Source organism: Nocardia sp. NPDC046763 (assembly GCF_040645495.1).
In the GTDB taxonomy this organism is placed as follows: Bacteria; Actinomycetota; Actinomycetes; order Mycobacteriales; family Mycobacteriaceae; genus Nocardia.
On the sequence record NZ_JBEYYI010000013.1, the window covers coordinates 170,278 to 217,245 of the forward strand.

A 46,968-nucleotide genomic window follows, 5' to 3' on the forward strand; every position below is an offset into this window, starting at 1 on the left:
CGCCCGTTTCAAATCCGACGGGTCGGTTTCGTCTCAGACAACCCCGCTTGGCAGAAATTATTGCCCGATCACGGCATTCATGATGGTGCCCGCGCTCGTCGCCAGAATGCCGCCGATGAGCGCGCCCGCGACCTGCTTGGGAGCCTGCACCCCGCCACCGCTCCACTTCTCCCAGGCGAAGCGGCCACCCGCATAGGTGATGGCCAGCACTCCGGAGAGCAGGACGAACCAGGTGAAATAGCGGACCAGCCGCAGCAGCTTGTCGGCTACCGGCGGCGTCTCCGGGGTCGGGTTGAAGATCTGTGCGTGCTGAAGCTGCGTCAGCAGCTCGTGGGCGGCAGTGTGAAACATCGCGGCGCTCTTCCACGTGATGGCATGTCCATCTCCGGGGTACCCGCCGGACGTGGTGCCGCGCAAGGGAAGTCGCGCTCCGATCGGTCATCGGGCGTGGACGCGCGAAAGCAATAGTGCGCGCGCTCAGTCCACGTCGTTGTCCGCGGACAGATAGGCTATGGCCGCCAGATACTGTCGGCACGCGAAGTGTTGATCGTGCGCGCGCAGAATGGCGCGGGCCTGACGATAGGTGAGGGTGCGTGGTTCGACCGCACAATCATCGGGAATATCGTTGCAAGCCGCGACATCGGTGGGACGGACGAGCATCTGCGTCATAGGATGCCTCTGGCCGATTAGGGGATGATCTACCGAGTCTAGGAGCTCGGATCGTGCAGATGCAAGCACATCTGCACACTCAAATCCACTGTCCCCGCACGATTCCGGCGTCACGTGACTTTTCGGACAACTGGTTCCGGAGCAATCGGACGAACGGGACCAACTAGCCGGGATTGTCTGAAATCCTTCGCAACTTCGCCTGGCCTTTCGGTGAACCAAGATCGAACCTGTTGTGTTGCAAAGGATGTGCTGCTCCGAGGGCATCGATAGCCGGCAATCTGCGTGCTATCGTCGTGCTTGCGGTTGCAACTGTAAGTACACCTGACCGAACATTTGCAAGTACTGGGACCACCGTCTGCGGGCGGTACTGGCAAGGAGTCTGAAATGACGGACATCTCGGCAACTCCCATCGATCGCTCGAACCTGTTGTGGCGCAAGAGCACCTTCAGCAATCCCAGTGGTAACTGCGTGGAGATGGCTCCCATGGCCGACGGGCAGGTGGCCGTGCGCAACTCGCGTGACCCCGAGGGCTCGCTGATCGTGTACACGCGGCCCGAGATCGACGCGTTCCTACGCGGCGCGAAGAGTGGAGAATTCGACGACCTCGCGCGCTGAGCGGTAGCATTGGCAATCGGCGCGGTGGTTCGCGACAGACGGTTGTGAGTCCACTGCCGGCAAACCCGAGCATCGGAGTGGACCCCATGATCGCAGAACCTGTTGCCCACGATCGGGCGGATTCCGCTGTCGCCGAACGTGGCCCGACTGCACTGCGTATCGCGGTCGGCAGCCAGCTACGGAAGCTGAGGGAACTCAGCGGTATTACGCGCGAAGCGGCGGGTGACCACATCCGCGGGTCTCACGCCAAGATCAGTCGTCTGGAACTCGGGCGGACCGGATTCAAGGAGCGCGATATCCGGGATCTGTTGGCGCTGTACGGCGTTGACGATCCCGGTGAGCGTGAGCAGTTTCTCGAACTGGTTCGCAAGGCGAATCAGCCGGGGTGGTGGCATCGCTACAGCGACCTGCTGCCGCCCTGGTTCGAAACCTATCTAGGCCTCGAGCACGCGGCGAAATCCATTCGTACCTATGAGGGTCAGCTGATCCCGGGTCTGCTGCAGACCCCGGACTACGCGCGCTCGATAGTCGCCCTCGGGCACGATGCTGATGGAGAACGCCGCGTCTCGCTGCGCCGGCGTCGCCAGGAGCTACTCACCCGCGACGGTGCGCCGAGCTTCTGGGCTGTGCTGGACGAGGCGGTGCTGCATCGCCCCGTCGGCGGCCCCGGTGTGCTCCGCGGCCAGATCGAGCACCTTATCGACATGTCCAAATTGCCCAATGTGACCATTCAGGTGCTGCCCTACGCGGCGGGTGGCCATGCGGCTGCGGGCAGTTCGTTCACCATGCTCCGCTTCGCCGAGGCCGAACTCCCCGACATCGTCTACCTCGAGCAGTTGACCAGCGCGCTGTACCTGGATCGCCGCCAGGATCTGGAGCTCTATCGTCAGGTCATGGATCAGCTGAGCGTCCAGGCGGAGCCGCCGGAGCGCTCCCGCAAAGAGCTGGCGCGGATTGCTGCGGAGCTCGACTGAGCTCCGCGCTTGTCCCCAGCGGCGGACGGAAGGTCCGCACACACGGACAAGGGGCCCCTCGTGGGGCCCCTATCAGCGTGCCGTGGACCTGACGAGTCGGCCTGCGGCACGGCCGGATTCGGATTACTGCCTGATGAAACTGGAGGCGATGCGCCAGAACGCCTCCGGTTGCATGCTGTGCAGATCCCAGTCGTTCACCATGGCATGCGCCGTGGTGACGATCCGCTCGATGTCGAAATCATACCGAGTGGCCGCTCCTGTGGATTCGACCTGGCGGATGACGAAAGCGGTTGCCGTCTCACGTGAATAGGTTTGCTCCGGCTGACTTCTGTCGGCAAACCCGAGTCGGCTGAGGTTGATTGGCTGATTCATTCGAACGCCCCTGACGCCAGGCCGACGGCTCACCGTGGGCGAAGAATCGCCGGTGATTCACCGCTCGGCACTCTGGTTGTCCCCTTATTGGATGCCTTGCACGACGAGTCTATGACCGTGCGTTGCGCAGATGCAAGTACATCTGCAACATCGAATTCGCAGCGCCAGAGTACTTTTCGGTGTGCTACGAGTTTGCGAAACGAGGGTTGGCAAAAGGTTGCAAGCGCCCCTGAGCACGGCTTTTCCAGTACTTCCGATCGAAAGTTCTGCCGGGAATGGACTGTTCCGCTTTATCCAGGAATTAGCGGAAGATCAAACTCGGCCCTCGAGGTGATCAAACTCGTCCCTGGCGAGCGGAGTCGTGCCGCATCGCGGCTTTGACCCGGCGATGCTCGATGATCATCAGGCCGATTCCGAATCGCAGGCACACCGTGCCGGCGAGCCCGCACAGCGCGCTCCAGGTGAGTGCGCCGTAACCAGCGGTCGTCAAAGTCAAAGCGATCGCGACGATTCCGGCTGCGGCCAGAATCGGTCCCGGGAGATTGTGGGTGTCGTCGTAGGCGGGCGAAGTGACAGGCATCAACACTGTCCTTTCTCCGGGGGTATTGCAGAGCCGATAACAACTGGATACCCGGGACGGTTCGGGCGAATCACACCGCTGTAGATCCATGTTCACACCGGCCGTCGGTGATGCCCAGATCGTCCAGCAGGCCGAGGAACGCGCGCGCATAGGGTGATGCCGCGGTTTCGGCCCGCACCCGCCCCCAATCGACCTGAGCGCGCAATTCCCGCGCGATGTGCAGCAGCCGGGTGAAATCCAGCCGCTGTGGATCGGACACGGTGAGCTCGTCCACCAGGAAGTCGGCGACGGTGACCACCGGCGCGGCGATCGACCCGATGGGCAGCCGCTCCGCCCGTGCCAGCAGTTCATCGGTGACAGGACGGTAGTTCGGGCGGAACACCAGATCGACACGAATATCGCGGTCGTACAGTGTGGTCCGCTCGGCGTCGGCGGCCGGCAGCGGCGGCCGCAGTCCGGCGGCGGCGAGCAGGCGCTGCCCACGGGCCACATCCGCGGGCCGCAGCAGCACGTCGACCTCGGAATGCGGGCCGCTGACCGGCCCGCCACGCGCGTAGACCGCGCAGTCACCGGTGAGCGCACAGGGAATGTCGTTGTCCTGCAGGACGTGCACGGTGAGCGTCAGGGTGCCGAGCAGCCGGTCGATGGTGCGGACCATAGCGATGGCGTACCCGTGGTCTCGCGGGCTAATCCGGACCGGTGCCGGCCCGTCCAGCGGGCCCTGGATTGAAACGGGTTTCACGCGTGTGTTAGGTCTGGAAAGAAGTGGATCGATCAACCTGAGTGGACGGGAGCCGGTGCCGTGGTGGATGTGCCCGCGTATTTCGACGAGGTGGACGGCGGTTTCTTCCCGACGCCGTTCGCGGCCAGCGAGTGGTCCTCGGCGCAGGTGGTCGGCCCGGCCCTGACCGGCCTGCTGGCCCGTGAGCTCGAACGCGCGCACGCCACCGACGGGTTCGTGCCGGTGCGGCTGACCGTGGACCTGTTCAGCGCGGCGCGCTTCGAGCACACCACCACCCCGACCGTGCGGGTGCGCGACGGCCGCCGGATCCGGGTCGCGGACGTGAGCGTGGTGCAGGGCGGCACCGTGGCCGCGCGCGCCACCGCGGTGCTGCTGCGGCCGGCCGAGCAGCCGCCGGGGGAGCTGTGGCATCGGGAGCGGGAGCCGCAGCCGCCGTCGCTGGAGATCGCGCCGCCCTCGCCGCTGCCGCGGACGCCGCTGTTCAACAGCGGGGAGGACTCGCCGGTGTGGAGCTCGGTGCCCACCGACCATGAGAACAACCTCCGGAAACGTACCTGGCAGAACCCCATCCGGGTGGTGACCGGCGAGGAGCTGACCCCGTTCGTGCGGGTCGGGGTGGTGGCCGAGGCCACCAGCATGATGACCAACTGGGGCGACAAGGGCATCGGGTTCATCAATACCGATATGACACTGGGCCTTTCCCGTCAGCCCGAGGGCACCGAGATCGGCGTGCAGGCCGACAGCCATTTCAGCGAGCACGGCCTGGCGGTCGGCGTCGCGACCCTGTTCGACCGGACCGGCTCCTTCGGTAGCTGCATGGTCACCTCGGTGTCCAATGCCGGACGCCAGATCAGCAATGCGCAGCTGGACATGGTGATGCGCCGGAGGATGTGAAACACGACCCTACGGGCACGGGCCGGTCTCGATGTGGCGTCGAATCGACAAGTCCGGAGTGTCGGATCAGAGTGCCCCAGTAGGCTCGGGCGCGCGAGAGACCAGGAGCTGGCCCGTTCGAAGACCGTTCTGATCCGTGGGGGTGTTGTGCTGCATCGTCTGCGAAATATCGCCGGTGCCTTGATGATCGGGTGGTGCGCGATCGTCGGCTACGGTGCCGCACCGGGATTCGCGCAACCACCCCACATCGGAGCACCGGCGATTCCGCCCGGTCCGCCCGGAATCGCCCCGCCCTCACTGCCCGACATCCAGCACTGGATCGACGAGGTGATCCCCGCGCCGCCCCTGGCACCGGCCCAGGCGGACTCGCCGCTGGTCGACGCCGCCCAGCTGACACCGGATTTGGCGGCGCTGCGGGCCGCGACCATGCCCGCCGCCATCGGTGACTCCTTCGTCGACGACTGGCCCGACGGGCTCGACGACGTCGACCCGGGCGACATCGTCGCGGTCCGCGACGTAACCGCGACGGCCGCACCCACACTGATCGTGCCCGTGCGGCAGGTGCTGCAGCTGAAGTACCGCACCAACGACTCTCACGACGAGTCCTCCTACGGAATCGCCAGTCTGGTGCTGCCGGTGGGAGATTGGACCGGGCCGGGGGAGCGGCCGGTAGTGGTCAACAACCTGCCCATCGACGCGCTGGGCCGCGACTGCAACCCCAGTTACACGCTCGCACACGGCTTCTCACGGGCCTCCAACTTCACCGGGTACATCCTGCCCACCACCCAGCTGGCGCTGCTGCGCGGCTACGCGGTGCTGATCACCGACCATGAGGGACCACGGATGGCCTACGCCGAGCCCATCGTGGCCGGGCACGCCGTCCTCGACGCCATTCGCGCGGTCCGCAATCAGCTGCCGGACGAGCTGGGGGACAGCAAGTTCGGCATGATCGGCTACTCCGGCGGGGCCATCGCCACCAATGGCGCGGTGAAGCTCATGTCCGAGTACGCACCCGAGCTGTCCGACGTGGTGGTCGGCGCGGCCCTGGGCGGCGTGCCCGCGGATTTCAGCCTGCTGGCGCACTCAATGAACGCCAATCTGGCCTCGGGGGTGTTCCTGGGTGCGGTCTTCGGTATCGGCCGCGAGCGGCCCGAAATCCTGGCCCGCATGAACCATCTGGCTCAGTGGGTGGCGGTGTCGGTGCTCAACAGCCAGTGCAGCGAGGTCTTCACGGTGCCGGGCGTGCTGCAGCTGCCCATCGACATCGCGGCCGATACCCCGGACCCGCTGGACAGCGATCTAGCGCACGAGATCTACAGCATCACCCGTATGGACGGCAAGAAATCGCCTGTGCCGCTGTTCATCTTCAACGGCGAGCAGGAGTTCTGGGTACCCGCGGTGGGCGCGAAGAACCTCTACCAGGAACAGTGCGCACTCGGCGTGCCGGCGGTCTATCGCAGCGTGTTCGGCGAACACTTCATCGCCGCGGCCACCGGCTATCCGGAATCGCTGAGCTGGCTGGACCAGCGCCTGCAGGGTGTGCCCGCGCCCAACGAATGTTGACCGCGGGCAACGGTTCTCAGATCGGGAACAGGTTGTGCTTGCGTGGGTTGTGCTTGCGGACCGCGTTCTTCTCGCGCAGCAGGCGCAGCGCCTTGCGGATCTCGAGGCGGGTGGCCGACGGCTCGATGACCGCGTCGATGTAGCCGCGCTCGGCCGCCACCCACGGGTTGTCGATGAGCGCGTTGTAGAAGTCCACCATCTGCTGCCGCACGGTCTCGCGCTGCTCGGGCGGGGTGGCGGCGAGGGTCTTCTTACCGGTGACGGTGACCATGCCGTCCGCGCCGATGACCGCGATACGGGCGGTCGGCCACGCCAGGTTGATGTCGACGCCGAGCTGCTTGCAGCCCATGACCGCGTACCCGCCGCCGTACGCCTTACGGGTCACGATGGTGACGATCGGAACCGTGGCCTCGATGAGCGCGCGGAACATGCGGCCGCCGCGCTTGATGACGCCGTTGCGCTCCTCCTCGAGACCCGGCAGCACGCCGGGGGTGTCGACCACGTAGACGAGCGGGATGTTGAAGGCGTCGCACAGACGGATGAAGTACGCACCCTTGTCCGAGCATGCCGCGTCCAGCGCACCGCCCAGCACCATCGGCTGATTGGCGATGACACCGACCGGCCGGCCGTCCACGCGGGCGAATCCGGTGATGAGGTTCTGCGCGGCGGCCTCGCCGATCTCGAGGAACCCGCCGTCGTCGAAGATGCGCAGCAGCACCTCGTGCATGTCGTAGCCCTGGCGATCGGAATCCGGGATGATCCGGTCCAATTCGCGATCGGAGTCGGTGAGCTCGGGCTCCAGGCCGGGGTTGATGATCGGCGGCTGCTCGAGGCAGCTGCTCGGCAGGTAGCTCAGGTACTCGCGCGCCCAGTGCAGGGCGTCGGCCTCGGTTCTGGCCACGTGGTGCAGCAGTCCGTTGCGAGCCTGGACGGCCGCGCCGCCCAGCTCCTCGGCGGAGATCTCCTCGCCGGTGATGCCCTTGATGACCTCGGGCCCGGTCACGAACATGTACGAGTCGTCGGTGGCGACCAGCACGTCCATGTTCACCGGCCCGTACACCGAACCGGCCGCGCACTTACCGAACATGACCGCGACCATCGGCACGTAGCCCGACAGGTCCTCCTGCAGCCGGCACATGGTGGCGTACCAAGCCAGCGCCGTGACGCCCTCCTGAATGCGCGCGCCGCCGGAGTCGTTGATCACGACCACCGGGCACGCGTTGTTGTACGCGAATTCCATGGCGATCCGGACGCGGCGGCCGAAGGTCTCGCCGACCGAGCCACCCTGCACCCCGGAGTCGTGGGAGATCACCACGATCGGGCGGCCGTCGACGGTGCCACGCCCGGTGACCACGCCGTCGCCGTAGAGGGCGTTGGGCTGACCGGGCGACCGCATGAGCGCGCCCATCTCGACGAAGCTGCCCGGGTCCAGCAGCATCGTGACGCGTTCTCGGGCGCTGGCGACGCCTTTGGCAAGACGCTTCTGGATGCCCTTCTCACCGGTGGGTTCCTCGGCGATCTCCAGGAGCTTGCGCAGTTCCGCCAGCTTTTCCGCTGTACCCGTCATTACCTCGGTCTTGCCTTTCCGCCGACATGAGTTTGGGCCCGATCGTGCCCGTGCCGAGCCGGATTGCGACTCGACCGCCCACGGTACCGTGCGGTGTGGACCCGAAACTACTGAACGTGTCGGTAACCTATGCCGCGGTGTTAGCTGGGTCAGCGATACACTGCGGCGCGTGAGCTCACCTATGACTGTGCGAGCGGGGACGCCCGAGGTGATCCGGCCCGACCTCGACACCTTCGGGTTCTCGGAGTGGCGGCGGACCGCCGTGGTCGGTGCGGTACTGGGCGGCTCCGTCGTGGGCAGCGTGCTGCGCGGCGGCCTGCGTCCCGCCAAGCGCAAGCGTGCCGCGGCCGAGGGCCTGGTGAACGGTTTCGAGACGCTCGGCCCGATGTTCGTGAAGCTGGGCCAGCTCATCGCGTCCTCGCCGGGTGCGTTCCCGCGCGAGCTGGCCGATGCCTGCCTGCGCTGCCTCGACGACGTCCCGCCCTTCGCTGCCGCGGACGCCCGGGCCATCATCGAGGCCGATCTGGGCAAGCCGATCTCGGAGCTGTTCCGGGACTTCGACGACGAGCCGCTGTCGGCGGCCTCCATCGCGCAGGTGCACGCGTGCGTGCTGGCCGATGGCCGGCCCGCGGTGGTGAAGGTGCAGCGGCCCGAGATCGCCCGGCGCATGATCGTGGATCTGCGCGCGGCCATGCGGCTGGCTCGCACGCTGGAGAAGCGGTCGGAGAACGCCCGCGTCGCCAATGCCCAGGCGGTGGTGCGGGATCTGTACGAGGCGACCGTCGCCGAGCTGAACTTCCTCATCGAGGCGGACAACCAGACCCGCGCCCGCGACCATCTGACGGCCTTCGGCGACAACACCAATGTGGCGGTGCCCGAGGTGTATTGGGAGTACTGCGCACCCCGGGTGCTGTGCATGGAACGCATGCGCGGCATGCCCCTGGACCGCTTCGACGATATCCGCGCGGCGCACCCCGAGCCGGAGCTGCTGATCCGTCGCCTGGTGAAGGCGTGGATGGAATCGGTTGCGGTGCATGGTCTCTTCCACGGTGACGTGCACGCCGGCAACCTGTGGCTGCTCGACGACGGCCGGGTCGCCATGCTCGATTTCGGCATTGTCGGCCGGATGGAGTCCGAGTGGCGCGAGTTCGTGCGCGCCCTGTTCTACGCCAGCTCCATCGACAACGACTTCCGTCCGGTCGCCCGCGCCCTGCGCGCACTGGATCTGGTCGCCGATGACAGCGGTGACGACGCCACCCTCGGCCGCCAGCTGGCTGTGGCCCTGGGCCCGGTGCTCTCGGGCAGCCTCGACAAGCTCGATCTCGGCGTGGTCACGGCCCGCCTGCTCGAATTCGGCAAGCGCCGCGGCGCGTCCGGCCCGCAGCAGCTGGTCATGATGGGCAAGCAGCTCGGCTACTTCGAGCGCTACGCCGTGGCCCTGGCACCCGGCTGGAAGCTCGGCCGCGACCTGTACCTGTTCCGCAATATCTTCCCCGCGGAGGTGGCCGCCAAGGCCGCCGAGGACGGCGTCACCCTCCCGACCGACTGACAGCGGCCGTCCGCGCGCGGTCAGCACACCGTCGGTGGCTCGTCAGCGGCGGGCGGCATTGTTCTTCTCGTAGCCGGAAACACCAGCTCCGGCACGGGCACGAGGAGAACAACGATGTCGAACAAGAACGTCCTCGCCGAGATGATCGCCGGCCGGCTGGACCAGGCCCGGACCCGGGCCGAGCGGAGTGTGCGGGCCGCGTCGGTGGCCCGGGCGCGCGCCGGGCAGCAGCCGTTCCCGCGGCTGAGCAGGGCCGAGGTGAAAGAGGTGCGCGCGGAGGCGCGGGCACAGGCGAAGCGCATGGTCGCGGAGCTGACCGGAAAGGCGTGAGGGCCGGCCGGGACGGCGTACGGCCGCGGTGTGAAAGCCTGAGAGAAGAGCCAGGAAACGCTCAGGCTACGACCAGTATCGCCCGGCACTGTGGATGACGGAAACAGTGTCGGGCGAGCGCGTGAGGTGCGGAATGGTCGAAATCGAGGTCTCCGGAACCACTGTGACGGTGCGTGTTACCGGCGCTCACCGGCTGCTCGCGCTGCGTGATCACGTCAGCTTCGACCTGTCACAGGTCACCGCTCTCGCCCCCGCGCCGGTGGATCTGCGCCCGCCGTGGGTGCGGGCGCCGGGCACGTTCTTCCCGGGCGTGATCGCCGCGGGCATCTTCCGGGGAAAGGGCCGGAAAGAGTTCTGGGATACGCGGTTCGGCGGTCAGGGCGTGTTGATCGATCTGGCGGGTTCGGAGATCACCCGCCTGGTCGTGGATGTCGTTGATCCCCAGCTCGCACTGCGGCAGCTGTCCTCGGCGATGGCGGCCTGATCGGGCGACAGCGGCCGGATTCATCGCGGCGGCTGCATTCCCCGGGGTCGAAGCCGCTCGTGCCGGAAGCCTTTGTCGCGAGGCGGAAGCCTTTCGCGTGGCTGCGGCACGAGGCGAGCGGGGCGGACGGATGGACGGACGCGGGATTGTGTCAGGGAGTCGGGCAGAGGAATCCACCGGCGGGTGGCGGAACCGGAATGATCCTTTCCGGCGCCGGTCCCACCGGGACATTGCCGGCGGGAGCCGGTGCGTAGGGCGCCACCGCTCCGGGAGCGTCGGGGGGCGTCCCGATATCACCCGAACCCCACGCCGCGGAGGGGTTCATGGTGAATACGGCAGTACACACGAACGCACTGACGACCAGGCCGATGGCTTTCTTTCGTGTCATGGAATCGGACGGTACAACCAGCTGAATGCAATTCGTGGGAGGCAACGTCGCCTCGGAATGTCGCCGACCTGCTGATCATGTGTTCAGGACCTTGAATTCGGCTGCGACACAAGAATACTGATCGGTCGGAATTTAGAATTTTCAAATTGTTGGGTTATGGGCTGCGTCAGCACACGTTTCGATGACGAACGGGCGTGTCTGCGAGATATTCGCCCGATTCTATTGTTCACTGCCCGGGTTGACCGACCGGGAGGAAGCCGAATGACCGCTGGGCCGTGTTCGAGGATTGCTATCGCGGGGGCGCTCACGCTGGCCCTTTCCGCCGCAGTGACCGCCACCTCGCACCCCGGCCTCGCCGCGGGATCGTGCGGGGCGAGCCTCGGGGACTTTCGCGGTGAATTCACCGCGGCGGAGGACTCCTCGAATGTGCTGAGCTTCGACGGCGAGGGCGGCATCGCTTTCCGCAGTGGTCGGTTCGGGACCGGTGAGGGCATCTACGCGGTCATTCCGTCCGGTGGATTCTCGGCCGCGCTACGTCTGACCGACAGCGGCGAGGATGTGGACCGGCCGGGCAATCAGACGGCGATGGTGAAGAGTACCTCCTTCATCTGCCCGCTGCCCGGGACCATAGTCGGGAATTTCAATTCGCTCGATCAGAGTGGTCGGCGATTCAACTATGTGCGGTCGATCTGACCAAATCATGTCCGCTGTGGGACATGGGTTTTCGGAGTTCAGTGCACGCTCGAGTGCTGGTCGGTCGTGCAGGGTGTCCGGGCTGATGTCAACGGAGTGAACGAGAATGACGTCACCGGCGGCCGAAGCGGAGAGTGACCAGCTGAAAAGGTCGCAGTCGCAATCGAATTCCCCGGTCCTCCGGCGTCGCGGTCGTCTCGCCGGGCAGTGGTCGCTCCAGCAGGTCGCAGCAGTGGTGGCCGGTGGTCTCGAACTCGGGGGTCAGCAGTGCCGAGGCGCGGCCGCCGCCCGCCTCGTAGACGCGCACGATCACATCGCCGGATCCGTCGTCGGCGAGCTTGACGGCGCTGGTCACCACGTCGTCGTTGTCGATGGTTACCAGCGGGGCGACCGGCTCGGCGACACCGGGTGTGAAGGGCGGCAGGTTGATTCGGTATCCCGCCCGGACCGCATCGGTGATCGAGGCGCCCGGGACGAGGGCGTGCCGGAAGTGGTGGGCGCCGTGGTCGGTATGTGGGTCGGGGAACCGCGGCGCACGTAGCAGGGAGGCGCGCACGGTGACGGTGGCGCCTCCGTCCGGCCGGACCGTGCGGGTGAGGTCGTGGCCGTAGGTGGAGTCGTTGACCAGGGCCACGCCCCAGCCGGGTTCCGCCAGGTGGATGAAGCGGTGATTACACGTCTCGAACTTGGCGTACTCCCAGCTGGTATTGGTGTGGGTGGGACGGAAGAGGTGACCGAACTGGGTTTCGGATGCGTAGCGGTCGGCGTGAATGTCCAGGGGGAACGCGAGTTTGAGGAATTTCTCCGTCTCGTGCCAGTCGACGGAGGTGGCGATCTCCACGGCCGGATCGTTCGATCGCAGAGTGAGGGTCTGCTCGACGGTCGAGGATCCGAAGGACCGCCCGAGGCGAACCACGACCGATGCCGGTGAATCCGTCTCCGCCGCAAGGAAGTCTACGCCGGTCAGGTCCGTGACGCTGTTGCGATAGAAGCGGTCGACATCCCATGCGTCCCATGAGTTGGGGTAATCCTGGTGCAGCTGCGGCAGATTCGCCGCCGCACCGGGCGGCAGGGTCTCGCGATCGTGCTCGATGTCATACAGCGACACCAGCAGTCCGCGCGCGTCCACCTCGGCCCGCACCAGGCCGTTCGCCAGCACGAACCCGCCGCCGGTCCGTTCGGTCACGGTGCAGTCCCGGCCCGGCTTCTCGGCCGCCGCGCCACCGGCGGGAATCCCGCGCCAGGCGTGCGGCGCCGGATTGAAGACGTTCGGCCCGGACCGTTCACCGCCGAGGGCCCACTGGGCGCGTTCGATGATCGCCGTCAGCTCGGCGGCGACCTCGGTATAGGTGCGCTCGGCCTCGCGGTGCACCCACGCGATCGAGGAGCCCGGCAGAATGTCGTGGAACTGGTGCAGCAGCACGGTTTTCCAGAGTCGGTCCAGCTCGGCGGCGGGATACTCGAACCCGGTCCGCACGGCCGCGGTGGCGGCCCACAGTTCGGCCTCGCGCAGCAGATGCTCACTGCGCCGGTTGCCCTGCTTGGTCCTGGCCTGGCTGGTCAGGGTCGCCCTATGCAGCTCCAGATACAGCTCGCCCACCCACACCGCCGGGTTCTGGTATTCGGCCTCGGCCGCGGCGAAGAAGTCGGCGGGCCGGTCCCACCGCACCGTGGGCGCGCCCTCGAGATCGCGCATGCGGGCGGCCTTGGCGACCATCTCGCGGGTGGTTCCGCCGCCGCCGTCACCCCACCCGGTCGGTGCGAGCGACCGGGTCGCCCGCCCCTTCTCCTTGAAATTCCGTGCCGCATGGGCGATTTCGCGGCCCTGCATCGAACAGTTGTAGGTGTCGACGGGCGGGAAGTGGGTGAAGATGCGGGTCCCGTCGATGCCCTCCCACAGGAAGGTGTGGTGCGGGAACTGGTTGGTCTGGCTCCACGAGATCTTCTGTGTCAGCAGCCATCTGGAGCCCGCCGCCTTGATGATCTGCGGCAGCCCGGCCGCGAAGCCGAAGGTGTCGGGCAGCCAGGCCTCCTCGTTCTCGATGCCGAACTCCGCGAGGAAGAACCGCTTGCCGTGCACGAACTGCCGCGCCATGGCCTCGGAGCCCGGCATGTTCGTATCCGACTCCACCCACATGCCGCCGGCCGGCACGAACCGCCCTGCGGCCACCGCGGCCTTGACCCGCGCGTAGACCTCGGGCCGGTGCTGTTTGAGAAAATCGTATTGCGCCGCTTGGGACATGGTGAAGATGAAGTCGGGGTCGTCGTCGAGCAGAGCGGTCATGGAGGCGGCGGTCCGCGCGACCTTGCGTACCGTCTCGCGCAGCGGCCACAGCCAGGCCGTGTCGATGTGCGCGTGCCCGACCGCGGAGATGCGGTGTGCCGAGGGGACGGCGGGCTGAGCCAGCGCCTCGGCCAGGCAGGCGCGTGCGGCGCTCGCGCCCGCGTTCACGTGCTGGAGGTCGATGGCGTCGAGTGCGTGCTCGATGGCGCGCACGATGTCGTAGCGCCGCGCGGGATCCTCCGGCATCTCGTGCATGAGTTCCCCGAGCACCTCGAGGTCCTGCACCAGCTGCCAGACCTCCTCGTCGAACACCGCGAGATCCATGCGGCCCAAACGGTATTGGGGTTCGGTCCCGGCGGTTTCCCGATCGCCGAGCGCGGTCGGCCCGAAGAACGGGATGACCGGATTCGATGCCGCCTCCACGTGCAGCAGCACCTGCTCGCCCCCGGCCGCCGGCGCCGCCACGCGTACCCACCGATTCCGCGGATGCAACCCCTTCACCGGCGTCCCGTCGGCGCGATACACCAGGCCCTCGCACTGAAATCCGGTCATGCCCTGGTCGAACCCGAGATCGATGATCGCCTCGACGGTCCGGCCGGCCCAGCTCGGCGGCACCGTACCCTCGACGGTGAGCCAGCTGGTGCCCCACGGCGCACCCCAGGGGACACCCGGCCCGGTCGGCGTCCGGGGCGCGGCCAGCCCCTCCACGACCGGCACCGGTTCGCCCGGCGCCGCCCAGATCGAGGCCCGCAGCGGCACCGACTCCGGATAGACGGCGGGGACGATGCGGTCGAGCACCCGCCCGAGCCTGTCTTCGATCAACCGGCGGTCATCGTGCATGACGGTGGCTCCCTCGGGAGTGGGTCGGGACCGGCAATCCGTGTCGAGCCCGACTCTAGCGGCCCGGGGTCCGCGGGCCGGGAAGATCGCACCGTTGGCGCGGGCCGATTCTCAACGGGCGCTGTCCTGTTCGGACCACTTGGCCATCCCAGCGGTGTTTCTCGGTGGCGATGACGGATTCACCGGCGGAGACGAAGGCGGGCCAGTCGGTGATCACGCTTGCAGCGTGGTCGTCGGCGAGGCTCTGGAGGTGATGGGCGGCGGCCAGGTAGGCGGCGATTTTGGCGTGTGTCCGAACTCGGCCACATACTGCGTGAAGAACAGTCGCTCTGAAGAATTGGGGCAACCTCCCGGAAATCGTGGTGCCGGGATGGTCAGACCGTCGGCGCGGACCGATAGGGGGCGGCGGCCACCTGGCGGAGGACGCGCACCACGGGGACGGTGAGGATGCCGGCCAGGCGGGTGTAGGGCCAGACCGCGATGATCAACACCACGATGAGTCCGCGCGCCTGGTAGAGGATCGGGGCGTGGTCCATGACCGCCGGTTCCGGGTGCAGGGCGATCAGCGAGCGTGCCCAGGTGAAAAGCGTTTCGGCGGTGCGGTATCGGCCATCGGTGTACCCGCCGTCGAAGGTCACCAGCACGGCCGATATGAGGGCCGCCGCCAGCAGCGGCAGCGTGATGCGGTCCAGCGGGGTGACCCGCTGCCGGACGTCGGCGGAGATCAGCGGCGGAATCAGAATGAGCGCCACCCCGGCGATGGTCACCGGCACGGCCACGATCTGAATGGTCCCCAGCACCAACTGGATACCATGGCCGGGTCGTGAATGCGGCCCGGACGCAAGCATTTCCACCACCCGCACCACGAACACGATCGGGAATCCGACGCGCACCGCCGTGATCCCGGCCCGCTGCGCGCGATCGATGTGCGGCCCATCGAGATACCCGCGGAACCCGTCGCGCCGATACCGCCAGACATGCCCGGCGGCGCACGACAGAATGGCGGCGTAAGGCAGCGCAACCCACAACGTGATCATCATGCCCTCACCTCACGGAGTCGGTTGCCGCATTGCTCGCCGAGCAACTTTCGCACGCCCGACGCCTGCAGAGAAGTGTCGAATCGTGCCAACCCTGCGGTCCGGCTCGGCCTCCATTACCGCCAGAGGTGAGACATCATGTGCGGGTACCGAACCGGTCGATAGTCGGTGAAGGTGATGTCCCGGACGTGGCTGAAATCCGACCACAGCAGCCTGCCGCCTTTGAGGCGCACGGGAATTCGCACCCGATTCCGCACCCGTCGCAGTTCCTCGTCGGTGGCAGGGCGCTTCGCGCCCACCGTGCCGTAGAGGCGGACCCCGGGCGGGGCAGGGAAGCGCGCCGTCAGCAGGGACCGGAACCAGAACAGCGGACTGCTGTCCACGGCCAGCAGGCACACTCGGGAATCGGCGTCCAGATTGCGGGCCAGCGCCTCGGTGTACTGGTCGAAATAGAACCCGGTCGCGGTGTCGCCCAGGAAGACCGTGCCGATCGGCGTGACGTTCGGCGAACCGTCCGCATTCACCGAGGCGATCGCGCAGTGTCCGGCGCGGGATACGGTGTCGCGGATGCGATCCCAGTTCTGGTCGAGTGTCATGCGTGGTCCTGACCGGTTCGGACGGATGGGGCGGTTCGAGGGTAACCGGATTCCGCCGACACAAGTGAGGGCGGTGTGCCGCATTTGCCGGGACAGCGGCGGGGGCGTGGCGCATGATGGCGGCATGGCTTCAGACGCGGCGCGGCGTGCCGTACTCGGAATGGTGTGTGACAGCTTCGCGCCGGGGGACGGGGGTGACCTGCCGGCGGCCTCCGAGCTGGGAGTGGTCGACACCGTCACCGAACTACTCGGACGCAATCCGCGGGACGCGGAGCGGCGGCAGTTCGAACTGCTGATGCGCGTATGGGATTCACGGCTGTTCGGGTTGCTCAACGGCGCGGGCTGGCGGAAGTTCTCGCGGCTGAGTGCCGAGGACCGGGAGCGGTGGCTGTTGGGGATGGCCAATTCACGGCTCGAACAGAAGCGGGCGCTGTTCCAGGCATTGAAGGGGGCGGCGGTCACCTCCTATTACTTGACGCCCGGGCCTACCGGGATCAATCCGGTGTGGGATCGGATCGGCATTCCGCCCGCCTTCGGACCGGTCGAGGGCGCGCAGCGGGGGCTCAGCCCGCAGCGTCCGGATGCCGACACCACCGTCGTGTGCGATGTGGTCGTCATCGGGTCGGGTGCGGGCGGCGGCACCGCCGCGGCCGTGCTGGCCCGGGCCGGGCTCGAGGTGGTGGTGCTGGAACGCGGTGAGTACTACGACGATCCGGATTTCGGCATCGGGGAGAAGGAAGGCTTCCTGAAGCTGTACGCCCCCGGCCCGGCCGCCACCGCCGAAGGTCAGCTCGGGCTGGTCGCGGGGACCGCACTGGGCGGCGGCACGGTGGTCAACTGGACCACCTCCTTCCGCACCCCGGACGATGTCCGCGCGGAATGGGCCCGGCTGGGCGCACGGCAGTTCGCCGAGCAGGAGTACACCGACGCCCTCGAGGCCGTGGTGTCGCGCCTCGGGGTGAACCTCGATCACTCACCCGCCTCGCACCGCGACGAGATTCTCGAGCGCGGCCTGCGCAAACTGGACTGGCACGTCGAGCCGCTGCCCCGCAATGTCACCCACTGCGATGCCGGAATCGAATGCGGGCGTTGCGGTTTCGGCTGCCGGATCGGCGCTAAGCAGTCGGTGGTCAAGACCTGGCTGGCGGATGCGGCCGGGGCGGGCGCGCGCCTGTTCGTCGGCACCGATGTGCGGCGCATCGTGGTCGCCAATGGCAGCGCCACCGGCGTGGAAGCCGTGACGGCCGAGGGGCGTTCGGTCTGGGTGCGGGCCCGCGCGGTGGTGGTCGCCGCCGGGGCCATCCAGACCCCCGCACTGCTGCGCCGCTCCGGCCTGGGCAACCGCAATATCGGCGACTTCCTCCGATTGCACCCGGCCACAGCGGTTTTCGGAGTCTTCGACGAGGACATCCGCCCCTGGGAGGGCGGCATGCAGACCCGCTACTCCAAACAAGATCGTGACCTCGACGGGAACGGCTACGGGGTCATCTACGAGACGGGCCCCATGACGCCGGGCATGTCGGTGGGCTTCCAGGCCTGGACTGGCGCGGCCACCCACCGCGACCGCATGCTGAAACTCGCCAATACCGTCGCCGTCGGCGTGATCACCCGCGACCGTGACCACGGCTCGGTCGAGACCGACCGCCGGGGTGAGGCGGTGGTGCGCTACCGCATCTCGGCCCGCGATGCCGCCCACATGCACACCGGAATCGTCAATGCCGCACGCATTCTGGAGGCGGCCGGGGCGGAGCGGATCTTCTCCGGCCATCAGGCCGGCGTCGGCTACGAGCCCCGCACGAGCGGCACACACGAGGAGTTCGCCGCGCAGGCCGCCGCCGCCGGGTACGCGCCGGGCCGGTGCTCGATGGGCGCACTGCACATCATGGGCTCGGCCCGCATGGGCGGCTCACCCGCGGATTCGGCCACCAATCCCGACGGTGTCACCTGGGACGTCCCGAATATCGTGGTGGCCGACGGCTCCTGCTTCCCGACCGCCTCCGGCGTGAACCCGATGGTCAGCATCGAGGCCATCGCCCATATGAACGCCACCAGGCTCGCCGCGCGCCTGACCTGATTCCGTATCGACGTGGCGAGATGGCCCGACCCGCCTGCGCGGCAGCCTATTCCAGCGCCGTGCCGAAGGCGCCGACGATCACCCGATGGATCTGGCCGACGGCCCGGTCGATCGGGCCCGTCGGCTGGAACAGATGGCTCAGGGCGAGCCGGACCAGCACCTCGGTCATCGAGGTCAGTTCGGCGTCGTCCATCTCGGCGAGCTCGTACTGGGCCCGGATGGCCGCCGACACCGCGGTGATCGCGCGGCCCAGCACCGGTTCGGTCTCGGTCATCAGCACCGGCAGCAGGGCGGTGTCGGTCGCCGACCGCCCGGCCAGCACCGCCTTGAGCAAAGTGTTGTCGGCGCCCGTCCGCAGCGTGAAATCGACCGCCTGGGTCATGCCGGCCGCCACGTCCGCCGGATGCGCGGCCAGGCTCTCGGCAATGCCGACCAGGAACTCGTCGACTTCCTGCTGGACCACCACTTCGGCCAGCTCGTGCTTGTTGGCGAATTCCTTGTAGAGCACCGGCCGGCTCACGCCGACCTCCTTGGCCAGCCGTGACATGTTCACCGCGCCCCAGCCCTCGGTGATCACGATGCGCCGCCCGGCCTCGACGATCCGCTCGCGTAGCAACTGCCGCATCTCTGTCTGGAAGTTCGGCGCTTCAACCACGTCCCGATGGTACATGAGCTCAACTTTCGTCCCGTCGTTGACAGACTGGATCACAGTGTATCTAATGAATACAGTTCTTCGGAAAGTGTAAACGCAAGGAGTACGGCAATGACGACGTCTCGTTCTCGAGTTGGGCGCCGCCGGGAGTCGGAGGCTTCGGCCCGCCCCCAGTGGCGTGACCGCAAGCGGTATCTGTGGTTGTTCGGTCTCGTACCCCCGACCGCCCTGTTCATGGCGATGGTGCTGGTGTGGGCGTTCAACGAACTCGGCTGGTCGGTCGTCGCCCCGGTCTGGTGGTGGATCGGACCGATGCTGGTGTACGGGTTGCTGCCGGTGCTGGACCGTTTCTTCGGCCCGGACGGTCAGAACCCCCCCGACGAGGTGATGGAGTACCTGGAGAACGACAAGTACTACCGGTACTGCGTCTACACCTACATTCCCTTCCAGCTGCTGAGCCTGACCGTCGCCTGTTACCTGTGGACCGCGAGCGACCTGTCCTGGCTGGGCCTCGACGGCGGCCTCGGCGTGGTCTCCAAGATCGGCCTGGCGCTGAGCATGGGTGTCATGGGCGGCGTCGGCATCAATACCGCGCACGAACTCGGCCACAAGAAGGACGAATTGGAGCGCTGGCTGTCGAAGATCACGCTCGCCCAGACCTTCTACGGCCATTTCTACATCGAGCACAACCGCGGCCATCACGTGCGGGTGGCCACGCCCGAGGATCCGGCCAGTGCCCGCTTCGCCGAGACCTTCTGGGCCTTCCTACCGCGCAGCGTGTGGGGCAGCCTGCGCTCGTCGTGGGAGCTGGAGGCCAAGCGACTGGAGCGGCTGGGCAAGCGCCCGTGGACGATTCGCAACGACGTGCTCAACGCCTGGCTGATGTCGGTGGTGCTGTGGGGCGTGCTGGCCGCGGTGTTCGGCCCGGCGGTGCTGCCCTGGCTGGTGATCCAGGCGATCTACGGTTTCACCCTGCTCGAGACCGTCAACTACCTCGAGCACTACGGCCTCATGCGTCAGAAGACCGCCGCCGGCCGCTACGAGCGGTGCACCCCGGAGCACAGCTGGAACTCCGACCACATCGTCACGAATATCTTCCTGTACCACCTGCAGCGGCACAGCGATCATCACGCGAACCCCACCCGCCGCTATCAGACGCTGCGCAGTATGGACGGCGCGCCGAACCTGCCCAGCGGCTACGCCAGCATGATCTCGCTGGCTTACTTCCCGCCACTGTGGCGGCGGGTGATGGATCACCGGGTGCTCGAGCACTATTCGGGCGACATCACCAAGGTGAACATCCAGCCCCGCAAGCGTGTGCGCGTGCTGGCGAAGTACGGGGTGGCGTGATGTCGTCCTACCGTTGCCCGGTCTGCGATTACATCTACGACGAGGCGAAAGGTGCGCCGCGGGAAGGCTTCCCGGCCGGCACCCGCTGGTCCGCCGTCCCCGACGACTGGTGCTGCCCCGACTGCGGGGTGCGCGAAAAGGTCGATTTCGAACCCACTTCCACCTCGACAGGACACCACTCATGAGCACCGACTTCAAACTCTTCCGCTGCCTGCAGTGCGGCTTTGAATACGACGAGGCCCTGGGCTGGCCCGAGGACGGGATCGCCGCCGGCACCCGCTGGGACGACATCCCGGACGACTGGTCCTGCCCGGATTGCGGCGCCGCCAAGAGCGATTTCGAGATGGTCGAGGTCAGCCGCGCGTGAGCGGCCGCATCGTCATCGTGGGCGCGGGCATCGCGGGCGCCACCGCCGCCCGCACCCTGCGCACCGAGGGCTACACCGGCGAGATCGTGCTGCTCGGCGCGGAACCCGGCCACCCGTACCGCCGCCCCATGGTTTCGAAGGAACTCCTCGCCGGCACCGTCGAGGACCGCCGAACCCTGTTGCAGCCCGCGGACTTCTGGCACACCCACCAGATCGACCTGCGCCCCGGCACCACGGTCGAATCCATCGACCCGGGCCCGGCGCTGGTGTGGCTGGCCGACGGCACGGCGATCGGCTACGACACCCTCCTACTGGCCACCGGAGCCCGGCCGCGCGCATTGTCGATGGCTGCCACGCCGGTCCGCCCCGATCTCGGCCGCAGGGGTGCCGAGATCGGGGGACGGCGTCCCAGCACAGGCGAGCGGATCCACACGCTGCGCGGCCGGGCGGATGCGGAGGTCTTGCGGGAGGCGATTGCGCAGGGTGGGTCGCTGCTGATCATCGGGGCCGGGCTGATCGGGTGCGAAGTCGCGGCAACCGCACGGGGGCTCGGTGCGGAGGTCACGGTGCTGGACGCGGCGGCCGTGCCGCTGGAGCGCGTCGCGCCACGGGCGATCGGCGATTACCTCCGGAAGTTGCACGCGGACAACGGGGTTGCGATCCACACCGACGTCCGGTTGACGCATCTCGCACAGGACGGTGCGGCGGTGGTCGCCGTGGCCGATGATGACAGCACCTGGACGGCGGCCGCGATGCTGGTTGCGATCGGATCTGTCCCGGACACTCGGCTCGCCGAGGCTGCCGGACTGGCGGTGGGTGACGGTATTCGGGTGGACGAGCACTATCGGACCTCCGCACCCGGGGTCTATGCGGCCGGTGACGCGGTGTCCCGATTCGATCCCGTGTCGGGTGGGTATCGGCGCGAGGAGCATTGGAACAGCGCCCAGTCCCAGGGCGCCGCGGCGGCCCGATCGATGCTCGGATTGCCCGCCGCGGCCGCCGAGGTCCCCTGGGGCTGGTCGCTGCAATATGGCCGGAACGTGCAGTTCGCGGGCGTAATCCATGCCGGTGACGAGCTGGTGGTGCGGGGCCGGGTCGAGGCCGGGGACGCTACGGTGCTCGCGCTGCGCGAGGGCCGCGCGACCGGTGCGGTGGCCATTGCCCGTCCGGCGGAGTTCCGGGCGGCAAAGGAACTGATCGGCCGGGGCGCGGTGCTGGATCCCGGTGTCTGCATGGACGAATCCCGGCCGCTGGCCGAGGCGATATAACTGTCCGGACAGTAGTGAGGGCATGCGCCCGCAGTTGAGCTAACCGCCCGCAAAATCCGAAATGCCGCTCGACCAGTCGAATGGTTCAGCGGCATTTCGGATTTGCCGACTCATTGCTGAAATCTGCTGGTAGGGCATGCTATTCGCGCGGCGCGCGCATCATTCCCCGGCCGGTGGGCCCCTGTCAAGCCTGCGAATATTTCCGTGAAGACTGACACGTCAGTCCGAAATCTGTATTACTGTCTCGGTCAGTTCGAACCGGTCAGCAGAGGGGCCGGTCGGCATCGACCAACAGTGGGGCTGTGGGGTGGTGAACATTGGTCGACAAAGCTGTTCGGGGGCCGGAACCGTTGGTGCGGCAGGCAATCGAATTCGTTCTCTCGGGGCTGCGGACATTCGGACGCACCATTCAGCTGGCGATCGCGGCGTTCCGGTTCCTGGTCGTCGACATCGTCACACTGCGCCATCCGTGGCGTGACACGCTACAGCAGGGCTGGTTCATCGTCAGCGTGACCGCGATTCCCGCTGTGCTGGTGTCGGTTCCGTTCGGCGTCATCGTGGCGGTGCAGGTGGGGAGCCTGACCCAGCAGGTGGGCGCGAGTTCGGTGTCCGGCGCGGCCGGCGGGCTGGGCGTGATCAGGCAGGGCGCGCCCATGGTGACCGCGCTGCTGCTGGGCGGCGCGGCCGGGTCGGCCATCGCCTCGGATCTGGGTGCGCGCACCATTCGCGACGAAGTGGATGCCTTGCGCGTCATGGGAATCGACCCGGTGCGCCGGCTGGTCGCGCCGCGGCTGGCGGCCATGATCGCGCTCACGCCGCTGCTGTGCATGCTGATCATCTTCATGGGCGTGTTCACCGGCTATGTGATCGCCGTCGGCTTCCAGGGCGTGACGCCCGGCTCCTACCTGTCCGCGTTCGCGGCCTTCGCCAAGCTGACCGACCTGTGGGTGGCCATCGCGAAGTCGATCGTCTTCGGGGTGATCGTGCTGGTGGTGTCCTGCCAGCGCGGACTCGAGGCCACGGCCGGCCCGCGCGGGGTGGCCAATGCCGTGAACGCCGCGGTGGTGATCGGCGTGATCGCCGCCTTCGGCGTGAATCTGGTGATCACCCAGCTGGTTTCGATGTTCATCCCGACGCAGGTGGGCTGATGACACAGATACCAGCCAGATACGCGCCGCTCGGGACGGCGGGCCGGGTCATCGGCGCGACCGCGCAGCCGCCGCTGTCCGTCTTCGAATCCCTGGGCCACCAGGCGACTTTCGTCTACGAGGTGCTCGCCGCCATCCCGCACACCCTGCGGATCTACCGGCGCCAGACCATGCTCATCCTGTCCGACATCACCTGGGGCTCCGGGGCGATCATCGTCGGCGGCGGCACCGTCGCGGTGCTGGCGTTCCTGGGCATCGCGGTCGGCGGCTCCATCGGCGTGGAGGGTTTCACCGCGCTGAACATGGTCGGCATGGGCCCGCTCACCGGGTTCGTCTCCGCCTACGCCAATACCCGCGAGATGGCGCCCATGGTGGCGGCCATCGGCTTTGCTGCCCAGGCGGGTTGCCGCATGACGGCCGAGATCGGGGCCATGCGCATCTCCGAGGAGATCGACGCGCTGGAGGCCATCGGCATCCGGCCCATGCCTTTCGTGGTGACCACCCGCGTGATCGCGGGCGTGATCACCATCGTGCCGCTGCACCTGCTCACACTGATCCTGTCGTACCTGTCGTGCGCGACCGTGGTGAACGTGCTGCACGGGCAGTCCTCGGGCACCTACTACCACTATTTCGACGCCTTCCTGCAGCCCGGCGATGTACTGGCCTCGCTGGTCAAGGCGACGATCTTCGTGGTCGTCATCATTCTCATCCACGGCTACCAGGGCTTCTACGCCTCGGGCGGCCCAGAGGGCGTGGGCCGGGCCTCGGGCCGCGCGATTCGCGCCAGTCTGGTGCTGGTGGTCATCCTGGACATGATCCTCACGATCGTGATCTGGGGCCTGGATGTCGGCATCCGGATCTCGGGGTGAAACATGGCCGTGTTCAAGGACTATTCCGGCCGCAGCGCCGGTCCCTGGATGTTGCGGGCGCGCGGCCTGGTGGTCGCCATCGTGCTCGTCACTGTGACGATTGTCGTGAGTTCCTATGCGCGGGGCGGCCTCTCGGACCGGTTCGAGGTCACCGTCGATGCCACGACGCTGGGTGAGGGCCTGGCCCCGGGCGCGGAGGTGAAGTTCCGCGGCTACGCCATCGGCACCGTCGAGAAGGTGGAGACCGTCGGCTACGGGCATCAGCGCATCGATCTCGCGATCGAGCGCCGCCAGGCCGGCGCCCTCACCGACGACATCAGCGCACGCTTCACCTCCTCGAACGTGTTCGGTTCCAGCGCCATCGAATTGGTGCCGGGCACGGACGGCAGAAAGCTGCGTGAGCACACGGTGCTGCAGATCGGGGCGAACGCCACCAATGCCACCGTGGCCGGGGTCTTCCGGCGCGCAGCGCGCCTGACCCAGGTGCTGGATTCGGCGGCGGTGCACCGGCTGTTCGACCTGCTGCTCGACAATGCCTCGAGCATGGGCCCGATACTGCAGTCGTTCTTCGCGACCGCGAAGCTGCTGGCCGACGGGCAGCAGAACACCCTGGCCCACTACCTGCGCATCGGCGGGGACATGACCGGCGCGTTCCGAGACCTGACCCCCTCGGCCGGGCACGCCATCCTGGCCGTGCTCGAGCAGAGCGCCTACTTCGGCGATCCGGAGAACCGGGCGCGCACCAACGAATCCACCAATGGCGTGAACGACGCCGTGCTGGTGGGGCTTTCGAACCTGTTGCAGCAGAACAACCCGGATCTGGAGAAGATTCTCGACAGCATTCTGGACCTGGCGGTGCCGATCAGCGTGTCGGTGGGGTCGGTGGCCCCGGCCTACAACCGAGTGCCGAATCTGCTGCAGGCCATGGACGGCGCCTTCCCCGTGGTGGACGGCCGGGTCCGGCTGCAACTCGAGCTGATCGCGAAAACCATGCCGTACCTGGCCGATTCGCTGGCGGGAGGGGCGAAATGAGCGACATCACCAAATCCGCCCTCAAGCTCACCGTCTTCCTGGTGATCGTGGCCGCCTGCACCACCTTCATCGTGACGGCGCTGCGCACTCCGATTCCCGGCGACAAGGTCACCTACGATGCCGTGTTCACCGATGTCTCCGGGCTTTTCGCCGGCGACTCGGTGCGCATGTCCGGCGTCGCCGTCGGCAAGGTGGAGTCGGTGTCGCTGGACGGCACTCGGGCGCGCGTGCATTTCACGGTCGATCGGACGCGCCCGGTGTACGACAACACCAAGGCCGCGGTGCGCTACCAGAACCTCATCGGACAGCGGTACGTCGAATTGCTCACCGAGGGGCAGCGTGGCGCAAAACTCGCTGCCGGAGCCACGATTCCGGTGGAGCGGACGATCCCGAGCTTCGATGTGTCCAAGCTGTTCAACGGCTTCGAGCCGATGTTCGACACCTTGGATCCGGCGCAGCTGAACCAGTTCGGAACCAACCTGCTGCGAGTCATCCAGGGCGACGGCTCGGGCATCGGGCCGGTACTGGCGGATCTGGACACGCTCACCAAGCACGCCCGCAACAGCGAGGCCGTGATCGTGCTGCTCATCCGGAATCTGGGTGTGGTCGCCGATTCCCTCGGCGGTAAATCCAAGGCGGTCGGTGATCTGGTGCGGCAGCTCTCGGGCATCCTGCACCAGTTCACGGCCAAGACCCAGACCATGCTGAGCGCGGTCGACACCGCGAAAGGCGTATTGGGGCCGATGATTCCGATCCTGGAGGAGGGCCGCGACGCCTACGACACCGCCTACGGCCCGGTCGACGGGCTGCTGCGGCGGCTGGTGCCGCAGACCGATCAGCTCACCCGGATCCTGGCCCTCACACCGCAATTGGTGACCGGGCTCAATCAGTCGGTGCCGGGTCAGGGGTACCAGCCGCGCATCACCTGCTCGCACGGTGAAGCCGCGCTCCCGGCCGTGGTCGGCGTCATCCTATCCAACCAGAAACTGGTGGTGTGCAACTGATGAGAGCACTGATCGCCTATGCGGCCGAGCCGATTCGGGACGTGCTGACCGGGCGCGGGGACCAGAACACCCAATTACGCTGGGGGATGGCCGGTGTCGTGGTATGCGTGATCGCGCTCGCCATCGCCGGGGCGCTGTATGTGATCCCGTTCGGGCAGCGCACCTACGTGGCCGACTTCAAGATCTCCGGTGGTGCGCGCTCGGGTGACGAGGTGCGAATCGCCGGCGTCAATGTCGGCAAGATCCGCGCGGTGGACCTCGTCGGCGACCATGTCGAGGTCAGCTTCACGGTGAATCACGATGTGCGCGTGGGGGATCGGTCTGCGGTCGAAGTCAAGATGCTGACCCCGATCGGCGGCCACTACCTGGCGCTGTCCCCGGCCGGGGACAAGGAACTCGCCGCGAAGCACATTCCGCCGGAGCGGACCGCCACCCCGTTCGAGCTGAGCGACATCCTCGACAAGGGCACCCCGATCTTCGGCAAGGTCGACGCCGCCACCATGCGCGGCACCATCGGGCAGCTGAATTCGGCGCTGGCGCAACAGCCCGACGCACTGCGCGGGGTCATCGGCAATGCCGACGAACTGACCGGGCTGCTCGCCGAGCGCACCGACCAGCTCAACAGCGCGCTGAACGTCTCCGACGAGTACATCGCCGCCATCGCCGACGACAAGGCGCTGCTCGCGGATTTCGTGAAACAGCTGGGCTCCGTTGCCGACCAGCTGGGCAATCGCAAGGACGACATCGTGGGCATGTTCAACCTGCTCAAAAGGCTGCTGGTCATCCTGCACCGGCCGATCATGGCCTACGGCGACGGCGTCGAGCCGTCCGTGACGCAATTCGAGCAGCTGGTCTCCAAGGTGACCGCGGACCCGGATCGGATCGACACCGTCATCAACGGGATGCGCGATGTCATCAACCGGCTCAACGGGATGCTGGGCACTCAGCTGAAAGTGGATCAGCCGGCCGCCGGCGTCCAGCTGTGCATTCCCTACGAAGGCAAGGCGTGCTGAATGAAATGGGGCAGAGCAGCACTCGCCGCCGGGGTCGCCGTCGCGGTGGTGGCCGCCGGGGTGGCCGGGGTGTCGTGGGCGAACTCGAAACGCGATCCGAAACAGAGCGTATGCGCGGAATTCACCGATACCGTCGGCCTGTATCAGGGCAATAGCGTGACCATGCTCGGTGTCGAGGTCGGCACCGTCTCCAAGATCGAGGCCCGGGGCGACCGCATGCGGGTCACCATGAGCGTCAAGGATTCGGTGAAACTCCCGGCCGATATCCAGGCCGTCACCATGTCGAGTTCCATTGTGACGGACCGACATGTGGAACTCACCAAGCCATACACCGGCGGCACCCGATTCGACACCTCGCAATGCATTCCGCTGGAGCGGACCAGGACGCCGATCGGCATCAGCGAGGCGCTCGACGCCATGGGCAAACTGGCCGGTGATCTGACCGGAGGCGGCGGCACCGACGGCAAACCCGACACGCTGCTCGACGACACCCTCACCGCGGCGAACAATGCCATCGACGGCACCGGGCAGCAGTGGAATCAATTGCTGCAGCGGCTGTCCGCGGTGATCGGCGATCCCACCCAGAAAGATGCCGTCTTCCGGCGGCTGGTCGACAATCTGGACCAGCTCACCACCATGTTCGTGACCAACTGGCCGGATATGGCCGAGGTGCTGAACAATCTGCGCGCCGGGCTCCAGCTGATCGGGCAGTTCTCGGCCGAATTCTCCGGCGCTGTGGATATCGCGGTGGAATTCCTACCGGTGATCGCCCGCAATGTGGGCAAATACGATCAGCAGATCTACGGGCTGCTGGATGCGGTACTGCCGCAGGCACACACCTTCGTCCAGCAGCACGAGGGCGACATCGGTTCGCTGCTGGCCGCCCTGCCGCCACTGGCGGCCCAGCTCCCGCAGGTGGGTGCGAAATGAGGCGTGCACCGGTCCTGAGACGCACCGCGATCCGGCTGGCGCCGCTCATCACGGCGGCCACGCTCGTCCTGACCGGCTGCGGGGTGAAAGCCACCGACATCCCGATTCCGGGCACCTATCCCTCCGGCGACACCTACACCGTCCGAATCGAATTCGGCTCGGTGCTGAACCTGCCGGACCGCGCCAAGGTGATCGCCGACGGTGTCGAGGTCGGCATGCTCGACCACATCGATCTGATCGGTACGACCGCGGTGGCGACGGTGAAACTACACACCGACGCCAAACTGCCGAAGAACACGACCGCGGAATTGCGGCAGTCCACGATTCTGGGCGATATCCACATCGCGCTGGAAGCGCCCCAGCACGCGGACACCACGTTCCTCGCCAACGGTGATGTGATCCCGATGTCGCAGACGATTCCCGCCACGAATGTGGAGGACATTCTGCGGGCACTGTCCAACATCATCACCGGTGGACGCTGGTCCGATATCCAGAAGCTGGTCACCGACGTGAACGCGGCGTTCCCGTCGGATCCGGCCGAGCTGGACCGGATCAATGCGGCGGGCCGCGCGGCGCTGCACGATATGGCCTCGCACACCGCCGATCTGAATCGCATCCTCACTTCGGCTCAGCAGATCACCGCCAAGCTGGAATCCGGTCGCGGCGCGGTGGATCAGATCCTCACGCTCGGGCCCGACCGGGCCGCCGGTCTGTCGGATGTGCTGCTGGCGGTGGTCAACCTGATCATCAGCGGCGGCCCGCTGGCCAAGAACGCCGGCGACCTGCTGCTGCCGCACGTCGGCGATTTCCGGTCGATCGTGTCGGTCCTCGCGCCTACCGCGGTCACGGCCGGATACGCCGACCTGACTCTGGCGGCCGACCTCGACACCTTCCATACCCTGCTGAAGGAGAAGATCATTCCCTTCCTCAGCGCCCCGGACGTGAAGGTGCAGCAGATGTCCGCCGATGTGCAGGCCGACCAGCTGATCACCACACTGCGCTCGATCGGGATGGTGCCCTAGATGAAACTCTCACTCTCCGGGCCGGTTTCGCTGGTCATGCTGCTGGTGCTCACCCTGGTCTGCGGCAGCTACATGGCCGTCGGCGTGCTGAATCTGGACCCGCGCCGGCAGAACAACACCGTCACCGTGCTGCTGGACAGTTCCGGCGGCCTGATGAAGACCTCCGAGGTGACGCTACGCGGCCTGCCCATCGGCAAGGTCCGCGATATCGGGGCCACCGGGCGTGGACTGGCCGTCACCCTCGAATACGACTCGAAATACAGGATTCCCGTGGACAGCGCGGTGCGGATCGCCAACCTGTCGGCGGCGGGGGAGCAGTTCCTCGACTTCCGGCCGAGCGGCACCCAGGGGCCGTTCCTGCACGATGGCAGCGTGGTACCGAACCGGCAGGTCGAGATCGCTACCACGGTCGGTGACGCGCTCGCCAAGCTGGACGCGCTGACCGTGCAACTGGATCCGGCCAAGCTGCAGAACCTGGCCACCACGGTGGCCGCCGGATTCGAGGGCCGCGACGCCGATGTCGCCAACCTGACCAAGGCGCTGGCCGGCACCGCGAACCTGTTGCGGGACAAGCACGATGCCATCGCACGGCTGTACGCGAACGTCCAGAACCTCGGCGACAAATTCGACGGGCGCGCCCCCACCCTGAGTGCGGCCGCCGGGGACATCGACACCGCGCTGCCGGAGCTGCTGCACATCATCGCCGCCTTCCAGAACTACTCCTACATCGGCGAGAAGATCTACGACGATCCGATCGGGCCGCTGGTCACCAAGATCAATGACTATCTGCAGCTGATCGGGCCCGACCTCGGTCATCTCGCCACCGTCCTGAAACCCGCGACCAGCGTGATCAAACCGCTGCGCGTCGACGCCGGCTCGATCGTGGACCTGCTGTCCACGGTGTTCCCCGGCGACGGCGCCGCCCATGTGGCCATCGACATTCCTCGGTAGAGAGAAGGCAATTCGTGAGTGAGAACGAGAACACCGCGCACAACGACGAGACCGAGCAGACCGGCGAGACCGAGCAGACCGGCACACCCGAGCAGACCGGCGAGGCGGAACCGGTTTCGATTCTGGACCCGGAGCCCTCGAAAGCCCTGCCCGCCAAGAGTTTCGGCGAACGCGCCTACCCGGTGGTGACCGTCGCCGCCGCCGTGCTCGCGGTGGTCGCCGTGGTCCTCGGCGTGCTCTGGCGCAACTCGTCCGGCGACTTCCACGCGCTGAAGAACGGCCAGGCCGATCGCGACCGCGCCGCGCAGGTGGCCAAGGACTACACCCTGCGCTCGCTGACCTACGACTACCGCAACCTGCCCGCCTTCTTCGACGGCGTGGAGCGCGGCACCTCGGATGCGCTGCGCGACAGGTACACCCAGGTTCACGACACCTTGGCGAAGATCATGACCGACGCCCAGGTGGTGGCCACCGGCGATGTGGTCGGCAGTTCGGTGGAGGCCAAGGGTAACGACCAGTACACCGTCACCGTCTACGCCACCCAGAAGACCCAGAACGTACAGCAGACCGACCCCGCGACCGTGCCGAACCTGCTGGTGCTGACCGTGGCCAAGAGCGGTGGCGACTGGCTGGTCACCGACTACGGCCCCAAGGACCTCGGCCAGAAGGGCGGGGCCGCGAAATAGCCTCGCGACGCATCGGGCGGCCGCCGCAGCCCGAACTCCCGTCGCGGCGCCGCCGGCAGATCATCGAGGCCGCCTTCGAGGTCTTCACCGCCAACGGCTACGAGGCCACCGCCATCTCCGAGGTGGCCGCCCGCGCCGGCATCGGACAGGGCACTGTCTACCGCTACTTCGGCAGTAAGCGCGAAATCCTGGACCACGTCATCGATCTCGGCATCGAGAAGGTGACCGACGCCATGGAACTCGACACCGTCCTGGGCGCCGCGGGCGAGGTCGGCGAGCTGGTGGCGGCGGTGCGGGCGGCCCTCGACCGGCTCTGGGATCTGCTCGAACGGGAACCGCAGATGCTGCGGCTGCTGGTGGTGGAGGCCGGGGCCATCGATCCGGAGCTGGCGCACCGGCTGCTCGGGCTGGAGGCGCTGACCGCCTCGCTCATCGCGGGGGAACTGACACGCGGCAGGGAGGAAGGGTGGATTCGTCCCGATATCGACCCGGATGTGCTGGGGCACACCATCCTCACCATGGTCGGGCCGTGGATCATGCGGGAACTGCTGGGCGCGGGCAATCCGGGCATCCGGGAGCGCAGCATGACCGCGGTGTTCGACGTCCTCGACAAGACCCTGCGCCCCCGGAGCGCCCCGCCGTGACAGCCGGCCGGGCAGAGCGCGGCCGCCACCCGCGCGCCGCGCAGCGCCGGGCCGAATTGGTCGGCGCGGCCTACGAATTGGTGGTTACGCGCGGCTTCCGCGGCCTCGGCGTGGACGACATCGCCACGGCCGCCGGGGTCAGCCACGGCACCTTCTACAACTACTTCGCCAACAAGCGCGACATCCTCGACGCCGTCATCGACCACTGCTTCACTCTCATCCGCGCCCGCCTGCTGGGGCCCGAGGGGGACGACATCCCCGCCACCCTCGACGCCTTCTGCGCGCGCTACGCCCGCGTCGTCGACCGTTGCTACGACCTGGTCGAGACCGAACCTGGGCTGGTGAATTTCTTTCTGTTGGAGGCCTCTTCGATCGACGATCGAGTCCTGGACCGCTGCCTGCACCATGCCCGCGCCTATGGAGCGCAATCGGTGAAGGTCGTTCAGCGCGGGATCGCCCACGGGTACCTGGATCCGTCGCTCGATCCGGAGATCGCGGGGGAGGTCCTGCTCTCGATCCTGGTCTCGGCGCTGCTGTCGGCCTTACGTGCTGGATCTGACGGGCTCACCCAGGACCGCGTTCGCAACCAACTGGTCTCCTTCCTCCGGATTGCACTCGCCGGCGACCCGGAATGACCTCGCCCGCACCGGCGCAACCCGCCGCCCTCGGGCCGATCGCACTGTGCCGAACCGACCACCTCCAGGCCGGGCAGCCCGTCGTGCGCGGCTGCCCGGGGCCGTCCGGGGGCGATGCTATGTTCGCCGGGTGGGGAGGAGATCAACTGTGGGCTTCCAGGCGACCGAGCTGTTCCACGATCCGAAGCTGCTGGCGGAACTCGGCTTTCGACACCGGGTCGGGTGGGCGCGGGCCGGGGACGTGCGGGGGAGACGGCCCGCGCTGGTGCGGGAGCCGCTCGCGGCGGAGCGAGTCGCGTGAAGGCCCGGCTCGAACGGGCGGCGGAGGAGCGGGCGGCGCGCATCGCCGAGCGGATCGCACCGTACCTGCCTGCGACCGGACGGGTGCTCGATGTCGGCTCCGGGACCGGGCACAATGCAGACCTCCTGCGCAAGATCACCGGGCTCGACGTGATCGAAACCGATGTCGTGGACATGCATGTCGTGGGGCACGGGCCGGTGCTGTGCGCGGACGGCGTGCTGCCGTTTCCCAGTAGTGCCTTCGAGACAGCGCTGGTCCTGCACGTCCTGCAGTTCCCCGCCGATCCCGCGGCCGTGCTCGGCGAGACGGCCCGGGTGGCGTCGCGCGTGATCGTGCTCCAGTCCACCTCCGGCGGCCGGCTGGGCCGCGCGTCGCTGCTGGTGCGCGGATTCCTCTTCGGCCGCTTGGCCTTTCAACTCTCGCGGCTGGTCGGCTTCGTGGATTCCGGCATGGCGGCCGGTATCGCCCTCCAGGTACGACGCGTCCTGTCCCGCGACGACGTCCGGACCGCGGCGCGAGCGGGCGGGTTACGCGAGATCGCCTTCGAACCGGACCGCTGGCCGGTGCCCTTCGGCGGGCGCGACCTGTTCGTCTTCGACAGGGCGCGATGAGGCTGTCGGTCATCGCTGCCGGCTGAGCTACGTTGGAGGCCGCGCGAGCGGGTGGCGGTTTCGTGGCTGCCCGGGGATGGAATGGAGACGGTATGGCGGGCAATGGTGCCGGGCGGTTCGAGGGCCGGGTCGCGGTGGTGACCGGGGCATCCTCCGGGTTGGGGCGGGCGGTGGCGCAGGCACTGCGTGACGGCGGGACCCGGGTGTTCGGTGTGGGGCGCGACGAGGCACGGTTGAAGGCGGCACTGGAAGAGGGCGAAACGGCCTGGCTGGCAGCGGATCTCACTGATCCGGGCGCGTCCGCGGAGGTGGTGCGGGCGTGTGTGGAGCGGTTCGGCGGGATCGACATTCTGGTCAATGCGGCAGGGGCGCACACCATGCGGCATACCGCCGAGGTCAGTGACGACGAGTGGCAGTACGACCTGGCCGTCAACCTGAGTGCGCCGTTCTTCCTCTCCCGCGCCGCACTCCCGCATCTGCTCGAGCGCGGCGGCTGCATCGTCAACGTCGCCTCGATCGCGGGCCTCGAGGGCCAGGCCTACTCGGCCGGCTACTGTGCTGCCAAACACGGCCTCATCGGCCTCACCCGGGCCATGGCCCTCGAATTCGACAGCAGCGCAATCCGGATCAACGCCGTCTGCCCCGGCGGCATGACGACGCCCCTCCTGGAGAACTTCACCTTCCCGGCGGACCCCGACTACACCCTCATCATGAAAACCGCGTCCGCTCGCGGCCTCATGGACCCGGCCCAGGTGTCCAACGTCATCACCTTCCTCTGCTCCGAGGAAGCCTCCGCGGTCCACGGCGCCATCTACACCGTCGACAACGGCAAGATGTCCCTCTGACCCCACCCCGCCACCGCGGAATCACCGCCGCAAGCCGTCCTCCAGCGAAACGAGTACGGCCGCGGCGGGTGACGCCGCGGCCGCACACCGGCTCGAGTGGCTCAGATTCCGTTGGGGAAGGTGAGGGTCATCAGGCTCGGCCAAACCTGGGACCAGGGCTGCAGGGGGTCGCGGCAGACGTAGACGGTGACCAGGCGTTCCAGGCCGGGGAGGCCGTTGGGGTCGTCGAGGCGGGTGACCTGGGTGGTGGAGGCGAACTTGGAGAGGAACTCCTTGTCGCCCACGCCGTCCACGGAGAGGTAGACGATGGTGCGGGCCGAGTCCGGCGGCGGGCCGAAGTAGCCGAAGCCGCGGTTGGGGCTGTACACCGGCGGCAGGTTGTATGGGCGGCCGAATTCCTCCAGCGCGCTGGCCTGTACGTACGCGGTCGCCACCACCGCGGTGTCGCGGCGCTCGGATTCGGGCAGTCCGGCCACCGCGTCGGCGACCGCCTTGGTGAAGGTTTCGTAGCCGGCCGGGCCGGTCAGCGACTCGCGCTGCCAGTACTGGGCCTGGTCGGTGATCGGGCGATCGATCCCGGTGAAGTCCCGAGCCCACGCCCAGCCGTACGGCACCGGGATCGTGCACATCCACGCCGTGAACAGGACGGCCGACACCACCGCCACGGCGTTCACGACCTTGCGCACCTGACGCCGCGCCTCGATCGTGCTCAGCGCGAACGCGCCCGCGCCGATCAGTGCCGGCCAGAAGCCCGCGACATAGTAGGAGCGGCCGTTCTCGGCGAGGACGATCACCAGCAGTCCCATGCCCGCGATCAGGGCGAAACGGTAGGGCCGCAACGACTCCAGCCGCACCAGGCCCCACAGGCCCAGGATGCTCAGCAGGCCGCCGAGCAGGCCGCACTGGAGGGCGATCTCCACCGCGCAGATCAGCGGTCCGGTGTGGGCGGCGTACTGCTCCTGGGCGATGATCTCGGTCATCTGCGATTCCACCCAGCCGTGCTGCACCTGCCACACGATGCCGGGAATCATCGAGACCGCGAGGATCAGCGTGCCGACGTACAGCGCCGGGCGGCGCAGCAACTCGCGCGGTCCGGCGATCAGCACGCCGAGACCCAGCAGCGCCCACACACCCGGCATCATCCATTTCGCCTGGAACGCCACCGCCGCGAGCACGCCCGCGACGATCAGTAGTCGGTCCTGCCGGGTCCGCACCCAGCGAATCAGCAGCCAGACGATCGCCGCCTGCAGGGGAATGTCGAAGGTCAGCGTGATCAGCTGCATCTGGTTGAACGCCAGCGGCGAGACCGCGTAGGCCGCGGCGGCGAGCATCTGATAGCGCGCCCCCGCCCCCAGTTCGCGCGCGGTAGCGGCCGCGACCACCGCGGCGGCCGCCATCAGCAACAGCGCAGGAATCCGCAGCGCCAGTACCGAACCCGGCGCGATCACATCCATCATGTGCGCGACGAACGGCGCCAGCGGCCCCTGATCCGGATAGGCCCACGCCAGCCGCCGGCCGGCCGCCACGAAGTACAGCTCATCGCCGAAGTAATTGATCCGCGCCGCGGGCACGCCGAGCACAATGGCGAACCCCACGGACACGGCGAGCACGCCGCGCCAGGCGAACGGCACCGGCTCGGCGGCCGGCTCGGCGGCGCCCACCTCGGGCGCCGCGTCGATCGTTGACATCCATCCCTCCCGGGCCACGAAAAGACGCCCGGCAAAAACCGAATTTCGGCGATGCCGGGCGTCGATCAGGCTGGCAGAATAACTGGTCTCGGGCCGATCGTCGCCCCGGTCTTTTCCGGGGCTTGTCCGAGGGCAGCCGGTCGCCAACGATGTGTACGCCGAAACCCAGGGTCAGGGCCTCGGCATCACCCACTTCGGGCCCCGGGGATCAGGTCGGCGCGGATGCCGTCGCCAGTCGTTGCCGGGGAGGAGACTGGGGGGATGGCGACGATGAGAGCCTGGCGGGTCGAGCGCCCGGGGCCGATCGATGAACGGCCCGTGATCTTCGATCAGCTCCCGGTGCCCGAACCGGCCGCGGGAGAGTTGCTCGTGCGGGTGCTGGCGTGCGGGGTGTGCCGCACCGATCTGCATGTCGCGGAGGGCGATCTGGCGGTGCACCGGCGGGGTGTGGTCCCCGGGCACGAGGTCGTCGGTGAGGTCGTCGAGGCGGGGGAAGGGGTGAACGGCGAGATCCTGATGGGGGACCGGGTCGGAATCGCCTGGCTGCGCCACACCTGCGGCGTGTGCCGATTCTGCCGCCGGGGTGCCGAGAATCTGTGCCCCGAGTCGCGCTACACCGGCTGGGACGCCGACGGCGGCTACGCCGAATTCGCCACTGTACCAGCGGATTACGCGCTACCCCTGCCCGGCGGATACGCCGATGCCGAGCTCGCACCGTTACTCTGTGCGGGCATCATCGGGTACCGAGCGTTGCGACGGGCGGCGGTACCACAGGGTGGACGTCTCGGTATCTACGGATTCGGCGGGAGCGCCCATCTGGCTGCGCAGGTGGCGCTGGCGCAGGGTGCGGAAGTCCATGTGATGACCCGTGACAAGGAGGCCCAGGAGCTCGCGCTGGAGCTGGGCGCGGCCTCGGCGCAGGGTGCCGCCGACGCACCCCCCGAACCGCTCGATTCGGCGATTCTCTTTGCGCCCGTGGGCGATCTGGTGCTGCCCGCGCTGGCGGCGCTGGATCGCGGTGGGGTGCTGTCGATCGCCGGAATCCACCTCAGCGACATTCCGCCGCTGAGTTACCAGCGACATCTGTTCCAGGAGCGGGAGATTCGATCCGTCACCGCCAATACCCGGCAGGACGCGTGGGATTTCCTCGCCTTCGCGGGCGAGCATCGCCTCGAGGTGACCGTTCATCCCTACCCGCTCGAGGCCGCCGACCGGGCCCTCGGGGATCTGGCCCACGGGCGATTCGCGGGCGCAGCGGTCCTGGCGCCTACTTCTGGAGGGTGAACTGCATGACGTCCAGGTGGCCCGCCCGGAAGCGGTGCGCACTCCCGGTCAGGTATCGGATATACCGCTGGTAGACCTCCTCGGAGGTGATCCGGGCCGCCTCGTCGTGACGCGACTCCAGCGCCGCTGCCCACAGGTCGAGGGTCTTGGCATAGTGCGGCCGCAGCGACTGGATCCGCGAGGTCCGGAAGCCCACCGCCTCCGCCTCCCGTGGGACCGTATCGGGTTGCGGCAGTTGGCCTCCGGGGAAGATCTCCCGCTTGACGAAGATGTGGAACAGCGCATCCTCACGGGTGACCGGAATCTCGGCGGACCGCAGCTCGGCCACGGTGCGTCCGATGATGGTGTGCAGCAGCATGCGTCCGTCCGCGGGCAGCATCCGATGGCACCGCGTGAAGAATTCCGCGTACCGCTCCTTGCGGAAGTGCTCGAAGGCACCGATGCTGACGATCCGATCGGCGGTGCCCTCGTATTCCTCCCAGCCCTGCAGCCGCACTTCGGCTTCGGAGATGCCGAGTTCCCGCAGCTGGGCCTGGACCGACTCGAATTGGTTGCGGCTCAGGGTCAATCCGATCACCCGCACCCCGTAGGTCAGCACCGCGCGGATCATGGTCGACCCCCACCCGCAGCCGACGTCGAGCAGTGTCATGCCGGGCTCGAGTCCCAGCTTCCCCAGGGTCAGATCGATCTTGGCTAGTTGGGCCTCCTCCAGGCTCATGCCCGTGCGGTCGAAGTAGGCGCAGCTGTAGGTCATGGTCGGGTCGAGGAACAGTGCGTAGAAGGCGTCCGACAGGTCGTAGTGGGACTGGACCTGCCGGTAGAAGGGCGCGAGCTGGGCCATGGCGGCGGTCTCCTGAGGCGATCGGGCATCCGGAGATGCGGGATACACGGACATACGAAGCGCCCTGGCCTGCGGTTCTAACTCCAGGACACACCGGCAACACGCCGCCCATTTCACTCTGACTTTCCGATTCGAGCCCGGTGAAACGGCGTTGGCTGCTTTCCTGGGGAGGAGTGCAGCATCGATTCAGCAAATATAATACGGAGGGTTGGGGGATCGGCCATGCACCGCACCGGACACGAAGAGATTCATTCTGGCAGGCCATGGTTGTGGACAATTCTGGTGGGATCGGTGGTGGTAGGGCTGGCCACCTGGTGGATAAGACCGCAGTCCCTCAGTTGTACGACGGCCTTACCCGCCACAACCGTCATCACGCTTCCCGCTGCCGCTGCACTGAGTTCGGTTACTCCCCAGCAGATTCAAATCCAGGAGTCGCGACCGGCCTCGGAACGGGGCGAGGCCCTGTTTTACGCCTTCGATCAGGGCGTGGCGTGCTCGCTGCCCGATCTGCCGCTGGACGGCTACTACGTCGGGGTCCCGACCGGTCAGTACGACGGTTCCGCCCCCTGCGGCTCCTACGTCGATATCGACGGCCCGCTCGGCAGCGTCCGCGCCCAGGTCGTGGACCGCTGCCCCGGTTGCGGCCCGGATCAATATGATTTGAGCCGTTCGGCTTTCGAGGCCGTCGCCGAGGCCGACGAGGGTGTCGCGCAGATCCGGATCAGCCAGGTGCGCGACCCCGATCCGGCGCCCGAGCTCGTCTACCGCGTGCAGCCGAGCTCCTCGCCCAGCTGGATCGGAATCCTGTTCTCCGGCACCGGAAATCCCATCCAGCAGGTCGCGCTGCGTCCCGCCTCGGGCGGTGACTACCGGCCCCTGCGGCGTGGCAACGACAACTACTGGAACCTCTCGGGTCTGGGTCCGGGCCCCTTCACGGCCGAGGTGACCGATATCTACGGTCACGCCGCCTTCGTCTCGGGCGTCGCCCTGGATCCGGGGCAGGTGCGCCGTACCGGAATTCACCTCTACGAGATCCCCGCCGACCCGCCCGTCACCGCACCCCCACCGACCGCTCCGGTGTTCGTGACCACAGTCGTCGCCCCGGACGCCTGCAAACCGTAACCCGCAGGTCCGGCCCCGGTATGGCATCATCAAGTGAAACGTGTTCCATTTCGACCGCCGAGGCGGTGCGCCGGGAGGCCTTCGATGACGAACCCCAGCTCGGACCTGACCACGCCCGCCGCCGCGAGCCGCGGTGGCCGGCGGCTCTCGCCGCGCATCTCCCGGCTGACCGAGGTGCCACAGGGTGCGATGGTGGAGCTGCCCGGCCGCGGCTCGACCTACGTGGTCGACCTGCCGGGTCCGTCCGCGGACTCGCCGACCGTGCTGCTGCTGCACGGCATGGCCACCACCGCCATGCTCAACTGGTTCCCGTGCCTGCGTGAACTCAACGAGCGCTACCGCGTGGTTCTGTTCGATCAGCGCTGGCACGGTCACGGAATCCGTTCCGAGCGTTTCGATCTCGACGATCTGGCCGATGACGTCGTCGCCGTCGCCGATGCGGTCGGCGTCGAACGCCCTGTTCTCGCAGGCTATTCCATGGGCGGCGTGATCGCCCAGCTGACCGCGCACCGGCACCCGGATCGCGTGGGCGGGCTGGTGCTGGCCGCCACCACGTACCGTTTCCAAGAGAAGTGGCGCGAGCGCGCCTTCCATCGCGGCTGGTCGGCCACTGCCACGCTGTTCTCCGAATGGTCATTCCGCCGCGCCGAACTGCGCCGCGACAAACTGCCCACGCTGCCGGAATCCTCGTGGCCGGTGGGCCGGATGGATCGCTGGGCCATGACGGAACTGCGGGCCACCAGCGGCTGGGCGCTCGCACAGGCGCTCGCGGTGCTGGGGCGTTTCGATGCATCGGACTGGCTGCCGACCCTGAAAGTGCCGACGGCGGTGGTGATCACCACGCGGGATCGGGCGCTGCCCGTCTTCCGTCAGCTGGAGATGGCGAAGGCGATTCCGGGGGCGGAGATCTTCCTCGCCAAGGCCGGTCACGCGGCCTGCGCACTCGAGGCGGACGTCTTTGTCCCGGTGTTCCTCGAGGCCGTTCAATCGGTGGTGGATCGGGTGTAGCGGATTCGGGCCCGGGTCAGGCCTTTTCGCGCGCGGCCTTGAGCAGCGCGGTGATCACCTCGGGGACGGCGTCGGCGATGGTGCCCACATCCGGCACCAGTTCCTTGCAGGCGATGAACCCGAAATCCAGGTGCCCGTTGTTGGAAATCACGGTGGCGGTGAGTCCCGCGCCGTGGAACACCGGCCCGAAGGGATACATCGACGCCACCCGGACCCCCAGGAAGTACATGGGGAAGTTGGGCCCGGGCACATTCGACACCACCAGGTTGTGCACCACCGGGTGATGCTCGGCCAGCTTGAGCGAGGAGTACGCCCGCGCGGCCAGCTGGAAGGTGTTGGGCGGCGCGTACTTCGCCCAGTCCTGGAGGAAGTCCGCGCCGATCAGATTGTGCTCCTCCTTGGCCCCGCGATTGTCCTCGGCGATGGCCAGCACCCGCGCCACCGGATCCTCGATCTCGGTGTAGAGCCGCGCGAAGATGGTCGACACCTTGTTGGTGCCCTCCTCGTGGCGTGAGGTCTCGTGCGTGGACACCGGAACCGAGGCCATGAGCGAGGTTTCGGGCAGTTCGTCGTGCACCTCGAGGTAGCTGCGCAGCGCGCCGCCGACCACCGCCAGCACCACGTCGTTGACCTTCACCCCGAAGGCGGTCTTTATCTCCTTGATATCCGACAGCTCGGTCTGCACGAAGGAGATGGCGCGATGCGGGGTGATTGCCCGATTGAACGGCGTGCGCGGCGCGGTGAAGGGCAAGGGCATGCCGCGGCTGCCGTTGCCTCGCCGCCGCTGCACCAGACCACCCAGAATGCCGACGGTCTTGGGCACCATGCCGACCATCCCGAGCCGGCCGGGGAGCTTCAGCAGCGCCTCCCCGGCCAGCTGCAGATCATTGGGTTCCGTTTCGGCCGGGGCGATCTCGGCGGGCGGGGTGTAGGACACACCCGGCTGCATATCGCACAGGTGCATCATCATGTTGGTACCGGTGATGCCGTCCACGATGGCGTGGTGGTACTTCGAGATGACCGCCACCTTGCCGTGCGGCAGGCCCTCGACCACCCACATCTCCCACAGCGGCCGGCCGCGGTCGAGGGGGCGTCCGGCGATGTCGGCGGCCAGTTCGGCCAGTCCCCGGTCCCCGGCCCCGGCGGGTAGCGCGAGCCGGCGCACGTGGTAGTCCAGGTCGAAGTTCGAATCCCGCACCCAGACCGGATGATCGAGGTTGAGCGGCACCGCGTGCAGCCGCCGGGTCATGGCCGGGATGAGGTGCAGCCGCCGTCCGAGTTCGGCCTTGAAGGCCCCGTGCTCGTAGCTCACCCCGTCGGCGGCGGGGTCGAGTATCAGCATTGCGCAGACGTGCAGGAGTTGGGTGTCTGTTTCGAGATAGAGGAAGCTCGCGTCGAGTCCGGTAAGTCGTTCCATACCAACACACTATGAGAACTAGTTTCATTTTGCGCGTGGTTCGCGGTGTGGTCCGGATTCCGTCCGTGGCCGATTCGTAGCCCCAAAGTAGCACGTAGATAACAAGTTTCATGATGAAACGTTTGGGTACCAATCAGGCGTCTCTCCAGTAGAATTCGTTGCCGCCCTCCTGGACCCTTCCTACCTTGGGTCACATGGCCCGGTGATCGGTCTCTAGTCAATGACAAGAGTCACTGGGCTTCTCACAACGACGTGAGAGGTGAGGACAATGGGCGACCGGAAGGTATTGCTGCCTGGAAAATGGCGTACGGCTCGGGGTCTCGCGATCATGCTGACGATCGCGACCGTGTTCGTTCCACCAGCGAGGGCCCACGCGGACCAGGGATGCGCTGCCGTGGACGTCGTAGTGGCAAGGGGCACAGGCGAACCCGGGTGGCTCGGCGACGAGATCGGCGATCCGCTCTACGGCATGCTGCAGGATCGGTTGCCCGTTTCGGCGAGTTCCTATCGCGTGAACTACCCCGCCGACTACTCGTTCGATGTGGGCGCGGGGAGCGCGGATCTGGTGGGGCACTTGGCCGCTGCGGCCGCGGCCTGCCCGGGTCAGGAGTTCGTCCTGGTCGGCTACTCGCAGGGTGCGGCGGTCGTGCACGCGGCACTGGGCACCGGCGTGGTGTCCTGGTATCCGGGCCGGGTGCAGCTGCCGGACTACCTCGGCGAGCGCGTCGCCGCGGTGCTGCTGTTCGGTGACCCCATCCGCGGCCTGGGCTGGAATGTGCCCGGCGCGTATCAGTTCCGCACCGGGGACTGGTGCACCCGCGGCGATCCCATCTGCGGCTCCGGCATCGACGCCAACGCGCACGTCGCCTATGGCAGCGATCTGGTGGACGCGGCGAACTTCGCCGCGGACCGCATCTGACCCCGGGGAGGGGAAGGGCCCGACTCCCGGGTGGTCTCGTGGACTTGCTGACGAGACCCCGGAGCGGGTCCGGGTATCCGCGGTTCGGGGGGCGTCAGGTGTCACGGCACTTGGGGCCTCGCCCACCACCGGACCGCGGATACCGAACAACGGCCGGCCCGGTGTGGTGTTCCACACCGGGCCGAACCGTGTTGGCGGACGGGCTGATTACCAGTTCAGACCCGGAATGCGGTTGGTAATACGTGCGGCCGGGGCGGGCAGGCCCATGAGCGGCTGCACGATCGGGGCCAGCGCCAGCAGCGGGCTGCGCGATTCCGGCTTCTCCGTGGCGGTTTCGGCGTTCTCCGTACCGGTTTCGGTGCTCGCCGGGGCGAGCGGCGCCGGCGTGCGCGCGGCCTTGGACTCGCCGAACATCCGGAAGCCCTGGTGCAGAATGGCGCGCTTCACCGAGGGCATGACCGTGTCGACGAACTGGGCGAAGGTGCCGATGGGGGTGTCGATGCGGCTGGGCCGGTGCTCGAGCGCGCGCACCACGATGTCGGCCGCCTGATCCGGGCTGTGCACCGGGATGGACTTGTACAGGTCGGTCGGCGCGATCATGGCCGTGCGCACCAACGGCATGCGCACCGAGGTGAAGGTGATTCCGGCGTCGGCGTTCTCGACCGCCGCGATCTCGCTGAAGTTGTCCAGCGCCGACTTGCTGGCCACGTACGCCGCGAACCGCGGCACCTTGGTCTGCACCGCGATCGAGGAGATGTTCACGAAGTGCCCGAAGCGGCGTTCCCGCATGGACGGCAGCAGCGCCAGGATGAGCCGCACCGCGCCGAAGTAGTTGACCGCCATGGTCCGCTCGAAGTCGTGCATGCGATCGGTGGAGTTGAGCACCGAGCGGCGGATCGAGCGGCCCGCGTTGTTCACCACGTAGTCGACGTGCCCGTGATCGGCGAGCACCTGCTTGACCAGCAGCTCCACCGACTTCTCGTCGGTGATGTCGCAGATGTACGCCTGCGCCGCACCGCTTTCCGCCCGCACCTCGGCGGCCGCGGCGTTCAGGTCCTCCTCGGTGCGCGCCACCATGAGCACGGTCGCGCCGCGCTTGGCCACCGCGTGCGCGGTCGCCAGGCCGATGCCGGTGGACGCGCCGGTGATCAGCACGATGCGGCCCGCGAGGCGATCGCCCTCGATGCGGCGGGCACGATCCGGATCCAGGTTGGCGCGCCAGTACTTCCACAGGGCGGCGGCATAGTCCTCGAACGCCGGCACCTCGATGCCGCTGCCACGCAGCTGCGCCCGGGTGGATTCGGAGACGAAGGTCGACTCGAAGGAGGTGTGCGGGGCCACCTCGGCGGGAATGCCGAAGCGCTCCAGCAGGAAGTCCCGCACCGCGGGGACGCCCGGCAACCCGCCGAGGGCGTTGAGCGCGGTGTGCGAGCCCGGCACGGTGCCGATGGCGGTCGGCGCGCCGGCCGCGCGGGCGAGCGCGTTGTAGATCTCGGTGAACGGCTGCGGTTCCGGATTGGTGAGGTGGAAGGTGCGGCCGATGAGCCCGGGCTTGCCGATCAGCTCGACCATGGCGTCGACCACATAGTCCACCGGAACGATATTGGTGGCGCCCAGGTCGGGGATCGGCATGGGCAGCTCCGAGGGCAGCGCCGCCAGCCCCGCGATGGCGGGGAAGAAGTAGTACGGCCCGTCGATCTTGTCCATCTCGCCGGTGCGGGAGTCGCCGGCCACGATGGCCGGGCGGTACACCCGCCAGCGCAGGCCCGCGGCCTCGCGGACCATCTTCTCGGCCTCGAACTTGGTGCGGTGATAGGCGGAGTGCAGGCCCTGACCGAGGTCGAAGTCGTCCTCGAAGAACTTGCCCTTGTGATCGCCCGCGACCGCGACCGACGAGACGTGGTGCAGGACCGCGCCGAGTTCCAGGGCCAGGTCGATGACCGAGCGGGTGCCCTGCACATTGGCGGCGTAGGTGACCTCGGCGTCGGCGGTCATGTCGTAGACCGCGCCGAGATGGATGATGTGATCGGCCCGGGGGGCCTCCGCGAAACGGCCGCCGGCGCCCTCCGGCAGGCCCAGTCCCGGCGCTGCCAGGTCTCCGACCAGTGGGAACACCCGATCCTCGGCGCCCCAGCCCGCCGCCAGCTCGCGCAGTTTGGCCACCGAGGCCTCACGCGTCAGTGCGTGGACCACGGCCTCCGGGTCGCGCTCCAGCAGCGCGGCGACAACGCGCCGGCCCAGGAATCCGGTTCCGCCCGTGACGATGTAGGAAACCATCGTCCCCTCCTTAAATACGAACCTGTTGGTATCCAACGGTGTTCGTCCGACATGCGTCGGTGGATGCGGACGGTATGCGATTGGCCCCCTAGCAGAATGTCGGGCCGAGGTAGGAACACCTTCGTGCCTAACTAGTGAGTAACTTTACGGATTCCAGGTTGGGCGTTCAACCGGAATCGCCGTTTCGGTGCTGTGGGGATGGTCACCTCGGAGCTATTCGAGTTGATATGTGTAACAAAGGGTTTGATGTAACCTATCGGCCTCCTTGGCAATTCATAGGCAACTGGTCAAATGTCCTGAGCGTGCGCTCACTTGTTGGATCTCCAGGAGTTTGCCCGATCAGCGCCCGGTTTCGGTGGTCGGAATTGCCCGCTGTTGCCACCTCACGCGCCGAACCGTCGATGCCCGGCTCGCGATGCAATTCACGGGCGGCACCCTGCTCGCACCTGCGCCCACCGAGTGGGCGGATTCGCCGGGTATTCCCAGAAATGTGCGGGCCCGGAATGCCGCGTGGTCAGAATGATCGGGACGATGTGGTGCGGTGGGAGAGCGGTGGCGGATGCTGGTCGGTCGGGCGGTCGATATCGAGGTGATCTCCGCGTTCGTCACCGGCGTCCCGGACGATGACATCGTGCTGGTGCTCAACGGAGCAGCTCCTCGCTGAGCTGTTCGAGGATTGCGACCTCCCCGCGGGCGGCCGCGACCAGGCCGCGCAGGAACTTCCCGGGTCCGGCGGTGGTCGGATAGCCGAGCTCGGCGCACAGTCGCAGCCCCTCCGCGGTGACCTCGTCCAGGTGATCCCAAGCGCCACTGAAGAAGTCGTCGTTCCCGAGCCATTCACCAGTCCGGCTCGGCCGTCGTCGCGAGATCATCCGCGCCGCAGCACAATAGCGGCGTACCGGCCCCCGCCCGGCACGGCGGCGGGGGCATTGCCAGTCCAATGCCAGTGTCGTCGTGCAGGCTCGATGGTCGGAACGACAACGAGAGGACTATCGAGCAGTGAGCACCATCGTGGTCTCGCACGGACTGCAAGCCCGCGCGGACAGCGTCTGGTTTCCCCCCTTCCGCGCCGAACTGACCGGCCGAGGGCATCGGGTCGTCATCCCCAACCTGCCGGATACGGATGCGCCGCAGCGTGGTCCGTGGCGCGAGGCCTTGGCGTCGGCCGCTGCCGCGAGCCGGCCCGAGGACACCGTGCTGGTCGGTCACAGCATCGGCGCGGTCAATGTGCTGCGCGTGCTCGAGGCGTACGATCCGGCCGCGGGGGTCTTCGCCGGTGCCGTCCTGGTCTCGGCCTCGGTCCACGAGGTCGGCTACGACCTGCTCGCGAGCTTCTTCGCGGGTGACTTCGACTGGACGCGAATCCGCGCCGCCGCCAAGCAGTTCCGGGTGCTCCAGGCCATCGACGACCCGGTCAACGCGCCCGACCCGCTCGAACACGTGGGCGTTCTGATCCGCGAGCTGGGCTCGGTCGCCACCATCCTCCCCGACGGCGGCCATCTCGGGGCCTACCCGGAAGACCACATCGAGCTGCCCGACGCGGTCCGGCTCGTCGAAGAATGCCTGGCCGCGCCCCGGGTGGTCCCCGCCGGCTAGCGCCCGTCAAGTGTGCGCGGGGCCGGAGGCCGATTCCCAGAACCCGTGTGCCGCAGGCGCGAACGTCACTCGTTCACGCAGCGGATGTCGCCGTCCACGGTCTGATCGACGATCGTGAACGGCGGGCACCGCCGCACATTGCCCCACTCACCCGCGATGCACGAGTCGTATTCGTGGGGATCCGAGGTGGGAACCCGGGTACCGCTATGGCACCCCTCGGCCACCGGCGCCGCCCCGGCCAAGCCCGCGCCCACGGCCACGGTGGGAACACTCAACGCGAGACCGGTGACAACAATCCCGATTGCCACTCGACGGCGATCCATCAACCCTCCTGATCTCCAGAACTGCCGGGAACCCTTCGAACCGCACCCCTGGGCGGTCCCGGCATCTGACTGCGACGGCGAGCGACAACCGCTCGCCACGAAAACACCATCAAGTATGACGATCGGTCTACCGCCGAGGGAATCCGACAAGCATCACACCTGCCGCGACCGGGGACTCGGCCCCGCGCCGGCATGAGTCCGGTCACACTGCGGCCGCCAACGACTTCCGGATCGACGAACGCTCGCTGTCTCGATCCGTGTGTTCCTGATCTTCGGGACCCGTTCCCGACCTTTACACGCTGCTCCGCAGGAAGGCGGGGGCGATCTCCCTGGCCACGCGATGGCCGGATTCGGCGGCGCCGTCGATGTAGCCGGCCCAACGGGTGGCTGTCGGTGCCCGCCCAGTGCAGCGGGCCGATCGGTGCGCGCAGCGCCGGGTCGAAGCGGGTGAGCGTGCCCGGGCCGCATCCCGACGGACAGCCCTTCGAGACTGTCCCGGGCACTATCCGAATGAAAAGACATTCGGCGGACATGCTGCCGACCACGTTGAGTCGTCGCAATGCCGGACCCGGCGTGCGCCGCGTCCCGGAGAGCCGGGACGCGGCACATGGCCGGGTGGATCAGCTGGTCAGGTCGGAGATGGTGGGGGATTCGTTGTGGGTGAGGGTGATTCCGAGATTGGTGGCGGCGCGGTCGAAGTCGTCGTCGGGTTGCTGGAGTTCGATGGCGGAGCCGGCGGAGAGGACTTCGACATTGAGACAGAGAGATTGGAGTTCTTTGAGCAGGACCTTGAAGGATTCGGGGACACCCGGTTCGGGGATGTTCTCGCCCTTGACGATCGCCTCGTACACCTTCACGCGGCCGACCACGTCGTCCGACTTGATGGTGAGGAGTTCCTGCAGGGTGTAGGCCGC

Annotated in this window: 50 protein-coding genes and 1 pseudogene; 32 read left to right on the forward strand and 19 right to left on the reverse strand. The window is 67.5% G+C overall.

What is annotated here, in order from left to right; all coding sequences use genetic code 11:
* Positions 1-57 precede the first annotated feature (57 nt).
* Positions 58-351 (reverse strand): hypothetical protein, encoded by a 294-nt coding sequence (locus ABZ909_RS22355; RefSeq protein ID WP_357002630.1) that lies wholly within the window; start codon positions 349-351, stop codon positions 58-60.
* Positions 352-477: 126 nt separating this feature from the next.
* The gene (locus tag ABZ909_RS22360) at positions 478-660 is read right to left on the reverse strand and encodes a hypothetical protein (RefSeq protein ID WP_357002632.1); all 183 of its coding nucleotides are present in this window, start codon (positions 658-660) and stop codon (positions 478-480) included.
* Between the two features lie 393 nt (positions 661-1,053).
* Here ABZ909_RS22360 and ABZ909_RS22365 point away from each other — a divergent pair, with 393 nt between their 5' ends.
* Positions 1,054-1,284, forward strand: a complete 231-nt coding sequence (locus ABZ909_RS22365; RefSeq protein ID WP_357002634.1) for a DUF397 domain-containing protein — start codon at positions 1,054-1,056, stop codon at positions 1,282-1,284.
* Between the two features lie 86 nt (positions 1,285-1,370).
* Positions 1,371-2,258 (forward strand): helix-turn-helix transcriptional regulator, encoded by an 888-nt coding sequence (locus tag ABZ909_RS22370; RefSeq protein ID WP_357002636.1) that lies wholly within the window; start codon positions 1,371-1,373, stop codon positions 2,256-2,258.
* A gap of 123 nt (positions 2,259-2,381) precedes the next feature.
* Here the strand turns inward: ABZ909_RS22370 and ABZ909_RS22375 are convergent, their stop codons facing one another.
* From ABZ909_RS22375 to ABZ909_RS22385, 3 genes are all read right to left on the reverse strand, one after another.
* Entirely contained in the window at positions 2,382-2,630 is a 249-nt protein-coding gene (locus ABZ909_RS22375; protein ID WP_157390198.1) for a hypothetical protein, read from the reverse strand.
* A 334-nt stretch (positions 2,631-2,964) separates the two neighbouring features.
* Positions 2,965-3,210, reverse strand: coding sequence for a hypothetical protein (locus ABZ909_RS22380; protein ID WP_357002638.1), 246 nt, complete (start codon positions 3,208-3,210; stop codon positions 2,965-2,967).
* A 70-nt stretch (positions 3,211-3,280) separates the two neighbouring features.
* Positions 3,281-3,868: a hypothetical protein gene (locus ABZ909_RS22385; RefSeq protein ID WP_357002640.1), complete on the reverse strand. Its 588-nt coding sequence runs from the start codon at positions 3,866-3,868 to the stop codon at positions 3,281-3,283.
* 144 nt (positions 3,869-4,012) lie between these two features.
* Here ABZ909_RS22385 and ABZ909_RS22390 point away from each other — a divergent pair, with 144 nt between their 5' ends.
* Positions 4,013-4,846, forward strand: coding sequence for an acyl-CoA thioesterase domain-containing protein (locus tag ABZ909_RS22390; RefSeq protein ID WP_357002642.1), 834 nt, complete (start codon positions 4,013-4,015; stop codon positions 4,844-4,846).
* Between the two features lie 147 nt (positions 4,847-4,993).
* On the forward strand, positions 4,994-6,409 hold the full coding sequence (locus tag ABZ909_RS22395; protein ID WP_357002643.1) for a lipase family protein: 1,416 nt from the start codon (positions 4,994-4,996) through the stop codon (positions 6,407-6,409).
* 16 nt (positions 6,410-6,425) lie between these two features.
* On the opposite strand, the gene ABZ909_RS22400 is transcribed toward ABZ909_RS22395, so the two are convergent.
* Positions 6,426-7,976, reverse strand: coding sequence for an acyl-CoA carboxylase subunit beta (locus ABZ909_RS22400; protein WP_357002645.1), 1,551 nt, complete (start codon positions 7,974-7,976; stop codon positions 6,426-6,428).
* A gap of 169 nt (positions 7,977-8,145) precedes the next feature.
* On the opposite strand from ABZ909_RS22400, the gene ABZ909_RS22405 reads away from it, so the two are divergent.
* From ABZ909_RS22405 to ABZ909_RS22415, 3 genes are all read left to right on the forward strand, one after another.
* Entirely contained in the window at positions 8,146-9,525 is a 1,380-nt protein-coding gene (locus ABZ909_RS22405; RefSeq protein ID WP_357002647.1) for an AarF/ABC1/UbiB kinase family protein, read from the forward strand.
* A 114-nt stretch (positions 9,526-9,639) separates the two neighbouring features.
* A complete protein-coding gene (locus ABZ909_RS22410; protein ID WP_357002649.1) occupies positions 9,640-9,855 on the forward strand; it encodes a hypothetical protein in 216 nt (71 codons plus the stop codon).
* A 133-nt stretch (positions 9,856-9,988) separates the two neighbouring features.
* Positions 9,989-10,339, forward strand: coding sequence for a hypothetical protein (locus ABZ909_RS22415; RefSeq protein ID WP_357002651.1), 351 nt, complete (start codon positions 9,989-9,991; stop codon positions 10,337-10,339).
* Between the two features lie 151 nt (positions 10,340-10,490).
* On the opposite strand, the gene ABZ909_RS22420 is transcribed toward ABZ909_RS22415, so the two are convergent.
* The gene (locus ABZ909_RS22420; RefSeq protein ID WP_357002653.1) at positions 10,491-10,727 is read right to left on the reverse strand and encodes a hypothetical protein; all 237 of its coding nucleotides are present in this window, start codon (positions 10,725-10,727) and stop codon (positions 10,491-10,493) included.
* A 261-nt stretch (positions 10,728-10,988) separates the two neighbouring features.
* On the opposite strand from ABZ909_RS22420, the gene ABZ909_RS22425 reads away from it, so the two are divergent.
* Positions 10,989-11,420 carry a hypothetical protein gene (locus ABZ909_RS22425; RefSeq protein WP_357002655.1) on the forward strand — a complete coding sequence of 144 codons (432 nt, stop codon included), beginning with the start codon at positions 10,989-10,991 and terminating at the stop codon, positions 11,418-11,420.
* A 112-nt stretch (positions 11,421-11,532) separates the two neighbouring features.
* On the opposite strand, the gene ABZ909_RS22430 is transcribed toward ABZ909_RS22425, so the two are convergent.
* The 3 genes from ABZ909_RS22430 to ABZ909_RS22440 all read right to left on the reverse strand — a co-directional run bounded on the left by ABZ909_RS22430 (position 11,533) and on the right by ABZ909_RS22440 (position 16,177).
* Positions 11,533-14,544: a glycoside hydrolase family 38 C-terminal domain-containing protein gene (locus ABZ909_RS22430; RefSeq protein ID WP_357002657.1), complete on the reverse strand. Its 3,012-nt coding sequence runs from the start codon at positions 14,542-14,544 to the stop codon at positions 11,533-11,535.
* Positions 14,545-14,918: 374 nt separating this feature from the next.
* A complete protein-coding gene (locus ABZ909_RS22435; protein ID WP_357002659.1) occupies positions 14,919-15,584 on the reverse strand; it encodes a respiratory nitrate reductase subunit gamma in 666 nt (221 codons plus the stop codon).
* 113 nt (positions 15,585-15,697) lie between these two features.
* Positions 15,698-16,177: a pyridoxamine 5'-phosphate oxidase family protein gene (locus ABZ909_RS22440; RefSeq protein ID WP_357002661.1), complete on the reverse strand. Its 480-nt coding sequence runs from the start codon at positions 16,175-16,177 to the stop codon at positions 15,698-15,700.
* Positions 16,178-16,301: 124 nt separating this feature from the next.
* Between ABZ909_RS22440 and ABZ909_RS22445 the strand changes: the two genes are divergently transcribed.
* Positions 16,302-18,251 carry a GMC family oxidoreductase gene (locus ABZ909_RS22445; RefSeq protein WP_357002663.1) on the forward strand — a complete coding sequence of 650 codons (1,950 nt, stop codon included), beginning with the start codon at positions 16,302-16,304 and terminating at the stop codon, positions 18,249-18,251.
* 46 nt (positions 18,252-18,297) lie between these two features.
* Here ABZ909_RS22445 and ABZ909_RS22450 read toward each other — a convergent pair whose 3' ends face one another.
* Positions 18,298-18,906, reverse strand: coding sequence for a TetR family transcriptional regulator (locus tag ABZ909_RS22450; protein ID WP_357002665.1), 609 nt, complete (start codon positions 18,904-18,906; stop codon positions 18,298-18,300).
* 108 nt (positions 18,907-19,014) lie between these two features.
* Here ABZ909_RS22450 and ABZ909_RS22455 point away from each other — a divergent pair, with 108 nt between their 5' ends.
* The 18 genes from ABZ909_RS22455 to ABZ909_RS22540 all read left to right on the forward strand — a co-directional run bounded on the left by ABZ909_RS22455 (position 19,015) and on the right by ABZ909_RS22540 (position 33,579).
* Positions 19,015-20,253 carry an alkane 1-monooxygenase gene (locus tag ABZ909_RS22455; protein WP_357002667.1) on the forward strand — a complete coding sequence of 413 codons (1,239 nt, stop codon included), beginning with the start codon at positions 19,015-19,017 and terminating at the stop codon, positions 20,251-20,253.
* Positions 20,253-20,438 (forward strand): rubredoxin, encoded by a 186-nt coding sequence (locus tag ABZ909_RS22460; protein ID WP_357002669.1) that lies wholly within the window; start codon positions 20,253-20,255, stop codon positions 20,436-20,438. The genes ABZ909_RS22455 and ABZ909_RS22460 overlap by 1 nt, the downstream gene beginning before the upstream one ends.
* The gene (locus ABZ909_RS22465; RefSeq protein ID WP_357002671.1) at positions 20,435-20,620 is read left to right on the forward strand and encodes a rubredoxin; all 186 of its coding nucleotides are present in this window, start codon (positions 20,435-20,437) and stop codon (positions 20,618-20,620) included. The genes ABZ909_RS22460 and ABZ909_RS22465 overlap by 4 nt, the downstream gene beginning before the upstream one ends.
* Positions 20,617-21,888 carry an FAD-dependent oxidoreductase gene (locus tag ABZ909_RS22470; protein ID WP_357002673.1) on the forward strand — a complete coding sequence of 424 codons (1,272 nt, stop codon included), beginning with the start codon at positions 20,617-20,619 and terminating at the stop codon, positions 21,886-21,888. Before ABZ909_RS22465 ends, ABZ909_RS22470 begins: the two co-directional genes overlap by 4 nt.
* Before the next feature lie 350 nt (positions 21,889-22,238).
* Positions 22,239-23,036, forward strand: a complete 798-nt coding sequence (locus ABZ909_RS22475; protein ID WP_357002731.1) for an ABC transporter permease — start codon at positions 22,239-22,241, stop codon at positions 23,034-23,036.
* Positions 23,036-23,905, forward strand: coding sequence for an ABC transporter permease (locus tag ABZ909_RS22480; protein WP_357002675.1), 870 nt, complete (start codon positions 23,036-23,038; stop codon positions 23,903-23,905). The genes ABZ909_RS22475 and ABZ909_RS22480 overlap by 1 nt, the downstream gene beginning before the upstream one ends.
* 3 nt (positions 23,906-23,908) lie before the next feature.
* The gene (locus tag ABZ909_RS22485) at positions 23,909-24,937 is read left to right on the forward strand and encodes an MlaD family protein (protein ID WP_357002677.1); all 1,029 of its coding nucleotides are present in this window, start codon (positions 23,909-23,911) and stop codon (positions 24,935-24,937) included.
* A complete protein-coding gene (locus ABZ909_RS22490; protein WP_357002679.1) occupies positions 24,934-25,941 on the forward strand; it encodes an MCE family protein in 1,008 nt (335 codons plus the stop codon). The genes ABZ909_RS22485 and ABZ909_RS22490 overlap by 4 nt, the downstream gene beginning before the upstream one ends.
* The gene (locus ABZ909_RS22495; RefSeq protein ID WP_357002681.1) at positions 25,941-26,954 is read left to right on the forward strand and encodes an MlaD family protein; all 1,014 of its coding nucleotides are present in this window, start codon (positions 25,941-25,943) and stop codon (positions 26,952-26,954) included. Before ABZ909_RS22490 ends, ABZ909_RS22495 begins: the two co-directional genes overlap by 1 nt.
* On the forward strand, positions 26,955-27,884 hold the full coding sequence (locus ABZ909_RS22500; protein WP_357002683.1) for an MCE family protein: 930 nt from the start codon (positions 26,955-26,957) through the stop codon (positions 27,882-27,884).
* Positions 27,881-28,906 carry an MlaD family protein gene (locus tag ABZ909_RS22505; RefSeq protein WP_357002685.1) on the forward strand — a complete coding sequence of 342 codons (1,026 nt, stop codon included), beginning with the start codon at positions 27,881-27,883 and terminating at the stop codon, positions 28,904-28,906. The genes ABZ909_RS22500 and ABZ909_RS22505 overlap by 4 nt, the downstream gene beginning before the upstream one ends.
* A complete protein-coding gene (locus ABZ909_RS22510) occupies positions 28,907-29,857 on the forward strand; it encodes an MlaD family protein (RefSeq protein WP_357002687.1) in 951 nt (316 codons plus the stop codon). It begins immediately after the preceding gene.
* A 14-nt stretch (positions 29,858-29,871) separates the two neighbouring features.
* A complete protein-coding gene (locus ABZ909_RS22515) occupies positions 29,872-30,543 on the forward strand; it encodes a hypothetical protein (RefSeq protein ID WP_357002689.1) in 672 nt (223 codons plus the stop codon).
* A gap of 62 nt (positions 30,544-30,605) precedes the next feature.
* On the forward strand, positions 30,606-31,187 hold the full coding sequence (locus ABZ909_RS22520) for a TetR/AcrR family transcriptional regulator (RefSeq protein ID WP_357002733.1): 582 nt from the start codon (positions 30,606-30,608) through the stop codon (positions 31,185-31,187).
* Positions 31,184-31,822, forward strand: coding sequence for a TetR/AcrR family transcriptional regulator (locus ABZ909_RS22525; protein ID WP_357002691.1), 639 nt, complete (start codon positions 31,184-31,186; stop codon positions 31,820-31,822). Before ABZ909_RS22520 ends, ABZ909_RS22525 begins: the two co-directional genes overlap by 4 nt.
* Before the next feature lie 148 nt (positions 31,823-31,970).
* A complete protein-coding gene (locus ABZ909_RS22530) occupies positions 31,971-32,123 on the forward strand; it encodes a hypothetical protein (RefSeq protein ID WP_357002693.1) in 153 nt (50 codons plus the stop codon).
* On the forward strand, positions 32,120-32,734 hold the full coding sequence (locus ABZ909_RS22535; protein WP_357002695.1) for a methyltransferase domain-containing protein: 615 nt from the start codon (positions 32,120-32,122) through the stop codon (positions 32,732-32,734). The genes ABZ909_RS22530 and ABZ909_RS22535 overlap by 4 nt, the downstream gene beginning before the upstream one ends.
* A gap of 92 nt (positions 32,735-32,826) precedes the next feature.
* Positions 32,827-33,579, forward strand: coding sequence for an SDR family oxidoreductase (locus ABZ909_RS22540; protein ID WP_357002697.1), 753 nt, complete (start codon positions 32,827-32,829; stop codon positions 33,577-33,579).
* A gap of 101 nt (positions 33,580-33,680) precedes the next feature.
* Here ABZ909_RS22540 and ABZ909_RS22545 read toward each other — a convergent pair whose 3' ends face one another.
* Positions 33,681-35,267: a glycosyltransferase family 39 protein gene (locus ABZ909_RS22545; RefSeq protein WP_357002699.1), complete on the reverse strand. Its 1,587-nt coding sequence runs from the start codon at positions 35,265-35,267 to the stop codon at positions 33,681-33,683.
* A gap of 261 nt (positions 35,268-35,528) precedes the next feature.
* On the opposite strand from ABZ909_RS22545, the gene ABZ909_RS22550 reads away from it, so the two are divergent.
* Positions 35,529-36,551, forward strand: coding sequence for a zinc-binding alcohol dehydrogenase family protein (locus ABZ909_RS22550; RefSeq protein WP_357002701.1), 1,023 nt, complete (start codon positions 35,529-35,531; stop codon positions 36,549-36,551).
* On the opposite strand, the gene ABZ909_RS22555 is transcribed toward ABZ909_RS22550, so the two are convergent.
* A complete protein-coding gene (locus ABZ909_RS22555; protein ID WP_357002703.1) occupies positions 36,535-37,392 on the reverse strand; it encodes a cyclopropane mycolic acid synthase family methyltransferase in 858 nt (285 codons plus the stop codon). The genes ABZ909_RS22550 and ABZ909_RS22555 overlap by 17 nt on opposite strands.
* 222 nt (positions 37,393-37,614) lie before the next feature.
* On the opposite strand from ABZ909_RS22555, the gene ABZ909_RS22560 reads away from it, so the two are divergent.
* Both ABZ909_RS22560 and ABZ909_RS22565 read left to right on the forward strand, forming a co-directional pair.
* The gene (locus ABZ909_RS22560) at positions 37,615-38,514 is read left to right on the forward strand and encodes an expansin EXLX1 family cellulose-binding protein (RefSeq protein WP_357002705.1); all 900 of its coding nucleotides are present in this window, start codon (positions 37,615-37,617) and stop codon (positions 38,512-38,514) included.
* An 84-nt stretch (positions 38,515-38,598) separates the two neighbouring features.
* Positions 38,599-39,522: an alpha/beta hydrolase gene (locus ABZ909_RS22565; protein ID WP_357002707.1), complete on the forward strand. Its 924-nt coding sequence runs from the start codon at positions 38,599-38,601 to the stop codon at positions 39,520-39,522.
* A 16-nt stretch (positions 39,523-39,538) separates the two neighbouring features.
* Here ABZ909_RS22565 and ABZ909_RS22570 read toward each other — a convergent pair whose 3' ends face one another.
* On the reverse strand, positions 39,539-40,939 hold the full coding sequence (locus tag ABZ909_RS22570; RefSeq protein ID WP_357002709.1) for a wax ester/triacylglycerol synthase family O-acyltransferase: 1,401 nt from the start codon (positions 40,937-40,939) through the stop codon (positions 39,539-39,541).
* A gap of 328 nt (positions 40,940-41,267) precedes the next feature.
* Between ABZ909_RS22570 and ABZ909_RS22575 the strand changes: the two genes are divergently transcribed.
* Positions 41,268-41,858, forward strand: a complete 591-nt coding sequence (locus ABZ909_RS22575; protein ID WP_357002735.1) for a cutinase family protein — start codon at positions 41,268-41,270, stop codon at positions 41,856-41,858.
* A 207-nt stretch (positions 41,859-42,065) separates the two neighbouring features.
* Here ABZ909_RS22575 and ABZ909_RS22580 read toward each other — a convergent pair whose 3' ends face one another.
* Both ABZ909_RS22580 and ABZ909_RS22585 read right to left on the reverse strand, forming a co-directional pair.
* A complete protein-coding gene (locus ABZ909_RS22580) occupies positions 42,066-44,135 on the reverse strand; it encodes an SDR family oxidoreductase (protein WP_357002711.1) in 2,070 nt (689 codons plus the stop codon).
* 641 nt (positions 44,136-44,776) lie between these two features.
* Positions 44,777-45,007 carry a hypothetical protein gene (locus ABZ909_RS22585; protein WP_357002713.1) on the reverse strand — a complete coding sequence of 77 codons (231 nt, stop codon included), beginning with the start codon at positions 45,005-45,007 and terminating at the stop codon, positions 44,777-44,779.
* Positions 45,008-45,134: 127 nt separating this feature from the next.
* On the opposite strand from ABZ909_RS22585, the gene ABZ909_RS22590 reads away from it, so the two are divergent.
* Positions 45,135-45,731: an alpha/beta fold hydrolase gene (locus ABZ909_RS22590; RefSeq protein WP_357002715.1), complete on the forward strand. Its 597-nt coding sequence runs from the start codon at positions 45,135-45,137 to the stop codon at positions 45,729-45,731.
* Positions 45,732-45,796: 65 nt separating this feature from the next.
* Here the strand turns inward: ABZ909_RS22590 and ABZ909_RS22595 are convergent, their stop codons facing one another.
* The 3 genes and pseudogenes from ABZ909_RS22595 to ABZ909_RS22605 all read right to left on the reverse strand — a co-directional run.
* Positions 45,797-46,054 carry a hypothetical protein gene (locus ABZ909_RS22595; RefSeq protein ID WP_357002717.1) on the reverse strand — a complete coding sequence of 86 codons (258 nt, stop codon included), beginning with the start codon at positions 46,052-46,054 and terminating at the stop codon, positions 45,797-45,799.
* Positions 46,055-46,346: 292 nt separating this feature from the next.
* Positions 46,347-46,515 (reverse strand): annotated as a pseudogene (locus ABZ909_RS22600) (FAD-dependent oxidoreductase); the annotation flags it as partial.
* 159 nt (positions 46,516-46,674) lie between these two features.
* On the reverse strand, positions 46,675-46,968 hold a 294-nt coding region (locus tag ABZ909_RS22605; RefSeq protein ID WP_357002719.1), incomplete at its 5' end, for a hypothetical protein.

Excerpts from the sequence above, each read along its gene's own strand:
- ABZ909_RS22355 (WP_357002630.1), bottom strand. The coding sequence starts at position 351 with ATGTTTCACACTGCCGCCCACGAGCTGCTGACGCAGCTTCAGCACGCA.
- ABZ909_RS22360 (WP_357002632.1), bottom strand. The coding sequence starts at position 660 with ATGCTCGTCCGTCCCACCGATGTCGCGGCTTGCAACGATATTCCCGAT.
- ABZ909_RS22365 (WP_357002634.1), top strand. The coding sequence starts at position 1,054 with ATGACGGACATCTCGGCAACTCCCATCGATCGCTCGAACCTGTTGTGG.
- ABZ909_RS22370 (WP_357002636.1), top strand. The coding sequence starts at position 1,371 with ATGATCGCAGAACCTGTTGCCCACGATCGGGCGGATTCCGCTGTCGCC.
- ABZ909_RS22375 (WP_157390198.1), bottom strand. The coding sequence starts at position 2,630 with ATGAATCAGCCAATCAACCTCAGCCGACTCGGGTTTGCCGACAGAAGT.
- ABZ909_RS22380 (WP_357002638.1), bottom strand. The coding sequence starts at position 3,210 with ATGCCTGTCACTTCGCCCGCCTACGACGACACCCACAATCTCCCGGGA.
- ABZ909_RS22385 (WP_357002640.1), bottom strand. The coding sequence starts at position 3,868 with ATGGTCCGCACCATCGACCGGCTGCTCGGCACCCTGACGCTCACCGTG.
- ABZ909_RS22400 (WP_357002645.1), bottom strand. The coding sequence starts at position 7,976 with ATGACGGGTACAGCGGAAAAGCTGGCGGAACTGCGCAAGCTCCTGGAG.
- ABZ909_RS22410 (WP_357002649.1), top strand. The coding sequence starts at position 9,640 with ATGTCGAACAAGAACGTCCTCGCCGAGATGATCGCCGGCCGGCTGGAC.
- ABZ909_RS22415 (WP_357002651.1), top strand. The coding sequence starts at position 9,989 with ATGGTCGAAATCGAGGTCTCCGGAACCACTGTGACGGTGCGTGTTACC.
- ABZ909_RS22420 (WP_357002653.1), bottom strand. The coding sequence starts at position 10,727 with ATGACACGAAAGAAAGCCATCGGCCTGGTCGTCAGTGCGTTCGTGTGT.
- ABZ909_RS22425 (WP_357002655.1), top strand. The coding sequence starts at position 10,989 with ATGACCGCTGGGCCGTGTTCGAGGATTGCTATCGCGGGGGCGCTCACG.
- ABZ909_RS22430 (WP_357002657.1), bottom strand. The coding sequence starts at position 14,544 with ATGCACGATGACCGCCGGTTGATCGAAGACAGGCTCGGGCGGGTGCTC.
- ABZ909_RS22435 (WP_357002659.1), bottom strand. The coding sequence starts at position 15,584 with ATGATGATCACGTTGTGGGTTGCGCTGCCTTACGCCGCCATTCTGTCG.
- ABZ909_RS22440 (WP_357002661.1), bottom strand. The coding sequence starts at position 16,177 with ATGACACTCGACCAGAACTGGGATCGCATCCGCGACACCGTATCCCGC.
- ABZ909_RS22445 (WP_357002663.1), top strand. The coding sequence starts at position 16,302 with ATGGCTTCAGACGCGGCGCGGCGTGCCGTACTCGGAATGGTGTGTGAC.
- ABZ909_RS22455 (WP_357002667.1), top strand. The coding sequence starts at position 19,015 with ATGACGACGTCTCGTTCTCGAGTTGGGCGCCGCCGGGAGTCGGAGGCT.
- ABZ909_RS22460 (WP_357002669.1), top strand. The coding sequence starts at position 20,253 with ATGTCGTCCTACCGTTGCCCGGTCTGCGATTACATCTACGACGAGGCG.
- ABZ909_RS22465 (WP_357002671.1), top strand. The coding sequence starts at position 20,435 with ATGAGCACCGACTTCAAACTCTTCCGCTGCCTGCAGTGCGGCTTTGAA.
- ABZ909_RS22480 (WP_357002675.1), top strand. The coding sequence starts at position 23,036 with ATGACACAGATACCAGCCAGATACGCGCCGCTCGGGACGGCGGGCCGG.
- ABZ909_RS22485 (WP_357002677.1), top strand. The coding sequence starts at position 23,909 with ATGGCCGTGTTCAAGGACTATTCCGGCCGCAGCGCCGGTCCCTGGATG.
- ABZ909_RS22490 (WP_357002679.1), top strand. The coding sequence starts at position 24,934 with ATGAGCGACATCACCAAATCCGCCCTCAAGCTCACCGTCTTCCTGGTG.
- ABZ909_RS22495 (WP_357002681.1), top strand. The coding sequence starts at position 25,941 with ATGAGAGCACTGATCGCCTATGCGGCCGAGCCGATTCGGGACGTGCTG.
- ABZ909_RS22500 (WP_357002683.1), top strand. The coding sequence starts at position 26,955 with ATGAAATGGGGCAGAGCAGCACTCGCCGCCGGGGTCGCCGTCGCGGTG.
- ABZ909_RS22505 (WP_357002685.1), top strand. The coding sequence starts at position 27,881 with ATGAGGCGTGCACCGGTCCTGAGACGCACCGCGATCCGGCTGGCGCCG.
- ABZ909_RS22510 (WP_357002687.1), top strand. The coding sequence starts at position 28,907 with ATGAAACTCTCACTCTCCGGGCCGGTTTCGCTGGTCATGCTGCTGGTG.
- ABZ909_RS22540 (WP_357002697.1), top strand. The coding sequence starts at position 32,827 with ATGGCGGGCAATGGTGCCGGGCGGTTCGAGGGCCGGGTCGCGGTGGTG.
- ABZ909_RS22545 (WP_357002699.1), bottom strand. The coding sequence starts at position 35,267 with ATGTCAACGATCGACGCGGCGCCCGAGGTGGGCGCCGCCGAGCCGGCC.
- ABZ909_RS22550 (WP_357002701.1), top strand. The coding sequence starts at position 35,529 with ATGGCGACGATGAGAGCCTGGCGGGTCGAGCGCCCGGGGCCGATCGAT.
- ABZ909_RS22555 (WP_357002703.1), bottom strand. The coding sequence starts at position 37,392 with ATGGCCCAGCTCGCGCCCTTCTACCGGCAGGTCCAGTCCCACTACGAC.
- ABZ909_RS22560 (WP_357002705.1), top strand. The coding sequence starts at position 37,615 with ATGCACCGCACCGGACACGAAGAGATTCATTCTGGCAGGCCATGGTTG.
- ABZ909_RS22565 (WP_357002707.1), top strand. The coding sequence starts at position 38,599 with ATGACGAACCCCAGCTCGGACCTGACCACGCCCGCCGCCGCGAGCCGC.
- ABZ909_RS22570 (WP_357002709.1), bottom strand. The coding sequence starts at position 40,939 with ATGGAACGACTTACCGGACTCGACGCGAGCTTCCTCTATCTCGAAACA.
- ABZ909_RS22575 (WP_357002735.1), top strand. The coding sequence starts at position 41,268 with ATGCTGACGATCGCGACCGTGTTCGTTCCACCAGCGAGGGCCCACGCG.
- ABZ909_RS22580 (WP_357002711.1), bottom strand. The coding sequence starts at position 44,135 with ATGGTTTCCTACATCGTCACGGGCGGAACCGGATTCCTGGGCCGGCGC.
- ABZ909_RS22585 (WP_357002713.1), bottom strand. The coding sequence starts at position 45,007 with ATGATCTCGCGACGACGGCCGAGCCGGACTGGTGAATGGCTCGGGAAC.
- ABZ909_RS22595 (WP_357002717.1), bottom strand. The coding sequence starts at position 46,054 with ATGGATCGCCGTCGAGTGGCAATCGGGATTGTTGTCACCGGTCTCGCG.